Consider the following 57671-nt stretch of genomic DNA (forward strand, 5'->3'; position numbering starts at 1 on the left):
GTTGGTCGATAAGCAAATTAATTCTGCTTTAAAACCCGCATTCAGTTGATGCTGCCCATCAATCCGTTGCAGGAACACTTGAGTATTTAAATTGTGATTGGAAAACTGAATATGGATCGCACGTCTCTGTGCAGTAAGGCCTAGACGCTCTAACGCTTGAAATATATTAGCCAACATTTTTTATAAAATAAATAAATCAAATTTTAGGTATGGTATACAAAACAGACTGATTTGTCTATTTTGTATATTTATTGTTAAATCTCTTTAATGATGCCGTTTTAAAATGGATTCACTCATTAATTGATATATATTCCGTAGATCAGATCGATTCGATTCTGTTAATAACTGGCCATGCATACTTAATATATTTTGATCCCCTCGCATGGCCGGTCCTGTCTGCATATGCTTGGGATCATTGACTGTGGCTTTGTTTGCGGTCTCCAGAATCAAGGGATATAACAGGCTAAAATCCACCTGCTCGGCATCCACTACTTGCTTGGCCATGTCATAACAATAATTACTAAAATTGCAAGCAAACACCGCTGCCAAATGCAAAGTGAGTCGTTGTTTCGAGCTATATTGATAGACAAATTGGCTTAAACTGTTTGCTAAATCGGTTAATAAGGTTAAATCTTGCTGCTGCACTGCCTCAACAAATAACGGGGTATCCGACCAATTCACCGCTCTTTCCAGACTAAAAGTCTGTAAGGGATAAAAAACGCCTGATCGCACATGCGTTTGTGAAAGTATTGATAAAGCCGTACTGCCCGAAGTATGCACAATCAGATTATCAGGCAAATATGCTGCAATAGAATCCATCACACTGGAAATGGCCTGATCACTCACAGCAATCATCACCAAATCTGTTTGTGAGTTCAGTTGTCTGACATCGTTAATTGCTTGAGCATTGACTTGATTGGCAAGCACTTGCGCGCGCTGTAAATCCCGACTAAAGATTTGAACGATCTGATGCTGTAACTGCAATACTCTGGCTAAATGGGTTGCCACACGCCCTGCACCAATCAATGTAATTCGCATAATTTCTATTTACCTTCGTGATGACTCAAGCATGCCCAAAAAAAAAGGACGAATCAATTCGTCCTTTTGCTTGTTGTTCAATTAATTGACATTATTGAGATAAACAATGCGCTCAATGGTACGCTGCGTAAAGCATTTGGTATATTGCATGGCTTGGTCTTGTTGACGCATTGCCTCATTCCAGTAACCTGACTGCTTCTGATACGTTTCACGGTCTTTCTCAGGAATATCATAGACACTTTTCTGTGACAGCACCTTACAATCCACATCACGCTTTTCAAACCAGTCTGATTGATCTTGCTGCAATTGTGTCTTCTGTTCAGGCGTGAACTTATCCCAAGTCTGATTTAAACGCTCAACCTGTTTTGATTTTTCCGCATCCAGTTCTTTCTTACGGATATCCATCGCTTTTTGCGCCAAGTCCATTTGCGCCGAAGATTGCGCATTATATTCTTGTTGAGCCTTTTCACTATCTTGTTCTATCAGGCGATTTTCTTTTAGGTAGGCAACATACTGTACAGCCTTGGTTGCCATAAACACCACACCATCAATCACGGCATTTTGATCTGGAATATCGACAACTAAGCCATCTTTATCAGTTTTGGTTAGATTATAAGTAAAATCACCACGTAACTGATCATCCTCCAGAGTCAATGGATATTCACTGTCAGAGAAGTAATCACCTAAAGTATAAGTCGTTGTACGTGCTTCGCCCTCGCCATCGCCTTGATACTTTTGCGATTCAAGATAGGCATTTTCTGCACGCTTTTGCAGACCTTTCGGGAACGAAATAATTAATTGGCTATCACAGCTCAACAGTGTTTTTGAAGCAGATTGGGTTTCTGTCGCATCTAAAGTCCGAACATTTTTAATTTCGAATTTTAGCCCCTTATTGATTTTATCTAGAACATCATAATCGGCCTGATATTCACTTGCACGCAAACTACGTTCAATTTGCTTTAAATAGGCTTTCTTTAATGCGGCCTGAATATTATTCAGATTATCCTGATTGGTACAGCTCCACTCAGCAACGGCAGCGGCATCAGTATTTTCCGCTTTATCTTTGGGTTTGAACTTATCACAACCAGCTAATAAAACTGCTGCTGTTAATGTTGTGAATATAAAAAACTTATTCATATTAAGACCCTGTAATCTTGTTTTTTTCGGGCGTATTCTACTCAATTTAAATCTAGACTTTCGAGTCTTTTCTTTAATTTTATTTAAATCACTGCATATTCAAATTACAACACCAAATAAATAGCTAAAATAAAAGGAGTTATTGCAATAATAACTCCTTTTATTTTTTAAAGGATATCAGTTATGGGGTGATTGAAAACTCAATACGGCGATTTTTAAAACGTCCTTCCTCTGTCGCATTATCTGCAACAGGATTATCGGCACCATGTCCCACGGCTGTTAGTTGAGTTGCAGCAACGCCTTGGCTAACTAAATAGTCCACCACAGCTTGTGCACGTTTTTGCGATAACGTTTTATTGCTATCCGCGTTTCCGGTAGAGTCGGTATAACCTGCAACTGTCAATTTAGCATCCTTGATATTTTTCATTAAGGCAGCGGCTTTGTCTAAAATCACTTTATTTTCATCCGGAATCTTATTTGACCCTGTCGAGAAATTAATAATTTGCAGATTAAGAGCCTTAATCACAGCATTAATATCAACCTGATTTGCATCAATACTTGCCAATGCATCATGAGCGGCATTCAAGCTATTGCTGACAGAATCATCTGCATTGACAGGCGCATCAACCACGACCTCTGTATTTGGCACCAAAGCTTTGATCTTGCCCAGTAACTCATTCAATTTGTTCGTATCGCCACCTTTTAAAGTAATTTTATCCCCTACCCAATCCAAAGAAACATTTGGAACACCTTTCAGTAGGCCAAGCACACCAGCAAGTCCAGCCTGATCTGTAAATGTCGCCGCATGTGAGGTTGCCGTATCGACAGTACAATCCTGACTGCCCGAAAAAATCTCTTTTACTTTAGCCTGAATATTGCTTAGGAAGCCTTGATCACCGACCCCCACCTGACACTGCGCAACTTTAGCATTTGCATCCGTACTTAAACTCAAGCTTGCTGGAGCAGCCTCTGCCGCAGTCACCTGTGAAGCAGCTTTATCTTGATTATTTACAGGTACGGCCATTTGTTGGTGCTGACAAGATTTCCATAACCATGCAACCAATAGCGCTAAAATAATCAGCGCCACAATCGGCAGCCAAGCGCGTGATTTGGTTGCTGTTTCAGTTGTATTATTGGCAAAATTTGAAACGGGGACAGATGCATTGGAGACCAGTCCTAATGGCGCAAGTAAACCCAATGCCCATGCAGGTAAAAGTGAACGAATGGAGTCGGCATGCTGTTTTAAATAATTGACGATACTCTGAGAGTCATTGCCAGCCTCATTGGTCAAAGCAACAAGACTTTTCGGAATCGCTTGGTTTAATGTTTGTTCTGCTTCTGTAGTAGACAGTTGACCGTCCGTTAGATTCGATAAAAGCGCATTTTTGACTTGATCATTATGACCAAACAAATCGAATAAAGATGGTGAAATCGATTCCTTTAGTTTCTGAATCAGCTCTGGCTTTGCAGTCAAGACTGAAAGAAAAATCGGATAAAATTTGGATAACAGGTTACTTTTTTCATTAGCCAGACTATCTTGGCGACTTACAAGTACAGATGTTACTTGTTGCTTTAACAATTCCATTGGGTTTATTGACATTGTTATTCACTCCAATCAGTTAAATTTATAATATTCAGATCACTTAATAAATAATGCGAAGTACAAGCAAGCTGATGTTTTTTCATTCTAATCATTTGTTTAGTTTTTAGTCATTTTTAAATAATTTAAATACAATACTTACATCACACTTTACAAAACCGATCACAGACAAAGAGTTAGTGGCTGGCTCAGATTTATATTGAATTACTAGTGAGCCTGTCGACTTAGCGCTTAGATCAGTTATATGTCACTTCGTTATATGGTACAGAAACAGCAAAGAAAAACTGGCAAAAATCAAAGTAAGGAAAGGAAATAACCGATAAGATTTCTTTTCAGCAGGCAGTTCCACTGGTTCATGCATTGTTTCTAATAAAGGTTCTTTTCGCTCCACTTCATCCAATAACGCAAGCACCTCATCAGACCAATGAGGTAATAAGGCAAAGATTGATTCTTTATGCTCTCGAAGATAATGCAGAATACTGATTGCCTCATTTCCCACTTCGTTTGAGAGTACTGCCAAACTTTTAGGAATGGCTCGATTTAATGTGATCTCCACTTCTGTCACTGCAACTTTGCCTGCTGCCAACCTTATCAGTAATGCATTTTTTACTCGCTCGTTCCCTTCCAGCAAATCAAAAACAGAAGGCGTCAGTTTCTCTTTGAGCTGATCAATTAATTCAGGCTTATCTAGAAAAATAGATAAAAAAATTGGGTAAAATCTTGATAAAATATCATTTTTCTCATTAACCAAACAGGTTTGATCATTCACAATCATAGACGATACTTTTTGTTTAAGTAGCTCCATTGGATTCATAGACATATTATTAAGCTCCAATTATTTAAGTTTTAAATAATGTAATTCTCATTTTTATAATTTTATGTAAGGTATATCTCAATTTATTTTTTTACTTTAATCTATTTTTTTAATCTTTATCAGTTTTGTAAAATTTAAATACAATATCTACTTCACATTTAACAAAGCGGAATAAGACCTTGTCGCCTTATCCCGCTGTTTTAGTGCATTTTAGGCAAATGTATGAACAACTTTACCAGTCAACTGCTGTCCAAGTAGTGGTGTGTTTTTGCCTTGAGAAACGATTGTTTCTTTAGAAACAGTCCACTTTCGTTCAGGATCAACCAGAACCCAACCTGCTTCTTGTTGCCAGCGCTCAGTCATATTTGCAACTTGAGCCGGCGTTGAAGTCACTTTTTCGACCCACTCTAGTGGCGCAAAAACACCTTCCTCAATCAACTGTATCCCCAAAGCGACATAGGTATCAAAAGCGCTAATACCTGGCTGTGTTTCAGGAAATGGTGCCATTTTTGCAGAGCTGCTTAACGGCTCATGGTGCGTACAGATCGCATCAATTACCCCCTCTTTAACACCCTGACGTAACAAGTCCTTGTCTTGCTCAGAACGTAATGGTGGACGCACATGCGCAAGTGAATTAAAACCATCGGTCAGATGTTCAGTTAAGTGTAACTGATGCATGGCAACATCTGCCGTTACAGGTAAACCTTTGGCTTTTGCTGCACGAATCAATTCAACTGAAGCGCCACAAGACAAGAGTCCAAAGTGTGCTTTCACCCCTGTTGCTTCTATCATGATCAAGTATTTTGCAATCGCGACCGTTTCAGCAATCGCAGGTATCATCGGTAAACCTTGACGAGACGCAATAAAACCTTCATGGGCACAACCATCTTTGGCAATCTGTGGTTCTTCAGCATAGAACACCACCGTCAAGCCCAAGCCTGCCGCATATTCAAGGGTACGAATCACCACATCATCATTTTCAAATGCAGCATTGGCATTTGAAACCGCAGTACAACCACCTTTCTTCAATCCCGCCATATTGGCAGGTTGTTTACCATTCAAACCTTGGGTTTGTGCACCAATGATATGTAGGTAAATACCACCATCCAAATATGCTTTTTCAATCAAACCATGAATCAGAGCACCATTATCCTGCACAATTGGCTTCGAATCTGGTGGGGTGATGACATGCAAAATACCATTGGCACGCGCTGCTTTACCTTCAGATTTTAAAGTTCCATGTTGTTGTTGCCCAGGCTCACGTAAACGCGCACACAGATCAACCATGGTTGGCATTAACCATTTGCCTTGGCCGTCAATACTTTCATCGAACTGGCTTACTGTATCAGTCAGCTTACCATTTTCGATATAAACCGTTTTAACTTGATCTATGTTTTGAATTGGATCGAGCACACGGACATTTTCAATTTTTACAATACTCATGTGATCTATCCCTTACAGTGCAATCGCTTCAATTAAACCTTGTTCTTGTAACTGCCCTTGCATTGCAAGTGCCAGTACTGCCATACGAACAGCAATACCATTGGTGACTTGTTTCAAAATCACTGACTGATCGCCATCGGCAACACTCGAATCAATCTCGACACCACGGTTCATCGGGCCTGGATGCATCACAATACAATCAGGCTTGGCCAGTGCCAGACGCTCTTTGTTCAAACCATACATTTTGTAGAATTCAGCTTGTGAAGAGAGTGCTGGCGAGTCAATACGCTCATTTTGGATACGCAAGGCAATAATCACATCACAATCTTTGACACCTTCATCCATTTTATTAAACAGACGTACATGCTCGCCATATTCATTAAAACCCACTGGTAATAGAGTATTCGGCGCAATCACACGAATATCTTTACAACCCAGTGTCTGCAATGCAGCGACATTAGAACGAGCCACACGTGAATGCTTAATATCACCGATGATGGCAACACTTAACGCTTCAAATGGTTTTTTGGTTTCACGGCGGATGGTTAACATATCCAGCATCGCTTGGGTTGGATGCGCGTGGCGCCCATCGCCTGCATTAATAATCGCAACTTTTGGACACACATCTTTGGCAATAAAATGTGCTGCCCCAGAGGATGAATGGCGCACCACGAAGATATCTGCTGCCATCGCCTCCAGATTCCAGAGCGTATCACGTAAAGTTTCGCCTTTAGAGGTACTTGAACGTGCAATATCAATATTCAGGACATTGGCAGACAAACGTTTTGCTGCAGCCTCAAAAGTAGTACGGGTACGAGTAGAGTTTTCAAAGAACAGATTCATCACCGTTAGCCCTTCAAGCAACGGACGATTGATCAAATTATTATTTTCATCTAAAAAGCTTTGCGCTGTATCTAGAATCTTGGTTAAGGTTTCTTTGGAAAGACCTTCAATGGTTAAAAAGTGCTTGAGATTTCCTTGTTGATTGAGCTGGATCTGACTCAAAGTATGCAATGCCGCCAAGTGCATAAGAGATTCCTAACACGTTAAGTTAACGCATTATACAGACTTTGGATTTCATTCGCAGTTGAACTTTTCAGCACTTAAGTAAAAATCTTTTAGATTTTTTCATGATCTTATTTTCTAATTGCTCTAGATAAGATTACTTTTTGGTTTTTAAAATTGCGCTGCCACCTGCTAGTTAAACCACACAAATAAGGATGTCAGTACCTTGACTACATCCTTTGCTTATTTTATATTTTTTAATGACTTATAATCTATCTTAATGCACCAATATAGTGATGATGTACCTGTGCCTGATAAATTTCTTCATCAGTAACTTCCATGGAATAAGTTTCTAAAACCTCAACAGGCTGTTTCTCGGTCGCGGTTTTTGTCTCCACAACCAATGGATTTGGCTCAGGATATAAATCAATCAGTGAGCTTAAACGATGTACAAAACGTTCCAACTCTGGGTCCTGAGTTGTTAAAGCAATATCCAGCACATGCTTGGCATAATCTTTATTGTTAACCAGATACATTACATCGATTACACGTCCACAGACCCGTCTTAAACGGACATACATTTGAGTTGCAATCGTAAACGCTTCAGCATTGACCAATACTTCGTTTTTCATGCTTTCCTTCATAACATCCTCACAGCCATCAAATTAAAATTCTTAAATTTCATCAGTTTTAATTTAAATTACGTCACTGATGTACTGTGAATATAGAAGCAAAAGCTATACCAACTCTCTAATAAAGTTCAGAATAAAAATGATATATCTCACATTGCAAACAAATTAGGACAGCAGAAATTGAGCAAAAAATGTAATGAATCGCTGATAAAGCTAACAATCACACAAATATGCACCGACAGAACAAACAAAAATCAGTTAAAATAGCCAATTGCTAAAAATGTTTTGGAAATTTGAATGAACGCTAAACCACGTCTTACAGACTATTGGGTGACCTGTGCGGACGGGCTTGAAACCTTATTACAACAAGAGCTTGAAGATTTAGGCATTCAAAATATCCAACGTTTTGCAGGACGACTGGTTTTTAAAGGTAGCCTCGAAAATGCCTATCGCGTTTGTATGTGGTCTCGTCTTGCCTCTCGTGTACTTTTGCCGATTCATACACATGAGCTAGAGCATACGCATGATGCACGTGATGTCGCAGAAGAACTTTATGAGGGTGCAATCAGCTTTGATTGGTCACTGATTTTTGCACCACAAAGTACCTTTGCCGTTCGTTTGCATGTTGAACGTGAAATTAAGGTCAATACCCAATTCGCCACCCTACGTGTCAAAGATGGCGTGGTTGATTCCTTTATGGAAGCAGTGGGTAAACGCCCAAGTATCGATATTAAACAACCTGAAATTACCCTTTACGTTTTAGCTGGTAAAACAGAACACACCTATTGCTTAGATTTATCAGGCGATTCACTGCATAAACGTGGTTATCGTCATTTTATGACTGATGCCCCGATCAAAGAAAACTTGGCTGCAGCGATTCTGCAAAAAGCCCAATTAGCCCAGTATCAACCTGATATTATCCTTGACCCGATGTGTGGTTCAGGCACATTTATTATTGAATCACTCTTGATCTTGACCGATCGTGCACCTGGTTTAGTTCGTCGTTTTGGCTTCAATGGCTGGCATGGACATGACCGTGATCTATGGCTCTCACTCAAAGCTGAAGCAGCAGAGCGTCATCAAAAGGCTTTAGAACAACCTTTACCGAAATTCTATGCCTACGATGCGGATTGGGAAGCGGTCAAAGCCACTCGCCAAAACATCATTGCTGCTGGTTTTGAAAAGTTACTGGATCAGATCCAAATTGAAGAACGTACGCTGGCAGATTGGGATGACTTCCACGCCGAAGGCAAAAAAGCCTTTATCGTCACCAACCCGCCTTATGGCGAGCGCTTAGGTGATAAAGCGTCTAGCCGTTCATTCTATTTAGGTTTGTCTGGACTATTACAAAAGAATTTCCCAAACCAGTCTGTTGCTGTGATTGCAGCACAAATTGAACAGGCAGATGTACTTGCTATCAATGATCCTCAAACACTACGGTTGATGAATGGTAAACTGCCGATCTACATCCGTTTTGGTACAGTCAAACCTGCAACCGTCACCCAGCCTTTCCTCGCGAACTGGCAACCACAACAGTTTGAGAAAATTGAAGGTGCCGAAGACTTTACCAACCGTTTGCAAAAAAATATGCAAGCCTTGAAAAAATGGGCTGTAAAAGAAAATGTATTCTGCTTACGTTTATACGATGCGGATTTGCCTGACTTTAATGTCGCAGTTGACTTATATGGTGATAAATTACATGTGCAAGAATATGCACCACCAAAAAGCATTGACCCAGAAAAAGCTAAAAAACGCTTTAACTTGGCGCTTGCAGCGATTCGTGCTGTGACAGGTTTAGGCCGTGATGCCATCTTCATTAAAACCCGTGCACGTCAAGCAGGTAGTAATCAATACACTAAACAAAGTACCGCATCTAAACGTTTTATCGTACAAGAAGGCAAAGCGCGTATCTTGGTGAACTTGACCGACTATCTAGATACAGGGCTATTCCTTGATCACCGTCAAATTCGTTTGCGTATTGCCAAAGAAGCGCGTGGTAAACACTTCCTTAATTTATATAGCTATACCTCTACCGCAAGCTTACATGCTGCGCTCGGCGGTGCAGCCAGCACCACCAGTGTCGACTTGTCCAATACTTACCTAAGTTGGTCAAAAGAAAACTTTGTCTTAAACGGCTTGACTGTAGATCATGCCGATGAACAGCATATGTTCTTTGCCAGTGATTGTTTTGAATGGTTAAAAGAAGGTCATGAACAATATGACCTAATCTTCATTGATCCACCAACATTCTCGAATTCGAAAAAATTCTATGGAACTTTTGATGTACAGCGTGACCATGTATCCCTGCTCAAACGTGCAATGAATCGTTTAACCAGTGATGGAACCTTGTACTTCTCAAATAACTACCGTGGTTTTGAGCTGGATGAAGAAATTGAGGCGATGTATCAAGTTGAAGAAATCACCTCCGAAACGATTGGTCTAGATTTTAAACGCAATCAAAAAATCCACCGTGCCTGGAAAATTCAGCACCCTGCTATCTAACGACCAGTTCGGCTTTAACATCATCGTTATAAGTCACATGAACATTGCCTGAATCGAATTCGTAAATCATGTATCGATCAGACGGTTGCTCATGTGGCTTGATGGTGGCTATCCTCTTGTCTCTCGGATCAACCGCCATCACTTTCTTCTGTTCTTCATGCGGCGATAACACGCCACCCAAAATGGTGTTGACACGAATTTCGCCTAAGTACTTATCACTCAGGCTCCGTTGTGAGCGCCAACGTTCTTCCTCAGGTTTCAAGGCATCCTGTTGTGCTTTAATGAGAATACTGGGCAGCGCATTGTTCAGCATAGCGGTTTGTAAGGCAAGAGTTCCCTCATTCAATGGCTGAGCAGCATGCAGCATTGAAGTTAAGACGATCATCAACATAATTACACCAACACTTTTGCAATGATGTCTATTCTTTTCCATTGTAATTCATCCTGAATTTTTTTCTTATTTGTTCAGAAACTAGCAAGTTTTTTATAATGTCGCAATGTCATTGGTAATATTCCTGCAAAAATCTGACCAATTGCACCAATATAAAAAAAGATGGTGATTTGCATCACCATCTTTTTTGTCAATCCTTCACATTTAACTTAGCTCAGTTTTACTTTATCGAACACCAGATGACTACCTTCACCTTTGATCAAAATATTATCTCCAGGCTGGAACTCACCAGAGAGTATTTTCTGAGCCAAGTTATTTTCAACTTGCTGTTGAATTGCACGTTTTAGTGGACGCGCACCATATACCGGATCGAAACCAGCATCAATCAATATATCAAACGCCGTATCATCCACAGTTAAGCCCATATCACGATCACTCAAACGTGCACGTAAACGATCTAACTGAATATCCGCGATACCACGAATCTGTGCTTTTTTAAGTGAATGGAAGATCACCAGTTCATCAATACGGTTAATAAACTCAGGACGGAAGTGCTGCGTAACAGCATTCATGACTACAGTACGAACTTCATCATCTGTTGCCCCTTCACCCAGTTCACGCACATCTTGTGAACCCAAGTTAGAGGTCATCACAATCACCGTATTTTTAAAGTCGATAACACGACCTTGCGAATCGGTCAAACGTCCATCATCTAACACCTGTAGCAAGATGTTAAACACATCGGGATGCGCCTTTTCCACCTCATCAAATAACACCACACTATAAGGCTTACGGCGGACTGCTTCAGTTAAAACACCACCTTCTTCATAACCCACATAACCTGGAGGTGCACCCACCAAACGACTGACCGAGTGTTTTTCCATAAATTCGGACATATCAATACGAATCATGGCATCATCACTGTCAAACAAGAAGTTTGCCAATGCTTTGGTCAGCTCCGTTTTACCCACACCTGTTGGTCCAAGGAATAAGAATGAGCCGCTTGGACGGTTCGGGTCAGATAAACCTGCACGTGAACGACGGACTGCATTCGACACGGCAACCACTGCTTCATCTTGTCCAACCACACGGTTATGTAAGAACTCTTCCATATTCAGCAGTTTTTCACGTTCACCTTGCAGCATTTTCGCCACAGGAATGCCTGTTGCAGCACTGACCACTTCAGCAATTTCATTTTCGGTGACTTTGGTACGAATCAGCTTCGGCTCTTCATTTTCCTCAGCCACTTCGGCTTGTTCCAAACGCTTCTGCAATTCTGGAATCACACCATATTGCAAACGCGCTGCTTCTGCCAAATCACCTTCACGTTTTGCCTTCTCTAAAGCAACACGTGCCTGATCAAGTTCAACCTGCGCCTTCTTGTCACCTTCAACCAGTGTTTTTTCAGCTTTCCAGATTTCTTCCAGATCGTTGTATTCTTTTTGCTTCTCAGCAATTTGCTGCTCAAGATGATTGACTTCGGCTTTACTGCCAGCATCTTCATCTTTTTTCACTGCCTCCAATTGCATTTTCAACTGAATTAAACGGCGATCAAGTTTATCTAGAGCTTCTGGCTTAGAGTCGATCTCCATTTTGATACGAGATGCTGCTTCATCAATCAGATCAATCGCCTTATCAGGTAACTGACGATCGGTGATATAGCGATGTGACATCTTCGCTGCTGCAATAATAGCCGAGTCCAAAATTTGCACCCCATGGTGAGTGGCATATTTCTCTTTGAGACCACGTAAAATTGCAATCGTATCTTCAACACTCGGTTCATCGACCAATACTTTCTGGAAACGGCGCTCAAGCGCAGCATCTTTTTCAATATACTGACGATACTCATCCAAAGTGGTAGCACCAACACAACGTAATTCACCACGTGCTAACGCAGGTTTCAACATATTGCCTGCATCCATTGCACCATCGCCCTTACCAGCACCGACGAGTGTATGTAACTCATCAATAAACAGGATGATCTCGCCTTCATGTTTAGCAAGGTCTTTGAGTACTGCTTTTAGACGTTCTTCGAATTCACCACGATATTTCGCACCTGCAAGCAATGAACCGAGGTCTAATGACAATACACGTTTATTCTTCAGGCCTTCAGGTACTTCACCATTGACAATACGCTGTGCCAAGCCTTCCACAATCGCAGTCTTACCCACCCCAGGCTCACCAATCAATACTGGATTATTTTTGGTACGACGGGACAAAACCTGAATAGTACGGCGAATTTCATCGTCACGACCAATCACAGGATCAAGCTTGCCTGCTAAAGCACGTTCAGTTAAATCAATGGTATATTTATTCAGTGAGTCACGTTGATCTTCATGATTGTTGCTCATGACTTTGTCATTTCCTCGAATATTTTCAATTACTTTACGTAAATTCTCTGGTGTTACACCAACGCTGTTTAAAATCGTTTTGGTTTCACCCGTTTCCGCTAAACTTAACAACACCCAATCGGTAGATAAAAACTCATCTCCCGCCTTTTGTGCATAACGGTCAGCTAAATTCAAGGCCTTTACCGCTTCAGGATTCAGATTGATATCACCCGTAGGATTGGCCAAGGTTGGCGCATTTTGCAGGGCTTGTTCCAGTTTTTGCTTTAACTCTGGTAAACGAGCGCCCGCTTGTTGCAACAAACTCAGATTGGCAGGTTCTTCAAGTAAGGTAGTCAGGATATGAATTCCTGCAATTGAAGTATGATCCTTACCCATTGCCAATGATTGTGCATCTGAGAGTGCTTGCTGTAAGCGGTTTGTAAATTTTTCAAATCGCATTCTTGTTATTCCTCACAACAAATTTTTAACTTATCACTAAGATGGGAACGATTTTTAAAATTTCAAATAAAAATAATATATTTTTCAATATTTTATAAAAATATCAAGAGATAAAACTCAGTAATAATATGGGTGTATAAACAATCTATTTCAAGTATCTTTTGTATAATTTTTCTGTCTATTCTGTTTTGCACAAAATCCTTATTGTGATTTTAAGGCGAACGTTTTAGCTTAACGCTTTGCTTCAACTAAAAATGCTCATCATGTCGCTAAAAACAATTTTACTCAGCGTTGCTTCTCTTCTTCCACTTCATGCTGCGTTTGCACAGCTGCCACAAGACTCAAGGCGTGCAGGTGGTATTGCCGTGATTCCATTAACGACCAATACAACTCAAGTCTTTTATCAACAAAAACCTGTTCTGATTTCCCAAGAAGGGGCTCAGCGCTATGCCGTGTTTGGTATTCCCCTTTCCGCACCCTTAGGGACTTTAACCTTAACCACCAATAACGATCCGATTCAGGTAGAGATCAAACCGTATGCATATGCGGAGCAACGCCTTAACGTCAAAAATCAGGACTATGTCAGTCCTAATCAAGAACAACTTGATCGATATGCCAGAGAAGCCAAAGAGCAGAATGATATTTACAGCTCATTTACACCGAGCGCATGGACACAATTCCCCAATTTTATCCGCCCTACTGCAGGGAAATTCAGCAATTCGTTCGGCCGTAAACGATTTTTCAATGGCGAAGAACGCGCACCGCATTCTGGTCTAGATATTCCTGCACCTGTTGGACAAACCGTCATTGCGCCTGCAAATGGCGTCGTGATAGCAACAGGCAACTATTTCTTTAATGGGAATACGGTACTGATTGATCATGGCCAAGGCTTGGTCAGCATGTTCTGCCATTTGAGTAAAATTAATGTACAAAAGGGGCAGCAGATTCGTCAGGGAGAAACGCTTGGGTTCGTCGGTAAAACTGGACGTGTCACTGGACCACATTTACATTGGGGAATGAGTCTGAACAATGCTCGCGTAGATCCACAATTATTTATAAAATAAAAAGAAAAGCTTATAAAAAAGTGATCTATAAAAATAGATCACTTTTTAGTAGAACTTAATAATTTATAACTTAAGCAGCTTCAATAATTTCAAAATCATGGGTGATTTCAACACCGCCATCTGAAAGCATTTTACTGGCTGAGCAATATTTCTCGGCGGAGAGTTCAACGGCCTTTTCAACTTGCTTGGTTTTTACTGCTTTGCCAGTGACCACGAAATGCAAATGGATTTTTGTGAATACTGCTGGAATGGCATCTGCTCTTTCTGCTTTAAGCTGACATACAACATCCGTCACATCTTGGCGAGATTTCTTTAAAATCGTCACAATATCAAACGAAGCACACCCACCAAGTCCCATTAAAATCAACTCCATAGGACGTGGACCACGGTTTTCACCTCCATATTCAGCAGAACCATCCATCACCACAGTGTGGCCACTTTCTGATTTCGCCTCAAAAGCAACATTCTCTAACCAATGTACACTTGTTTGCATTGCAACTACCCGAAAAACGTTATAAATTTACTCTGTTCTTGTACACTAACATAAAATGAGTTGATAAGGAATTTCATCTCTTCTGTGTAGAAAAGGCTCTATCAAGAGTCTGTGCGATCGGTTTTATCCAAATTCGGAAATTTTAAGCATGACTTCAAATTTTTCACAACTTAGCACTGATGCTTTATCACCAGGCCAACTGCCTGAATCAGTAAAAGCTCTGCTAAAACGTGCTCATATTAATAGATACCCTAAACGCACCACGATTGTTGACGCTGGAACGGAATCAAAATCACTGTATTTAATATTAAAAGGTTCAGTGTCAATTATCTTACGTGAAGATGACGAACGAGAAATCGTTGTTGCTTACCTCAACCCTGGTGATTTCTTTGGTGAAATGGGGCTTTTTGAAAAGAACCCTCAACGTACCGCAGAAGTACGTACGCGAGATGTCTGCGAAATTGCAGAAATTTCCTATGACAATTTCCATGAGTTAAGCAAGCAATACCTAGATTTGAGCTATGCAGTATTTGCCCAGCTGGTACGCCGTCTTAAAAACACCACACGTAAAGTGACTGATCTGGCCTTCATTGATGTGTCAGGTCGTATCGCGCGTTGTTTAATTGACTTATCTGCACAGCCTGAGGCAATGATTTTGCCGAATGGCCGCCAGATTCGTATCACCCGCCAAGAGATTGGTCGAATTGTCGGTTGTTCTCGTGAAATGGTTGGCCGTGTCCTCAAGACACTTGAAGATCAAGGCATGATCCAGACTGACGGTAAAGCCATCCTTATTTTTGATGCTTCTCTAGAAGAAAACACCTTCTCTGAAGATGAATATGATAATGAGGATTAATTTGATCTGAGATCGGATTGATTCTAACCAAGCCAGTGCCTGTCACTGGCTTTTATTTTTGAGCAAACAATAAGCTTGGCTGATTACATAATTACAATGATTATAGAGCTATTCAGAATATTAACTATCGCTAACATTTTCTATAATCCACCCTGATCACGACTATATTCATAAGATACTGATTTGGAGAGAATAAGTATGAAGAAATTCGCTTTGAGCCTTTGTGCTGTAACCGTAATGACAATTTCTGGCTGTGCCTCTTTCGCAGACATGGCTGGCGCAGATAGCGCAACTTTAAATGCTCAATCAGCACAAAGCTTCTCAAAAATGACTCAGGAAGCACGTGCAAAAAATCAGCTGGATAGCAGCTCAAGTACGTATCAGCGTATCAATACTGTATTTAACCGCTTAAAACCGTATGCGGATCAAATGAACCAGACTGGTCAGCGTTTTGATTGGCAACTGGCTGTATTAAAATCTGATACCGTGAATGCTTATGTTGCACCAGGCGGTAAAGTTGTTTTCTATACAGGTATTGTCAACAAGCTCAATTTGACCAATGATGAAATTGCAGCGGTGATGGGACATGAAATGACTCACGCGCTTGAAGAACATGCCAAAAGTAAAATTGGCGCTCAAGCGTTAACCAATCTTGCGATTGGTATTGGTAAATCTTATGCTGGCAGCAGCATTGGTGATCTAGGCAGTGCTGCAATCGATTTAGGCAGCCAAGTGGGTATTGGTCTACCTTACTCTCGTAATTTGGAAAGTCGTGCCGATTACGGTGGTTTGATGCTTATGGCAAAAGCGGGCTATAACCCAAATGCAGCAATCAGCTTGTGGGAAAAGATGAATCGTTTAGATGGCGCTGGTGCTGGCGGCTCGTTCTTGTCAACTCACCCATCTAACAGTCAGCGTATTAGCGATATGCGTAAAAATCTTCCTGCAGCCATGGCTGTTTATAATAATCGCCGTTAATCCATACGCCCTTAAATGCTCAAATGCATTTAAGGGCTTTTTATTTAATTACATCAAATACTCTGCAACTGTAGATGTAACATATGTGTCGCAATGGTATGACGGATATGATCAGGACGAGCATGAAAATAACGCTCACTCAAACCATTGCCAGATAAATCCTCAATAACGATATAACCCATTTGCGTGACTGCCTGATGCAATGCCTTGGGTCTAAATTGCCCTTTTAAAGGTTCTTTCAGAAAACGGGTAAATTGAGAGACAAACAAAGTCCCCAAACGCTCTATCCCATCCAACTCGCGATAATCAATCGAATAATCCAACACCACTTCACTCTCTCTCACTGCAATCTTTGCAATACTGGCCAAGGTTTTCAACGTCGTTTCAGGTTCCAGATAATGAGTTGTTCCCAGCCATGAGAAAAAAGCAGTATGCTCCTGTTGAAAAGTGCTGCGTGCCAATGCATCAGCAATCGACTCCTTTTCAAAATCGATGGCAACAAATTCCACATTCTCTGGCAGCTCACCCAATTGATGTAGTTTGTTTTGTTTAACGGCTTGGGTATCAGGATGGTCGACTTCAAAAATCCTGAGTTGTGGATGCTGCTGTGCTTGTCGCAAGGCAAAAGAATCCAATCCAGCGCCAACCAGTACATATTGCGTTACGCCTCGTGCTATGGCGGCCTTGAGTTGATCTTCAGCATAACGGGAGCGTCCAACCACCTGTCCTGTCAATAAGCCTAAAGTACGGTTAAATACAGCTGAATTCATCACCTTAACTGTCAGTGGCGTGGTCAGTAATTTCTTCCAGCCCCTGCTGGTCAACTCAAGCGCAAAGGGATCTGAAAACACTGGGTTATTCGCATTTTGAAAATGATTGGCACGTAATGCTGCCGCAGCCTCAGCAGTTCGGCTCGACTGTCCTTCTTTCATCTTTTTTTTCCTGTATTTCTTTCTATCTTGCAAAAAATAAGCAGCAAATTCCATCACGAGACAAAATTTACTGCTTTTGATGATTAAGCTAAAAATCAGTTGGTTTTTTCAGTTTGATAGGTCACTTGGTAATCATTTAAATCCATCTGTTTTAAACGTTGCTTTAACTTCTTCAATGACCAAGGCCAAGCAGCAAAGTTACGGCCATTGGCATCTAAATAATAACTCTTACAGCCACCTGCATTAAATACCGTGGTTTTTAGATGTTTTTGTACCAATTCATTATGCTGCTTAATCACTTCAGGCTTAATGTTGAGTTTGGCAATGCCTTTGTCTCTGATCTTGAGTAAACCATCTACAATGTAGTCGAGTTGTGCTTCTGCCAAACCAATAAAAGAGTCATAGACCAACACATTTGGTCCCAATACCAAGAAAGCATTCGGTACATTTTCAATACTGGTGCCTAAATAGGCTTCCGGTGAACTGCTTTTCCACAGATCATTCAATATCTGCCCTTTTTCATTGCTCACACGTTTGCCAATCGGTGGATGGGATACTTCAAAACCAGTTCCCCAAATAATCACATCCACTTCGTGACGTTCACCATTGGCAGAAACTACCGTATTCCCTTCAACTTTTACCAGTCCATGCGGAATAAGCTTAGTATTCGGCTGCTGTAAGGCTGGATAATAGTTGTTAGCGAATAAAAGACGTTTACAGCCGATGGTAAAGTTCGGCGTTACGTTTTTGCGTAATTCAGGATCTTCGATCTGGAAACGTAAAATCAGTTTGGCTAATTCACCCACAGGTTTTAACACAGCTGGATTACGTAAACCAAAGTTAATCGCATTCAGTGACTGCGCAACCGTTTTGCGCCAGGTTTTTTGAATCAATGGGAATTTTTCAATTAGTGCTTTGCTCACATCACCAAGGTCAGTGTCTGGCTTAGGCACCACCCACGGCGCGGTACGTTGATAGACATATAATTCTTTAGCTAAAGGCTGAATCTGAGGTACAAACTGAATCGCGGATGCACCAGTCCCAATTACTGCAATACGCTTGCCAGTCAGATCGTAGTCATGATTCCACTTTGCCGAATGGAACATTTCTCCTTTAAAGGTCTCTAACCCATCAAGCTTAGGAATTTGAGCCTCGGTAATTGGCCCTGTAGCAAAAATGGTGGTCCGGGCCAAGAATTGCCCTTTATTGGTGTCCATGACCCATAAATTTCGTTGATTGTCCCATGCCGCATTGAGCAACTCAGTACCAAACTCTATTTTTGAGCTCACCCCAAAATCTTGACTGACTTCTTCTAAATAGCTCAGAATTTCAGGTTGACGAGCAAATAAATGGCTCCATTTTGCACTTGGTGCAAAAGAGTATGAATACAGTGCCGATGGCACATCACAGCCACATCCTGGATAAGTATTTTCACGCCAGGTTCCCCCCACACGTGTCGCTTTTTCAATAATCTTGTAATTGTTGTACCCTACTTGATCAAGGCGAATCGCAGTTGCAATCCCTGAAATACCTGCACCCACAATAAAGGTGTCATAGATATGTTGTGGTAATGCCTTTCCTTCAGCTGAGTTTAATTTTTTTGCTTGAGCTGTCATTTAAAATATCCTTTATTCATCCAACTGAAATAAGCAAATTGCCTGTGCTGTTTTCGCTTATTTCAATACTTAAAAATGTGTCTTCACTTTGGGTTACTTCATGAATCGGTATGAGTTACCCAAGAATTTGGCATATAAATTCGGAGCAGTACGTTTCATTAACCAGAATAGCTTGGCATCAATTTGTGGGATGGTATAAAGCTGATCTTTATCCAAACGGTCTAGTGTCAATTTTGCCACCTTGTCACTGGTGGTAAATGCCAAATTGGTCAGTGCATAATCCAGAATACCTTTATGTGGAACCTTGCCATTTTTAATGATGTTGGTCGGTACCAGCGTCGGACAAAGTACATTCACCTTGATATTATGTTTTCGAAGCTCGGCAGAAAGCGTTTCCGATAATGCACGTACCCCCGCTTTGGTCACGTTATATGCTGTCATTTCAGGTGCAGCGGTATATGACGCTGCAGAGGCCACATTAATAATTGCACCATGACCAAGTTGCTTAAACTTCGGTACAAAATAGTGGCACCCATGGATGACTCCCCACAAGTTAATGTCAGAAACCCATTTCCAGTCTTCCAGCGAAGTTTCATCAAACTTGCCACCTAGCCCCACACCAGCATTGTTAATGACCAATGTAGTTGGATGCTGCATTAACTGCTCCGCTTGCTCTGCCAGTTTTTCCACTTGCTTGGCATTACCAACATCACATTTCACAGCAAAGGCTTTTGCTCCTAGGCTTTCAATTAATACAACAGTTTCTTTGGCTGCCTCGAGATTGATATCTGAACAGACCACTGTGCCACCACGTTTTGCCAACTCAAGCGCAAAACTACGACCAATACCGCTTCCCGCACCAGTCACCACAGCAAATGCCTTTTGGCTTGGTTTGTTTTTTTTCCCAAATAATTTCATTTTATTTTCCAGCGATCTTGTTATGCAGAAGCTGCACGTACAGGTGGTACAAACTCTTTAAGGAAATAAGGCGTTAATAAGCCTGTTTCAGGGTTTAATAACCGCTCTTTGTAATAGGCCATATAAGTAGTGGTATCATGGTCGTTGGGATGAAAGCTTGGACGTAGATATTCCAGAATATGCATGAAACTGCTGCCAAATACCCCACGTTCACTGCCAAATAACAACGCAGTGCTTTCCACAATATCTTTCATATAGCGTGGATTAACCAAATTGCTGGGTTTACGCACGAATGGCATCAGATATCCTCCCAATGACACCCCGCCAAGAATCGTTAAACTTGCTAACAAGAAGCCTGTAATTCTGAGCCAATAATTACCTGATAACTCAAGGAAGACATCATAAGCAATGTCTTTATGTTCAGATTCTTCCAGCATGTGCCACATCCACATAGCGCGCTGACGTTCATCTTGCGAACCCAGCAAGTAGTATTCATGTTGCATCATAAATTCAGCAAGTACGGCAGTGTAATGTTCAATCCCGACCATTAATGAAAGCTGTAAAGATTGCGGTAGCTTGTAGATACCATATTCAAATACTTTATCGGCAATGGCTCGTAGCAACTCAACGGGATAGCCATTTTCCTTTAGTACTTCATCATTAAATTGATTATGGATTTTTGAATGAATCGCTTCTTGTCCAATCAGTGAAGTCAGTCTTTGTTTTAAAATCGGGTCTTCAATAAAATCACGATGATGACGTGCAGTATCGATGACCACATCTTCTCCAAAGGTTAAGAAGATGGATAAAGCATGAAAATAGGAGGTTGCTAACTCTTTATTTAAAAAAAACTTTTCATCCAATTCATTTGGATTGAACTTAAAATCAAAATGACGTATTGGAATCGGTGATTTACTCGCAAGGTTCTGAACGATCCCTTGATATTTGGTACTGAGTTTGTCTGAGAAGACATTGCGAAGAACTTGAGCGACCATGTCTTAATTCCTATAGGGAGAGTAAAATAAAATCAAACAGCAATGCATCCATCAAAAATCGTAAAGTTGTCTATAAGATTATTTCTGCAACTTTAACAACTTCGATTCTTAAACGTTAAGTTGGGATGCATCACCCCATACACGGGTCAGTTGAGAATGGTTATTTGCATAGTGCATGAGCGAAATAACGGCAACAAGAACCAAACTGCTCATCACACGCTGAGCTTTTTTGCCAACTCAGCGCGCAATAACAGATATACTGTGCATACATCATTCAGCCTTATGCGGCTTGTACCTTTGGCGTAAATTCCTTCACAAAGAATGGATATAAGGCCCCACCTTCTGATAGAAGTTTCTTTTCGTAATATTCAAAATATGCAGATGCATCATGATCATTCGGATGGAAATCGGTACGTAAATAATCAAAAATACGACCTTGGGTACTACCAAATACACCATCCTTCGGACTAAAGATCAGCTTGACACCACGACGTGCATCTTTCCAGAATTTCGAAGTCAGCATTTCTTGAGGTTTACGTAAGATTGGCACCATGGTTGCCGAAAATGGAATCAATCCCAGAATGGTGAAATAGGCAAGCAAGAAACCCGAAATCCGTAAGGCATAATTACCATTCAGTGTTTGATAGACATCATAGGCAACATCTTTATGCTCAGACTCTTCCAGCATATGCCACATCCATAAAGCACGTGTTTTGGCATCATCAGAGAAATAGAAGTTCTGTTCATGCGCCATCATGTATTCCGCCAATACCGCAGTAAAATGCTCGATCCCAGCCATCAATGAGAGCTTGAGCGGTTGAGGAAATTTTAAGAAAATGTAATCAAAGAATTTTTCACCCAAGAAACGATAAAGTCTGACTGGATAATCAAGCTCAACAATTGCATCATTAAACTCATTATGTAGTTTTGAGTGAATTGCTTCCTGGCCAATCAATGAAGTGACGCGTTGTTTTAAAATCGGATCTTTCAGTTGATCACGATGATGGCGAGCGGTTTCAATCACCAAATCTTCACCATAGGTCAGAAACACTGAAAGTGTTGCGAAAAAAATCGTTGCGAATTGATTGTTCATATAAAATGATAGATCAACTTGTTTGCCTTCAAATCCGATTGCCAAGTGGCGAATTGGAATTGTTTTTTTACTCGCAAAATCGATTTGCTCAGTTATCGGGTTCGATTTAAATAGATTTAAACCTTTCTTCAATGTGCTGCTAATCATGGCTACACCTACCTACTGCACTTGAGCGTCATTTGCCCTTTTACATTCTTTGCGTCTGGTTCATCTCTTTTTCGCATCTCCATATTTCAGGAAGGTACGAAAAAATATTCGGGAGATTTTTCAGAACCATTTCTTCGTATGAGACAACTGTAAACCGATCTTATGTTCGGATTCAATTCGGGTAATTTTTACACTGATTTATAAATATTTTCTCGATCAGCCTTAAAGCAATCTTTGCTTTAAAAGCTACATACTTTATTAAAAAATAATTTATTTTTAATAATTATCAATAAATTAAAACAATTTAAAAAATTAATATTTTCTAAAAAATGAATTGATGTATTTCATAAATACTTATTTATTACATCCTAAAGAACACATATTAAAAACCTGTAATTTTACTTGTTCGGATTAATGAACTAATCCTTTTCACACATTGACCCACATGTTAATCTGACATTATGTTCGGATTTTAACAATAAGACTTCATGGCGACACGAAAACCACGTCAGTCACGCTCGAAAGTGACCGTAGACACGATTATTGAAGCAGGCTTTATTGCCGTTGCAACCAATGGTACCAGCGGCACCACTACACGACATATTGCAGACATTGCAGGTGTCAGTGTTGGATCTCTTTATGAATATTTTAAAAATAAAGAAGAAATTTATGATGCTATGGCAAGAACCTTTGTCAAAGAAGTCTTGGATATGGTGAAAGAGCTGACGCCCATCATGATCGAACAAGAGCTAGAGCCTTTATTCGAAATGATTTTCTATACATTTAGAGATTTACTGACTCGTGATGACGATCGTTATCTCATTTGTCTACGCTATGCGACTGAATTGAAATACGAAAGATATATTAGTCAGATTGAGATGGCACTGATGGAGGTGTTAATGAAATACATGATTCGTCATCCCCGCTATTTAAAAGTGAATAACCTCAGCGTAACTGCGTATATCAGTATTAACAGCAGTATTTTCAACGTTGCCCGTCACTTAACCCTGCCCAACCCGCAAATCAGCTTTGATGAAATGGTAAAGGGCCTCAGTACCATGATTATCAGTTATATTGAGGCCGAATTGGCTAAGGCTGGGGCTTAGCAGGAAGTTTGATTCTGAACACGCTGTTTTGTTGTGGATTAAGGTACTCAATAGAGCCCTTGTGCGCAATAACGATGGCATGAACAACCGCCAAACCCAATCCCGTTCCCCCAAATTCTTTATTTCTGGACTGTTCTAATCTAAAGAAAGGATTAAATAAGTCTTGCTGGTATTGCTCTGCAATACCCGGCCCTTGATCTTCAATTTGCAGCACCCATTCTTGGGCGATCAGAAGCGAAGAAATTTTCAGTTTTCCCGCATTGGCATAGCGAATCGCATTATCAATCAATGCCATAAAAACTTGTTCAATACGACGCTGGTCACAATGGACTGGTGTCGTTGACATCTCAAGTACAGGTTCTAATCCTGCTTGCTGTAAACGATGTTCAAACAGTTTCAATACGTTATCTGCAAGCACTTTTAGATCAACAGCTTCATAATGTAATCTGAGTTGCTGATTCTCAACCAGACTTAAAGTCCGCAAATCCTCCACCAGATGTGATAGACCTTCCACTTGTCCTAACAAACTTTTAAATAAAGCTTCATCAGGTTTAAACACACCATCAAGAACACCTTGTAAACGCCCTTGTAAAATAGTGATGGGAGTTCTTAATTCATGGGCGATTGCGGCATTCCACACCTGAGCATTTTCCACTGAACTTTCTAATTTTTTCGCCATATTATTAAAATTATGCATCAGTTCAGAAATTTCAGCAGAGTGAATCTGACTGTCATCTGCTCTGGCTGAAAGATCTCCCTGACTAATTTTTTGGGCAGCTTCCGCCAGATAATTAATCGGTTTAATAAAGCGTTGAGCAAGGTGCATACCGATGATCAAGGAAATCACCGCGCCACAAAAAATGACCGTCGATAACCAAATCCAGTCAACAAAATGGAATTCAGTCCAGTCCCCCTGTAAAGAGCTTAGCGTAATCCAGCCGGCATCAATGGCATAGTTATAAATAAAATAGCCAAGCAGGATAGAAAAAAGTGTCACGCTTAAGTTCACAATACTTAAGGCAATAAAGAGCTGTTTACTAATACCTGACTTGTTTTTCATCTCAATTTTCCAAATGGGTTCTTTTGAGTATTTATAATTAAGGCTTATGCATCTTGTGGATGATCAAGTCGATAACCCACCCCTCGCACATTGATTAACATCTGTTGCAAACCGTGTTCTTCCAGTTTTTTTCTCAGCTTACTTACATGGCTGTCGACTGTGCGTTCCAAAGCATCACTATCTGACAGGCAGTGATTTAAAAGCTCACCTCGCGTAAAAACTTTATGAGGATGATCAATCATTTGCATTAATATTTTATATTCGGTCAGGGTAAGGCTAAGCATGACTTTTTTGTCTTGTTGATGAACATAGACACTATGAATATCGGTATTAATTTCGATGTTTTTATAGATGAGATTTTTGTTGATGGGTTGACTGTTTTGCTGAGCCCGTCTTAGCACAGCCTGTACGCGCGCAACGACCTCATTCGGATTAAAAGGCTTGACCACAAAGTCATCTGCACCAATTCTTAATGCCATCACCTTATCAATATCCTGATCAAGTGCAGTCAACATAATGACTGGGGTTTGCGCCTTTTGACGAATTTTATTGAGCACATCCCAACCATTCAGTTCAGGCAATTTAATATCGAGTAGAATTAAATCAATCGGTTGTGCAGCATGTGTTTCAATGGCTTGCTTACCATTCATGGCACGAATCACGCGCATACCTTCGCGTTTGAGATAGTGTTCGATAATATCGCCTATCTCATACTCATCCTCGACCACGAGAATCAACTTATCCTGACAATCAAAAGAAAAAGAATGCTCAAACATAACCATCTTGGCAAATAAAACAATCTATTCATCATACGATGATTTATCTGTAAATCTCCACACTTTTTCCATACTTCCCCGATGTTGGTTACACAAAGCTGGAAAATAATAGCAGCATCAAAAACTCCCAAGGTTTGGACAGAATGCAAAAGCATCTATTACTTCCATTATTTTTATCCATCGGGCTTGTATTACAAGGCTGTGGTTCTGAACAGGCGAAGCCCGCTGAGACGCCCCCAGCAAAAGTAAGTGTGTTAAATATTCAACCGCAATCTGTGAATTTTAGCGAAAACCTTCCTGCTCGCGTACAAGCATTCCGAACTGCTGAAATCCGACCTCAGGTGGGTGGCATTATTGAAAAAGTCTTATTCAGACAAGGCAGTGAAGTCAAAGCTGGACAAGCATTGTATAAAATTAATGCAGAGACCTTTCAGGCAGATGTAAATAGTAATCGTGCTTCACTCAACAAAGCTGAAGCTGAAGTGGCACGTTTAAAAGTTCAGTTAGAGCGCTATGAACAATTGCTACCAAGTAATGCAATCAGTAAACAAGAAGTCAGTAATGCACAGGCTGAATATCGTCAAGCCTTAGCAGATGTTGCACAGATGAAAGCTTTGCTCACTCGCCAAAATCTGAATCTGCAATACGCTACTGTCCGTGCCCCGATTTCTGGTCGGATCGGACAATCGTTTGTGACTGAAGGTGCATTGGTCAGCCAAGGCGATGCCAATACCATGGCAACCGTACAACAGATTGATAAAGTTTATGTTGATGTAAAACAGTCAATTAGTGAGTACGAACATTTACAGGCCGCATTACAAAGTGGTGAGTTATCTGCCAATAATGAAAAAACCGTGCGGATTTCAAATAGCCACGGCAAACCTTATAACGTCACTGCCAAGATGCTGTTTGAAGATATCAATGTCGATCCAGAAACAGGTGATGTCACTATTCGAATTGAGGTGCAAAACCCAGAACGTAAACTTCTTCCAGGCATGTATGTACGTGTCAGCATTGACCGTGCTTCAGTTCCTCAAGCTTTACTGATTCCAGCCCAAGCGATTCAACGCAATATTAACGGCGATCCTCAAGTTTATGTGATCAATGCCAAAGGTTCAGCAGATATTCGTCCAGTTGAACTGGGACAACAATATGATCAGTTCTATATCGCCAATAAAGGCCTTAAAACAGGCGATAAAGTGGTTGTAGAAGGTGTTGAGCGTATTCAACCCAATCAAAAACTTGAAATAAGTCCGTGGAAAGTACCCGCAACATTAGGAGCTCAGTGATGATGTCACAATTCTTCATTCGCCGCCCTGTGTTTGCATGGGTGATTGCGATTTTCATTATTTTATTTGGGGTCCTTAGTATTCCCAAACTCCCGATTGCCCGCTTTCCAAGTGTGGCACCGCCTCAAGTCAACATTACTGCGGTATATCCGGGTGCAACTCCTAAAACGATCAATGACAGCGTTGTGACTTTGATCGAACGGGAATTATCTGGGGTTAAAAACCTGCTTTACTATAGCGCGACTACAGATACCTCTGGTACGGCCCAAATTTCTGCAACCTTTAAACCAGGTACCGATGTTGAAATGGCACAGGTGGATGTCCAGAACAAAATCAAGGCTGTTGAAGCACGTTTACCTCAAGTGGTTCGCCAACAAGGTTTGCAAGTAGAAGCCTCCTCATCTGGTTTCTTGATGTTAGTCGGTGTCAATTCTCCCAGTGGTCAGTATTCTGAAGTTGATCTCAGTGACTATTTAGTCCGTAATGTGGTGGAAGAACTGAAACGTGTTGAAGGTGTCGGTAAAGTCCAATCCTTCGGTGCTGAAAAAGCCATGCGGATCTGGGTTGATCCAAATAAACTGGTGTCCTATGGACTGTCGATTAGTGATGTCAACAATGCCATCCGTGAAAATAACGTCGAGATTGCGCCAGGTCGACTGGGAGACCTCCCTGCTGTCAAAGGTCAACTGATTACCGTTCCACTCTCGGCACAAGGTCAATTAGGCGATGTTGAACAATTTAAAAATATCAGTCTCAAAAGTAAGACTAGCGGTAGTGTGATTAAACTATCTGACGTTGCTAATGTGGAGATGGGTTCACAAGCCTATAACTTTGCAATTCTAGAAAATGGTAAACCTGCCACTGCTGCCGCGATTCAGCTTAGCCCAGGTGCCAATGCAGTAAAAACGGCTGAAGGCGTCAGAGCAAAAATTGAAGAATTAAAACTCAATTTACCTGAAGGCATGCAATTTAGTATTCCTTATGACACAGCGCCTTTCGTAAAAATTTCAATCGAAAAAGTGATTCATACCTTACTTGAAGCCATGATTCTGGTTTTCATTGTAATGTATCTATTCCTGCATAATGTTCGCTATACCCTAATTCCAGCGATTGTTGCACCGATTGCTTTGTTGGGTACCTTTGCGGTGATGTTACTTGCAGGCTTCTCGATTAATGTGCTGACCATGTTTGGCATGGTGCTCGCGATCGGGATTATCGTCGACGATGCAATTGTAGTGGTGGAAAACGTCGAAAGGATTATGGCAACTGAAGGTCTGCCACCGAAAGAAGCCACCTCCAAAGCCATGAAAGAAATCACCAGTCCAATTATTGGTATTACCTTAGTTCTAGCGGCGGTGTTTTTACCAATGGCTTTTGCCAGTGGTTCGGTCGGGATTATCTATCAACAATTCACCTTAACCATGTCAGTGTCCATTCTGTTCTCTGCGTTATTGGCATTGATCTTAACCCCTGCACTATGTGCCACGATTTTGAAACCAATCGATGGCCACCATCAAAAGAAAGGTTTCTTTGCGTGGTTTGATCGTAGCTTTGATAAAGTCACCAAAAAATATGAATTGATCCTGCTGAAAGTGGTCAAACATAGTATTCCAATGATGGCGATCTTTGTGGTGATTACAGGTCTTACCTTTGCAGGTATGAAATATTGGCCAACGGCATTCATGCCTGAAGAGGATCAAGGCTGGTTCATGACCTCATTCCAATTGCCTTCGGATGCAACTGCAGAAAGAACGCGAGGTGTGGTAAATGAGTTTGAAAACAGCTTAAAAGACAATCCAAATGTAAAAAGTAACACTACGATTATGGGTTGGGGCTTTAGTGGTGCTGGACAAAACGTTGCTGTCGCGTTCACGACACTGAATGATTTTAAAGACCGTACTGCAACTGCAACCGAGATGACCAACTCCGTCAATAAGACCATGGCACATAGCAAAGAAGGCGCGACCATGGCTGTACTTCCACCAGCTATTGATGAACTTGGGACTTTTGCCGGTTTCAGCTTACGTTTACAAGATCGAGCAAATTTAGGTATGCCTGCGCTTTTAGCTGCACAAGACCAGTTAATGCAAATGGCAGCCAAAAATAAGAAGTTCTATATGGTCTGGAATGAAGGCTTACCGCAAGGTGACAATATTTCTTTAAAAATTGACCGTGCTAAATTGAATGTTCTTGGTGTGAAATTCTCTGACGTTTCTGACATCATTTCAACCTCAATGGGTTCGATGTATATCAATGACTTCCCAAATCAGGGACGTATGCAACAAGTGATTGTGCAAGTTGATGCTAAATCCCGGATGCAATTAAAAGATATTTTGAATCTGAAAGTGATGGGTTCAAATGGACAATTGGTCTCTTTATCTGAAGTGGTCACACCGCAATGGAATAAAGCGCCACAGCAATATAACCGCTATAACGGCCGCCCATCGTTAAGTATTGCAGGTATTCCAAACTTCGATACGTCATCAGGCGATGCCATGCGTGAAATGGAGAACCTGATTGCCAAATTACCAAAAGGCATCGGCTATGAATGGACCGGTATTTCACTGCAAGAAAAGCAATCTGAATCACAGATGGCATTCTTACTTGCGCTCTCTATGCTGGTCGTATTTCTGGTTCTTGCTGCGCTTTATGAAAGTTGGGCCATTCCACTTTCAGTGATGCTGGTGGTGCCATTGGGTATTTTTGGCGCCGTGGTTGCGATTATGTCTCGTGGTTTAATGAATGATGTGTTCTTTAAAATTGGCCTGATTACCATTATCGGTTTATCGGCCAAGAATGCGATTCTGATTGTCGAATTTGCCAAGATGTTAAAAGAAGAAGGTATGAGTTTAATTGAGGCTACAGTTGCAGCAGCTAAACTTCGTTTACGTCCGATTCTGATGACTTCGCTGGCCTTTACCTGTGGTGTGATTCCATTGGTCATTGCATCAGGTGCCAGTTCAGAAACACAGCATGCCTTAGGTACAGGTGTGTTTGGTGGCATGATTTCAGCCACGATTCTGGCGATCTTCTTTGTCCCCGTCTTCTTCATTTTCATTCTGGGTGCAGTTGAAAAGCTGTTTGCTTCGAAAAGCAAAAATCCATCTTAACTGACAATGGGCAGAGGAAATCAACTTGTTTCCTCTGCCCCTGCTCTGCCTTCATTTTTATATTATTTGGAGAAGACCATGTCTAAAACGACTGTCTTATCTCGTGGCCTGCTTGTTTCTACGCTTTCAATGGCCTTGACGGCATGTATGAATATGCAGGCACCCCAACCTGTGATCAAATCTGATATTCCACAAAATTTTACACAAACAGAAACTGGCTCTTCAATTGCCATTCAGGGCTATAAACAATTCTTTGCCGATGCACGTTTACTACAAGTGATTGATATCAGTTTAAATAACAATCGTGACTTACGTACTGCAACACTGAATATTCAGCGTGCGCAGCAACAATATCAAATCAGCAAGAATGACCAGTTCCCCACTATTGGTGCAAATGGCAGTGCAGTTCGACAGGTCAACCCTGCGGTGAACCCCAATAATCCTTACTCGACCTTTCAAGTGGGTCTTGGTGTGACCGCCTATGAACTGGATTTCTGGGGGCGTGTACAAAGTCTAAAGGATGCGGCACTGAATAATTACTTTGCCACGCAAAGTGCCCGAGAAGCCACTCAAATTAGTTTAGTCAGCCAAGTGAGCCAAGCATGGCTAGATTATGCCTTTGCGCAAGCCAATTTAGACCTTGCAGAACAGACCTTAAAAGCACAACTGGATTCCTACAACCTCAACAAAAAACGCTTTGATGTCGGGATTGATAGTGAAGTCCCGCTACGTCAGGCACAGATTTCAGTTGAAACGGCCCGAAATGATGTGGCGGCTTATAAGACACAAGTTTCACAAGCACAAAACTTACTTAACTTATTGGCAGGTCAAGCCATTCCCCAAAACCTCCTGCCCAATCGTGCACTTCAGCGCATTACCGCGGAAACCAGATTTTCCACTGGCTTAAGCAGTGAATTACTGAATAATCGACCAGACCTCAAAGCTGCTGAATATCAACTTCGTGCCGCAGGTGCCAATATTGGCGCAGCCAAAGCACGTTTGTTCCCAACCATTAGCCTGACTGGATCAGCGGGATACGCTTCGAGCGATCTGAAAGATTTATTTAAGTCGGGTGGTTTTTCTTGGTCAGTTGGCCCAAGTATTGATGTTCCGATTTTTGATTGGGGCACCCGTAAAGCCAATATTAAAATTGCAGAAACTGAGCAAAAAATTGCCTTGTCTGATTATGAAAAAGCCATTCAATCTGCTTTCCGAGAGGTCAATGATGCACTTGCTGCGCATGCCCATATTGAAGAACGTTTAAGTGCACAACGCCGTTTGGTCTCAGCAACCGATACGACCTATAAATTATCTACGGCTCGGTTTAGAGCGGGTATTGATAGTTATTTAACAGTTTTGGACGCACAACGTTCTGCTTATGCAGCCCAACAAGGTTTATTGATGCTGGAACAAACCAAATTGAATAATCAGATCGAATTGTATAAAGCGCTCGGTGGTGGTTTTTCTCAGGATTCGTAAACGCTTAAGTCTATTATTTGGGCTGATTTTTACAGACTCAGCCCTTATAGTATTTAGGTTTAAATAAGAAAATAATTGCTTAATTATGTTTACACTTTCGATTACACCAAGATTCTATGAAACCGATGCATTCGGACATATCAACAATACCGTGATTACAGGCTGGTTTGAAACTGCACGCGAACCCGTTTTTCGTCTCTTTAATCCAAGTATGGAAATCAAAAATCTGCCTTTGATTCTGGCACGTGTCGAAGTCGATTTTGTGGCGCAGATTTATTATGGTGCGGATATTGAAATCAAAACCTGGATTGAGCATATCGGCAATTCTTCATTCATTGTTGCGCATGAAGCTTGGCAAAATGATCATTGTGTCGCGCGTGGCAAAGCGGTTCAGGTATATTTTAATTTCAGTACGCAAAAATCGGAGCGTATTCCAGATCAATTCCGCACTCAATTACAACACTATCTCATTGCAGCATCATGATGTTCAGCTGAAATGAAATATTCTATTTCAGCTGATTTAATTTATTCACCCAAATCTTCGAGAAAGTCAAAGGTAGGCACAAAGAATAAACTGCCTGAAACAGGTGTACTAAAATCTAATAAACGATCAACATGTCCTGTTTCCTTACCCAAGAACATATTTTCAAGCATGGTTTTGGTAATGTTAAACGAGCGTGAGTAGCCAATAAAGAAGGTACCGTACTCTCCTTCTGTTGGATTGGAAAATGGCATATTGGCTCTTAAAATTTTGAGTTCATTGCCCTCAGCATCATGTGCCTTACTGGCCACATTATGTGCGCTTTGTGGTTTTACATCATCACCAAGTTCCACGTCATCATATTTCTTGCGACCAATGACTTTTTCCTGCTCTTCAGTGCTGAGGCCTTTCCACATCTCCATGTTATGCAAATATTTTTGAATAAAGACATAGCTGCCGCCAAGGAACTCTGCATCTTCTTCCCCTACATAGGCAATTTCTTTGGCAATTTCATGTTCAGGGTTCTCTGTCCCGTCCACAAAGCCAATAATGGCACGACCATCGAAGTAACGGAAACCTTTGGTTTCGCTGATCGAATAGGTATCGTCTTTGAGTTGTTCATGCAGAATTGCCGCTAACTCATAGCAAATTGCCATTTGATTCGCTCGAATATGGAAGAACAAATCACCTGCCGTTGCGACTGCGGTATGTCTTGGTCCTTTAATTTCTTGAAATGGCGCCAGCTCTTTCGGTTTATTCAGCTCTGGAAAAAGTAAATCCCAAGCATGAGAACCAATACCAACCGAAGCACTAAAATTACCATGAGGAAAACGGTTGGTCAGGCTTCGAACCAATGCAGAAAAATTGGCCAGAAAATCGATTACACCCGAATGATCAGGTTGGGTATTGATTCCAAGCACAATAAATAAGGCATTCTCACCCGAAAGATTATTGATAACAGGTTGATATCTTAAAGGAACATTCATAATTTTTAGGAATAGAAGAACTTAGTGCTCATATCCTACACAATTCAAACCATGAGTCAGCAGCATAATCACAAATTTTTACTATTATTCGGTATATAAAACAAAGCTATCTCCCCGACAGAAACTGGCTAAACTCAGATTCGATTGCTTTGCCATTGCGATGGCCATACTGGTCGGTGCAGAAATGGTTGCCAGTAAAGCAATATTGGATTGTGCGCACTTACGAATCAGTTCATAACTGGCACGACTGGTCATCACCACAAAACCATCGGCAACATTGAACTTTTGCTCCGCCAGATAACCCAATAGCTTATCTAAAGCATTGTGCCGTCCAACATCTTCAAATAACGCTACGATTTGCCCTTTCACCACCCATGCTGCCGCATGTGCACCACCCGTGAGCGCAGTAATTTTTTGTCTGACTTTGAGTTGGGCAATCGCATTGGGAATCTGATTTAACCATGTTGATGGCACTTGAGTACTGACCACAGGTAAATCAGCATAAAGTTGTTTTAAACTTTCAATCCCGCAAAGACCGCAGCCTGTGCGTCCCACCATCATACGCCGATGCTCTTTTAATGCGACAAAAGCACGGGTTGAAATGGTCATATCGACTTCAACCCCCAATTCATTTTGACGGATGTCGAGTGAATACAGTTCGCTTAAACTATGTAGAATTCCTTCAGACAGACTAAAGCCTTTGGCAAATACCTCAAGATCTGACGGCGTCGCCATCATCACTGCATGAGAGATGCCGTTATAGACCAAGGCAACAGGATATTCCTGCACAATATAGTCTATTTCATTTTCAGAACGATCATGATTGAAACGATGCACTTGCACCGTTTCGTAGCCTCGTGTTTTTGTGTCCACGCCTTACCTCTTTTACATCCAGATTGATGCCCATAAACTATGCGTTACTGACGCGTTCATTGGCATGCTCAGGATCAACTTCCACATTCAAATTGAAATGCGCGGGGGCATTACCGGCATGTAGAATCACAGGAATGCTTTTTGATGCTGGGATTTTGGCATATTTATCATGGCTACCCAAAGCCACCAATGGATTGGTTTCGGGATAATAGGCCGCCAAACTGCCTTGCGGAATGTTATACGGCACAATACGGAAACTATGTACAATCCGTTTCACACCATCCGAGAACACACTTTCGATATCGACCCACTGATCTGCCACGAAGCCTGCTGCATCAATGTCCGCCTGATTCATAAACAGAACCCGACGCTGTCCGAATACACCGCGGTAGCGATCATCCAAACCATACAAGGTGGTGTTATATTGGTCATGCGAACGTGTGGTCATCAGCGTATAGACTTGCTGCTCCGTATAAGCCGCAGCATACTGATTTTCCTTGTCCTCATAAACTTCTGTTAATGGCGTAATTAAAAACTGGGCTTTGCCACTTGGAGTATGCCAAACATGTTGATTGGCAGGATGCTCTAAATGGAAACCGCTCGGTTGATAAACCCGTTGGTTGAAATCATGAAATTCATCAAAAACATCGGCAATAGAGTCGCGAATACGATCATAACTTTCAATATACCAACGCCATTTCACTGCACTGTCAGGCAGAGCTGCTTCCGCCATACGCGCCACAATATCGGGCTCGGATAAGATATTTTCTGAAATTGGCGGATTGCGACCTGCAGACAGATGCACATTACTCATTGAGTCTTCGACTGAAATTGCTTGAGGTCCATGCAGTTGCATATCCACTTCGGTCCGTCCCAAACACGGCAACATTAAGGCTGTCTTGCCACAGACGAGATGGCTACGATTCAACTTGGTGGTAATGTTAACGGTCAAATCACAACGGCGTAATGCCTCTTGAGTATAGGGCGTATCAGGTGTGGCAACCGCAAAGTTTCCACCCAAACCAATAAAGACTTTGACCTCGCCTTCATACATCGCCTTGATGGTATCCACCACCCCAAAACCATGTTTACGCGGCGACTTGATACCAAAAACCCGATCAATACTATCTAGAAGTGCATCACTTGGATTTTCATTGATGCCCATAGTCCGATCACCCTGCACATTACTATGCCCCCTGACTGGACAGAGACCTGCCCCCGGACGACCAATATGGCCACGTGCCAGCATCAGGTTTGCCAGCATATGAATATTGGCTGTCCCGTGACGGTGTTGGGTAATCCCCATCCCCCAACAGAAAATGGCAGTTTTCGCATCCAGATACATTTTGGCAATTGACTCTAAATGTTCAGGTGACAGTCCCGTATGTTTATGAATCTGTGACCATTCTGTACCATCAATCTCAGCCAGCATCTCATCAAAACCCATGGTATTCATGTCAATAAAGCTGCGATCAAAAACACTGGCTTTCCCTTTCGCCAAAGCTTTTTTATCCCATTCGGATAAATGCTTCATTACTCCAAACATCAGTGCATAATCGCCACCAATTTTGGGTTGGAAATAATAGCGGCTGATTGGAGTACTGCCATTGGTCATCATTTCCAAAGGTGCTTGCGGATCTTGGAAGCGCTCTAGTCCACGTTCTTTGATCGGGTTAATCGCAACAATATTACCGCCTCTTCGAGAGACCTCTCTCAAGGTTGCCAACATCCGTGGATGATTAGTGCCCGGATTATGCCCAAAACTAAAAATAGCATCGGCCTGATCAAAATCATCCAGAATCACGGTGCCTTTGCCTAAACCTATCGCATCTTTTAAACCGACACTGGTGGTTTCATGACACATATTGGAACAGTCTGGAAAATTGTTGGTACCAAAGCTGCGAACAAAAAGTTGATACAGAAATGCAGCTTCATTACTGGCACGCCCTGAAGTATAAAAGGCTGCTTGATCTGGATGATCCAGCGCCTGCAAATGCTGAGCAATCAGCTGAAAAGCATCATCCCAAGAAATCGGTACATATTTATCCGAAACAGGGTCATAACGCATTGGATCGGTTAAACGCCCGAGGTCTTCTAGATAGAAATCATTTTGTTCAGCCAGCCAACTCACGGTATGTTGCGCAAAGAACTCAGGCGTAACCGTTTTACTGGTTGCTTCAAAAGCAACGGCTTTGGCGCCGTTTTCGCAGAAGTTAAAGGCATGCGCATCTTTTTTCTCAGGCCATGCACAACCTGGACAATCAAAGCCTGTGGGTTGATTAATATTGAGTAAGGTGATTGAACCCTTTTTTAAAACATCCTGCCTTTTGAGGTTTCGGGCAACACTTAACAATGCGCCCCATCCACCTGCAGGTTGGGTATAGGGTTCAATTCTTGCAAAACTGGTATTTTCTTGCTTATGTATAGGTTGTTCTGAGTTATCCATTATGTTGCCCTCATCTGAGCTATTCTTAACATTTGCTACAGATAGGATTAACATGAATTGTGCTTCTTTTCTATTCTTGATTTGTCTTATTCTATTAATAAAAAATCTGCGAACTTCATTCAAAAGTAATAAAAAAACTTACTGGTGCGTGCTCTAAGCACCAGTAAGTGAGAAAAACCGCGACATGGTATTTGCTTGTATATCCATTATTTACTGACAGGCTGAGTATGTTGAGCTTGGGTACTATTTTGCTTTTGTTGAGAAGGCATATAGTCAGGCTGATTACTCACTGCCAGAAAGAAAAACACCAGAAATAAACAACCCAATAAAATACTGATGCCAACGGCAAGGTAGGGAAACTTCGATTGTTCTTGAGACATCGCTCTACTCCTATTCAAATATTAAAATTCAATTCGATGCCATCACATTGTGGACAACGCTTTAAAACTGGTACCATTCTGAATGCGGGTTTGCGTATACTCAGCATAGACTGATAGCTTTTCAAAAATGTGCTCTGAATAGAACATATCTTCAATTAAATGTGCTGCTTGAGCTAGACTAAAATGACCAATTTGTGCAATCACTTGGGCATTCAGTTGTGCAAATAAGGTACAAACTTTTTTGTGCCATTCATCTTTGTTTTTAAATAGCAACTTTCGCGTATTGATCAATTCATCATCCAGCATGCTTTCAGTGCTATCCGCATCAATCACATCAATTTTCACATCAAAATAATCTTCCAATATCTGTATCTGTTGGCGATCAATCGGCAAATGTGTGATCAGGAAGATATGAAAGATATCCGTTCGACACAACGCCTTGACCAGACAGCGAAATAAGAAATCTTCTTCACTTTTGGGTCGATCAACCAGATCAACATACAATTTCAGACTATGTAGTACTTCTTCGATTTTCAAACTAAGTTGTTTTTCGGCTTGATAATATTGCTTTAAAATCGACAAAACAGGCGCTGAAATTGGCGTCGTATAAATCACAGACTGATTTAAATTGGCAATAATAAATGGCGCGAATAAATAGCCGAGATTATTGTCATTTCCCATAATTTCAGCCTGTGCAATATAAGCGACCTTCTCTTTAGAAAACTCTCTCAGCACTTTTCCTCTTAGCAAGGTTGCTTCAAGATTTACATATTCAAGGCGTAGCTGTTCTTGTACTGATTGCGAAGGTGTACCGTCTTTAAACAGTCGAATCATCGCATTGAGTTCTTCGGTTACAAACATAGTCATACGCCATTCAGTCAAAAGTTTTGCTTAGACAACTTACAATGATTGATCAATATTCAAACACACTGCATCGTTGCTTATGCTATTTTGAATCAGGTCTAAACTGCTGAATAGCTACAGAGTTTGCTTAAAAAAATATAACAGATCATGCTAGAAGCACGTATCTGTTATAAAAAAACAAAAAGAAATTGTATCTACTTATATACAACAGAAGATTGGATGATGAATAAAACTTAAATTGCTTTGAAATATCCCAATACCGTTTTTAGGTTCTGCTTATTTTGATAAGGGTTTAAGTCCGTTCTTTCACATTTTCCTAGCGACTCGTTTCAGTCTGTTATAGGAGAGGATATATGGATCTCGGTCTCACGGCTTTAGAATTAGCCCGAATACAGTTTGCGTTTACTGTTTCATTTCACATTATCTTTCCCGCCACCTCGATTGGTCTGGCCTGTTTTCTTGCCATGCTGGAATGGAAATGGCTACGTACCCAAAACCCGATTTATAAAGATCTATTCAAATACTGGATTAAAATCTTTGCAGTTGCCTTTGGGATGGGTGTCGTTTCTGGCGTGGTGATGAGCTACCAGTTTGGGACTAACTGGAGCGAGTTTTCCCGCGTTGCTGGGAGTGTCACAGGTCCTCTACTCAGCTATGAGGTATTGAGTGCTTTCTTCTTGGAAGCAGGTTTCCTCGGCATCATGTTGTTTGGTTGGGGACGCGTTGGTCCCAAAGCACATTTCTTTGCCACCTTAATGGTTGCGATCGGCACCTGTATTTCCATGTTCTGGATTTTGTCCTCCAACAGCTGGATGCAAACGCCGCAAGGCTTTGCCATTGAAAATGGCATTATTGTGCCGACCGACTGGTGGGCGATTGTGTTCAACCCCTCCTTCCCTTATCGCTTTGCCCATATGGCAGCCGCTGCATTTTTAGTGTCTTCATTATTGGTGGTTGGTACGGCTGCATGGCATCTGATTAAAGGCCGACGCGATGAGTTGGTGAAAAAGTCCTTTTCCATGGGACTTTGGATGGTACTCGTCACTTCATGTTTGCAAGTGGTGATTGGTGACAATCATGGTTTAAATACCTTGAAGCATCAGCCTGCAAAATTAGCCGCTATCGAAGGGCACTGGGAAACCAATCATAATGAATCCATGCCACTGCTGTTATTTGCCATTCCCGATATGGATAGTGAAAAAAATCACTATGAAATTGGCATCCCTCATCTTGGTAGTCTGATTTTGACCCACTCTATGCAAGGTAAGGTTACAGGTTTAAAAGATTTCGCAGCTGAAGATCGTCCAAATGCGACCATTGTGTTCTGGAGTTTCCGTGTCATGGTCGGGCTTGGCATGTTAATGGTATTACTCTCTTTCATTGCCTTATGGCTACGGAAGAAAGGTAAACTATATGGTTCATCTTGGTTTCATAAATTCGCTTTTGTCATGGGTCCAACAGGCTATATCGCGCTACTTGCGGGTTGGGTCACCACTGAAGTCGGTCGTCAACCTTGGGTGGTGTATGGGGTAATGCGCACCAAAGATGGTTTATCGCATGCGGTCACTGCAGATCAAGTCGGCATCAGTCTGATTATCTTTGTGGTGGTGTATACCATCGTGTTTGGTAGCGGTATTTATTACATGTTGAAGCTACTGAAAAAAGGGCCTCAATTTGTAGATGCGATTGATCTTGAGCCTACAGGTCCCGGGCATTTCAAAACCCCGATGCGTCCTTTAAGTGCTGTCGATGAAAGTATTGATCAGCAAGACTCAAAACCAAATAAGGAGAAATACCATGATTGATTTATCTCTGATTTGGGTTGGCATTATCGGTCTTGGTGTCTTGATCTATGTCATTCTCGATGGCTTTGATCTCGGCATTGGTATTCTGTTCCCCTTTATCAAAAGCAGTGAAGAACGTGATGTGATGATGAATACCGTCGCACCTGTGTGGGATGGTAATGAAACATGGATGGTACTCGGTGGTGCTGGCCTATTCGCAGCCTTTCCATTGGTGTATTCAACTGTACTTTCAGCCTTGTATATGCCGATTATCTTGATGGTAATTGCACTGATTTTCCGTGGTGTGGCCTTTGAATTTCGCTTTAAGGCCAATCGCACCAAGTATTTATGGGATCAAGCCTTTATTTGGGGATCAGTTCTCTCCAGCTTTCTGCAAGGCGTGATTCTGGGTGCCTATATTCAAGGCATTCAAACCACCAATGGTATTTTCTCTGGTTCAGGCTTGGACTGGCTGACTCCATTCGCTCTGTTTACAGGGCTGGGTGTGGTTGCGATGTATGCCGCTTTGGGCTGTGGCTGGCTAATTATGAAAACTGATCATAAGTTACAAGATCAGATGTATGGATTGATGCCTAAACTGATCATCTTGCTGTTTGCGGTCTTTGCAGGGGTGAGTCTATATACCCCACTCACCCATCCTGAAATTGCAGCACGTTGGTTTGCCTTGCCAAATCTGCTGTACTTTAGCCCAGTGCCGATCTTGGTGTTGTTGTTTACCTTCCTGATTTTAAAGGCATGTAAGCAACGTCAGGATTTCAAGCCGTTTATCTATACCTTGGCCTTGGTATTTTTGGCCTTTACTGGATTTATCATCAGTCTCTGGCCGAATATTATTCCGCCGTCCGTTACCATTTGGCAAGCAGCAGCACCACATTCCAGTCAAAAGTTTGCCTTGGTTGGAGCTGTCATTTTAATCCCGATCATTATTGGCTATACCATTCTTTCTTACTGGGTATTCAGAGATAAAGTACGGGTTGGAGATACGGGTTATCACTAAGGAGCAGCTTTGCATGAAAATAAAATCTCTGCATTTAAGCCAAACACAATGGTTTATAATCTTATGGTTAGTTGGTTTTTTTGCACTTGCCATAATTGCAGGTTTATTTAGACTGTTATTGATGTTTGCTTATTAAAAAAAGAGATGGAACAGCTGGCATAAAAGCTGTTCCATCTATACGGATTCACTTGAGTTTATGTATAAATCAGAACAGTTAGCACACCAGCTCAAACTTCTCATTGAGAATGGGTCATGGAAACCCCACACCAAACTGCCCTCTTTGCGTGAACAAGTACAACGCTCAGGCTTTAGCTTAATTACAGTGATGAATGCTTACCAAGAACTGGAAGCACAAGGGCTGATTTATTCCAAAGAAAAGTCAGGTTATTTTGTGGCTGAGCAAAATAATATTCAGATTCCGCAAGCCTATTCAGTGGTGTCTTTAAATCCAAAAATTGAAATCAACTCCTTGGTGTTTAAGTATCTTAAATCGATTCAGTCTAAACAGGTCAGCCCCCTAGGTTCGGCTTTTCCAGACAGTCAGTTGCTGTATCCACCCAAGCTGATTCAGATCATGGGACAGCTTTCCCGTAATCGACATAGTTATGATCAGACCACCAATCTACCGCCCGGAAATTTAGCCCTCCGAAAATTGATTGCGCAACGCTATTGTATGCAAGGGATTCCAACCGATGCCGATGACATTGTCATCACCTCTGGAGGGTTGGAAGCCCTCAATCTTTCCCTGCAAGCGATTACCCAACCGGGCGATTATATCTTGTTGCAGCAAACCATTTTCTATGGTGCATGGCAGGCGGCAGAGCGTTTAGGGTTGAAAGTGATTACCCTGCCAGAACATCCACAGCATGGCTTTGATATTGAAGCCTTTGAACAGGTCATTAAAAGCTATCCGATCAAGGTCTGTTGGTTTATGTTGAATGCGCATAACCCGATTGGCTTTACCGTCAGCGATGAAATTAAATATAAAATTGCCAAATTGTTGCATGAGCATCAAATTCATTTGATTGAAGATGATGTCTATGAAGAGCTGTTTTATGGCAATCAAAAACCACTACCAATGAAGTATTTTGATCAACAGAATCTGGTGTTGCACTGCTCTTCTTTTTCCAAAACCTTGGGCTCGGGTTTCCGTATGGGTTGGGTTTATGCAGGTAAATTTTCCGAGCATATTCAGCACTTGCAATTGATGAGTACCATTTCTGCCAATGCGCTGATCCAGAATGCACTGGTAGAGTTCCTCTCTCATCATCATTATGAAAAGCATTTAAGAACGCTTAGACGGGCGTTGGAAAAGAATAAAAAGCAGTTCTTTCAATATCTGAAACAGCATCTGCCTAAAGACTGTAAGGTGTATAACTATCCAAGTGGCTATTTTCTCTGGATTCAACTGCCAGAAAAAGTCAGTAGCATGCAGGTGTATGAACAACTGATTCAGCAACAGGTGGGTGTTGCGCCAAGTCCGTTATTTAATGTACTGCCCTCACATCAACATTTTATTCGGATGAATTGTTCCTTTGAATGGACCGAACAGATTCAACATGCACTGGAACGCTTTATTCAAACCATTCAAAATGTGATGTTAGATGAATCAGTCTTGGACAAATAGCTTTTCCGATACTGACTCGGCGTTTCTCCAAACATCTTTTTAAAAGCACGGATAAAATTAGTGGCTTCTTCATAGCCCACCAGAGCTGCAACATCCTGAACACTGTATTGTGGCTGTTGCAATAATTTCTTGGCTTGACTAAAACGAACCTCCGCTAAAATCTGTAAGAAGGTGGTTCCTTGCGCCTGCAAATGCCGCTTGATAGTTCGCTCCGACATATTCAAGCGCTGTGCAATCATGGGCAAGGTTGGATAGGCATTGCCTGCCTTATAAAGCAGCTCGGAACGAATGCTTTTCTGTAGGTCACGCGTACTTTCTTTTAGCAATTTCAGTTTGTCATTTTCGCAATATAGCAGTGCTTGCTGAAAAGCGACTTGATCTGCATTCGAATTTTTACACTGTAGATAATGCTTAGGAAAACGTAGACCATTGCGTTGCTGATTAAATTGAATCTTGATCTGAGATAAATCGACACTTTTATAATTCTGTGAATCTGCCCAGTCGACAAAGACCTCACAATTTTCTGCAATTTTTTCAGAAAATAAACTGAGAAAATGAATGGCACCAAATAGTAAGCTTTCAATTAAAAAGGACCTTAATTGATCAGATTGTTCTGCCCCACCCAATTTTACAGGATGTACATCATCCAAATGCACATAGACAAAGTCGTTCTCGATGTGCCATTCAGGGGTGAAATTCTGGATGCGGGTACAGAAATATTGCTGGCAAAGGCTTAAAGCAGTTTCGACATCGGTACAGCTAAGAAATGCAAAACCTAGCGCCCCATGCGACGTTGGGCGTAATTTAAAGCCATATTCAATGCCTAGACGTGGATTGTCCGTCAACTTTAAGGCATTCACCACCAGCTTCGACCATTGATGTGCACTCATTTTGGCATCGGCTTGTTTCATTTCTGCGAGCCTTAATCCCGTACCAGACAGAACTGTTTCAGTATCAACGGCATAGTCTTGCACAATTTCCAATAACAGATGTGCATAAGAAACAGAAATGGTTTCCTGAAACAATCCAAACGGATCTCGCATCGAACATCCACTGTCCTAAAATGATCATCAATATGGCATAGTCCCACCTATTGTGCGAGTGTTTTATTGGGAATAATGACTGTAATCAAAAAACTAACGCACTATCAGGAAGCGCTTCAATGACCACCATGACGCTTGATCAGCAGCAGTCTATTTATGTTCTCACCTTAACCAATGGCGATCAGGACAATGTCTTAAACCAAGATGTGCTGAATGAATATATCGAGATCTTTGATGAAATTGAGCGTGATTCGCATAACGCCTGTCTGGTGATTCAAAGTGATCACCCCAAGACCTTTTGTAATGGTCTAGACCTCGCTTGGCTAATGCAACAGTCTATGCAAGATAAAAAAGCCTTCACCTTACAACTGGAAAATATGCTGCTGCGTTTGGCCTTGCTTAACCTCCCTGTGATTGCTGAAATTAACGGCAATGCTTATGCAGGTGGTGCAATTTTGGCATCAGCCTGTGACTTTCGCTTGATGCGTGCAGACAAAGGACGCTTTTGTTTTCCCGAAGTCAAACTGACCATTCCCTTTACTGACTGTATTGCAGAAATTGTGCAACTCCTTCCCAATCAGCATGCGATTTGGGAAATGTCTTTAACAGGTAAATCTATGACTGGCCTCGAATGTTTAGACGCGCAAGTGGTGCATCAGATTCACCCTGCCGAATCATTAAATCTGGAAGTATTTAAGTTTGCGGAAGAAATGTCACAAAAGCATCGCCTGACCTATGCCGTAATCAAACGCCAATTACGTCATCGGATTGTCGAGATTGCCAAGCAACGTCAGCTTTATCAGCCTGAAAAATTCGCTCACCCATTTATGATTTAATTCAACCCCAATAAAAATTAAAGACAGGACTTCGCCATGAACAATATGCAAGGAAAAACCATTTTTATTACGGGCGGTAGCCGAGGAATTGGCCGAGCCATTGCACTGAAAGCTGCACAGGCAGGTGCAAATGTGGTAATTGCAGCAAAAACTGAAGTGGAAACAGCCAAATTAACAGGCACAATTTATAGCGTCGCTGAAGAGATTGAGGCTGCGGGTGGTCATGCATTGCCACTGCTTTTAGATGTAAGAGATGAACAGCAGATTCATACTGCCATACAACAAGCAGCCAAAAACTTTGGTGGTATTGATGTATTAATAAATAATGCAGGTGCAATTGCCCTCACCGGTGTGGAAGCCACTTCATTAAAACAATATGACCTGATTCAAAGCATTAATCACCGTGCCACCTTTATTTGTGCCCAAGCCGCCTTACCTTTTCTTAAACAAGCAGAGCATCCGCATATTCTGAGTCTATCACCACCTGTGAATATGTCACCGAAATGGTTGGGTATGCTCTCACCTTATGCATTGTCTAAATATGGTATGACCATTTTGACTTTGGGGATGGCAGAAGAATTTCGACACTATGGTATTTCTTGTAATACCCTGTGGCCTGACACCTATATCGCCACAGCAGCAGTTTCGAAAAACCTAGGTGAAGAAAATACGCGTCAATTGAGTCGTAAACCTGAGATCATGGCGGATGCAGCTTTTGCCATTTATAGTACAGTCAAAGGAGAGCTTACGGGACAGAGCTTGACAGATGAACAAGCGTTGGCGCGTATTGGTATAACTGATTTTGCTCAATATGCCTGTGTCAGCGGCAATACCCAATTACAGAAAGATTTCTTTTTAGATTAGCCATAGATAAAAAACGGCCTTAAAACATGCGTCTTAAGGTCGTTTCAAAAGCACAGCTAAAGTAAGTGAGTATTCTCTAATGCAACTTCATAGAAAGAACTCTAAAATTTATTTAAAAAATATACTTCTCTAATCCTACACCCAAGAATAGAAGACATGTACCGAGAATTCCTGACAAAATAACCAAATAATGAAGGTAGAAAAACACTGGATAACTCTTCAATAATTCATTTAACTGAGAGTCACCTATTTTTTGATATACATTATTTCCATAACGGGCTTTAAAAGAGGTATCAAACTTTATATTTAGTATTTCCCTCCAATATGCACTAGGTAACATACTTAAATAAAAAAAATCAAATGGCTCCATCAATCTTTTAAATTTTTTCTCATCCTTATATACAATTTTACATATTTCTTTTATATAAATATTACTATAAATATAAAGACTTATGAAGAATATCCATAGTAACAAAAAGAAAAACAGACCTATTAAGCTAATAAATAAACCTGGTCTATCTTTAGACATGGACAATAAAATTCCCAACATTATTTATTCCTAACGCCATCAATATAGTCATAGGCTTCACCCACAACATACCCAGTAAGCTCTGATGTACCTTTAGATGCAAGTGCTGCCGAAGCTGCAACAATGCCAATTACAATTAATCCAGTTCCTCCTGTAGCAAGTCCGATAATTAAATAGCCAGTCAGAACACCAACACCGATCCCTGTACTAATTTTCGCAGTCTCAACCACGGTTGTTCTCGCCTTATCCTCTGGTGCAGCTTCATAAACAGCTATACTTGAATTCACAGCATCCTTATAACAATTGCAAGATATCCTGCTGCTATTTAAACAACAAATTCAAAATCTGAGCACACCTCAAATTTTAAATAAATCCTATTTAAAAAAGTGCTCTATAGAATAACCAAGGAATAATAAGGACATACTCAAAAGCCCCGATAACATGAAAAAATAATGAAGAAAAAAGAACATTGGATAATTTTTCAACAACTCTTTTAACTGAGAATCACCTATTTTGTAATATACATTATTCCCATAGAAAGCCTTAAATGAAGTGTTAAACTTTACATTTAATATCTCTTTCCAATATGCACTGGGCAGAATACTCAGATAAAAAAAATCAAATGGTTCCATCAATTTTGTAAACCGCTTCTCATCTTTATATACAATCTTGCAAATCCCTTTTAACTAAATATTTATATAAATATAAAGACTTATTACAACCACCCATGCCACTATAATGAATAAAACACCAACTAGAATAATAAATAAACCAGGTCTATCTTTAGACATAGACAATAGAATTTCAAACATTACTTATTCCTAATTTCGTCAATATAGTCATAGGCTTCACCTACGCCATATCCTGAAATTTCACTAACACCTTTCGTAGCTATTGCTCCTGAAGCAGCCACAATACCTATTACAATCAACCCAGTTCCACCTGTGGCGAGTCCAACCACAATAGCACTCACTACAGCTCCAGCAATCAAGCCTGTACCAACTTTAGTTGTCTCAACCACTGTTGTTCTTGCTTTATCCTCTGGTGCAGCTTCATAAACAGCAACACCAGAACTCACCACATCCGCCGAAATCGATGTAACCTTCTATTTAACCAATAAAACCAAAAAATCGGAACATACCTCTGCTTTTTTAATAAGAATCTAAAGCAGTCTTTAAAAATACTGATCCACTATAAAACCCAACAACAGAAAAAGTGTTCCAAAAACACCTGAAAAAATAACTAAATAATGAAGGTAGAAAAACACTGGATAGCTCTTCAATAATTCATTTAACTGAGAGTCACCTATTTTTTGATATACATTATTTCCATAACGGGCTTTAAAAGAGGTATCAAACTTTATATTTAGTATTTCCTTCCAATATGCACTAGGTAACATACTTAAATAAAAAAAATCAAATGGCTCCATCAATCTTTTAAATTTTTTCTCATCTTTATATACAATTTTACATATTTCTTTTAAATAAATATTGGTATAGATATAAAGACTTATGAAGAATATCCACAATAGAATAAAGAATAAGAAACCAAAAACAAAAAGTGCAAAAACATAATCTGTAATCAATAAGTTGATAATTTTATTCATTTATAGTTTCCACTTTATCATACCCCACGAAATATACTAAAATTTCAATAATATTATTTCCACCTAAAATATAAAAAAAGAAGGTCGAAAACCACCAACCTTACTTCTTATATTGAAAATAAAACCATTTTCAAAAAAAATTATTACAAATAAAATCAATTAACAAAAAGAACATACTAATCACTCCTGAAAAGACAGCAAGATATTGAATAACAAAAAAATATTTATATTTACTAACCAACTCAACAATCTGATCTCTTCTTAAATCATAATAAAAATCTCTATCATAAAGATTTTTAAAGACTTTATCGTATCTCAAATTTAAAAACTCCCTCCAAAAATTAATAGGTATCACACTAAGAAAATAAAAATTAAAAAATTCGAGTGGTCTTTTATATTTAATTTCGTCTTTAAAAATAATTCCACACAAACCTCTTAAGTTGATATTTACATAAAAATACAACACTATCAAAAGAAAAATAAATATAGAAAAAAACGTAGCAAACAATATAAAGAATGGAAATGCTTCAAACAATTTTATAAATAAGCTCATATTTAAAATTTATTCCGATTTACTTAATTATTGAGATGATCGTAAGCATCTCCTGTACGATCACCAACGTAATCCCCAACAATTTTACCAACTACAGGTCCAGTAATAGCAGCAATACCAATAACTACTAATCCAGTTCCTCCTGATGCAAAACCTATAATTACATAACTTGTAAGAGCTCCAACACCTATACCCGTAACTATTTTAGTTGTCTCAACCACGGTTGTTCTCGTTTTATCCTCAGGCGCAGCTTCATAAACATTCACCCCCGAACTCACTACATCCGCTGCCATAGACACATAACCTGCTATTTTGAGCTGACTTGCAAACCTGCTAATTTCACCCATTTTTTTTACATATTCTCTAATCCCTCCCTTATAAGTACCATCTCGCACTAAGGCAGATTGCTTTAGCATCCGTCGCATATTGTTGGTTTTAATCGACTGATCCCAACGCAAGAATTTTTTAGTTGCTTCTTGATCAAGCTCTTTATACAAACTCGCATATTTTTGCTTAAATTGAGCAAAGTTTTTCGGATTCGCCAGTCCTGAGCCTTTGGCTTGTTCTTCGGCATACTTCTGTGCAAGCTCACCATGAATTCGATAAATTCGATGCGATTGCCCTTCTGCCATACTTAACGCACCATCAACCGCCATTTTCTGCTCAAAAAAACCATCCTTCTCTTCTTTCTGATCAAACTTGATTGTGAGAGGATGCTGATTTTCTTCAAAGATGGTTTTCCCAACAATCCTTGTATTTTCTCGTAATAACGCATCATAAAAAAATTCGTAATTCTGAGCAAAAAAATCGGCATCAAAATCTTTATCCTTTTTCATTTGCTCCAAATTTTGTTGGGCTTGTTGTGCCTGTTTTTTATATTCAGATAATTCCTTGGCTGTGGTTGAATTTGCAATAATAACCACCTGCCCAGACTGTAAAACCCCCATGGAAACGAGGTTAGATAAATGCGGGTTATTTGCCTTTAAAATTTCCCAGTCTTTTACACTCAATGGTTTTTTAAAGATACGCTGTGACCATGTCATCACGGGTTCAGCTTTTTTAATGAGATACCATGCAACCTCACCATCATGAATCTGGATTTCTTTTATATTTTCCTTGGCTTTTTTAGTTGCTTCAACAGTCGTTTTAAACTCAAATAGACTCCACTTATTAGGCTCAGGATATGCTTTGGCTGTAACAGTTTTGATGACCTCGCCACGATATTTAATTTTATACATCAACAATCGATTGGGTTGATAGATATGAAACCATTTGCCAAAACCATGATCGTCAAAATTTCCCTCATCTTTAAAAACAGTCTTGCCAAGCTCTCGGTTCACAACCAAAAACTGAAAGCTAAAATCTTTAAATTGTAAGGGCGGCTTGAGCTTAAATTGCAATCGGGAATAATGTGTTGCCATCTTATTCTCCTTCCGCTTCCTGTGCTTCTTCTATCTCATTCACCATCACATGCGTAATCAGATTTTGAGCGGACGACGTTGTCGTGAGTTTCATTAAACCCTCGGCGCTTGTGATACCTTTTTGCAAATTTCCCGCTTGGTCAATCAGGAGATACGGCTTATTTGCCAATGGAATGTTGTCTTTATTCTTCACCAAATATTGAAGAATATAGGGTTGATCCACCACAGCTAATCTGGGAAGTTGAACAGAAACCTTCTGCCCAGCAACAAATTTATGTTGCCCTGCTTTTGCTTCAAATTTTGCAGGGGTAATAAAAGTAATTCCATCTTTATTAATAATTATTTGAGACCCACCAGCCATAAACATCCCTTTATTTGACACAACTCTCCAAAATAATACAATAATAATATCTACCACCCTTAAAATTTATCGTATGACTTTTATTATAGCCATTCAATTGCAAGATAGTATTATTGTTGCTGCTGATAATAGAAGTGCAACCATTGATTATAAAATTCATTCAGATCAAACACCTAAACTATATGCATGGAAAAATGGGATTATCGTAGGTTCGGGTGAAATGACTGTTATATCCCGTGCAGTTGAGTTCTTTATAAAGTTATCAAAATCGAATATTAAAGACCTACCAAAATGTCTTAAAATTTCAAGACTTATGAGAGAGTTGGAAGCAAAACACTTCCAGATAACAACGACAAAACTAATGTATTCCAAGAGCACGCCATCAGGGGCTCAGCTTTACACCATACAGCCAAACAAAAATGATGAATATCGATTAGAAAAATTCCAAATCAATGAAATTATATTATGGTTTTTCAATCCCGATATTTCACATATTGGGACCGAATTAAAAACATTATATGCCAATCTAAAACCTTGTTACCATTTTAATAATAAAAACGAATGGATAATTTATTATCTCGAACAGTTAAATATAATATTTAAAAAACAAGCCCAAATAGATCAAATGATGAGTGCGAGTTTTGATATCTTCTTTCAAACAAAAGATGATTATTTCCATGAGTATATTAGTAGTACCCGTACAATATCGGGACATGGGGAATGATCCAAAACCAAGAGTGCACTGAACAATAAAAAACGACCTTAAGACATGCGTCTTAAGGTCGTTTGGGTATTGATTCGCAGGATTAGCCTGGGAAAATACCACGCTCTTTACGTGCTTTTAAGATACGTTCACAGCCTAAAATGAAGGCCGCGGTACGTAAGGTACATTCTTTCTCACTTGATTTATGCCATACATCATTGATGGCTTGAATCATTAGCTTGTCTAGTCTTTCGTTAATTTCTTCTTCAGACCAGAAGTAGCTCGACATATCTTGAACCCATTCAAAGTAAGATACGGTTACACCACCCGCGTTACAGATTACGTCAGGAACAACGGTAATACCGCGTTCAACTAAAACGTCATCCGCTTCTGGGAAAGTTGGGCCGTTCGCACCTTCGAGTACCAGTTTTGCCGACAGGTTTTTCGCACGTTCAACCGTGATTTGGCTTTCCAATGCAGCAGGGATCAAAATATCCATGTCTACAGTCCAGAACGCTTCATCACTGATTACTTGTGCACCAGCAAAGCCACCCACACCTTGGTGAGTTTCCATGTGTGTTTTCAATGCAGCAAGGTCGATCCCTTCTGGATTGAAAATCGTACCAGTGTGATCTTGAATCGTCACGATTTTAGATTTTGATTCTGCAAACAAATAAGCAGCTTCACTACCCACGTTACCAAAACCCTGAACCGCAATTTTTGCGCCTTCTAAAGGTAGTTTGATTTTTTCAGCCACTTGTTGACCCGTGATAAATACACCACGGCCAGTCGCTTTAATACGACCCAACGAACCACCAAGATGTACAGGCTTACCAGTTACTACACCTGTCACAGTATGACCTTGACCCGATGAATAAGTATCCATGATCCAACCCATGACATTCGGGTTAGTCCCTACATCTGGCGCAGGAATATCTTTCTGTGGGCCAATAATATGGCTGATTTCGCTGGTATAGCGACGTGTTAAGCGTTCTAATTCACGTGGAGAAAGCTGACGTGGATCAACACGGATACCGCCTTTTGCACCGCCAAATGGTAAATTTACCACCGCAGTTTTAATTGTCATCCATGCTGAAAGAGCCATTACTTCATTTAAATCTACATCTGGGTGATAGCGAATACCGCCTTTACCCGGACCACGTGACAAGTTGTGTTGTACACGATAACCTTCAAAATGACGAATTGTGCCATCGTCCATAACAATTGGCACATCAACAATCAAAGCACGTTTTGGGCGCTTCAATGTATCCACATAACCTTCTAGACCATCTAGATATGGAGCAACACGCTCGATCTGTTCAAGATAGGTTGCCCATGGACCGTCATTTTGAGAGACATAAGATAAATTAGACATGTTTTAACCTTTTGATGAATTCACATGATCCATCAATCAAATATGTAGTTAAAAATTATATAAGCGGCTAATTTGGCAGTTCTACTATCCAAATCAAACCGTGGATTACATTCCGCCACATCAAAAACTTTAATCTTTCCGGTTTCCTTAATGGCCTCTAGTAATGGGTCAAAAACTGATAAATCAATTCCTTTTACCGCAGGTGCGCTTACACCTGGCGCAATGCTAGCACTAAATACATCAAGATCAACTGTAATATACAAATAGTCAACTTTTCCTGTAAAAGCTGTCAACTTTTCGATTAAAGTTTCAACACTTTGTTTCTGTAACTCATAATCGTAAATATAAGTACAATTCAGCCGATCTGCGGTTTCAAATAAAACCTTGGTATTTGAATGTTTCGCTACGCCAACACACAAATAATGAAATTCTTGCTGATGCTGTTCAGACAGTCTGGCTGCATTCAAAAATGGTGTGCCAGAGGTCACCTGTTCAGCTTCACGCAAATCAAAATGTGCATCGAAATTGATGATGCCAATTTTCTTATTGGGTTCATTGTTTTGCAGATATTGAAACAAGCCAGAAAAGCTGCCAAAAGCCACTTCATGGCCACCACCTAACACAATCGGTTTCATGCCCTGTTTTAAGCTTCTTTCGACCTGTTCAGCCAGTTCAGCCTGTGCTTGTTCCAGTTTTGAACCGTCACACACCACAGTCCCAATATCTGCAATCGTGATGGGTTGATGTACAGGCAAATTGGCTAACTGCGCACGAATGCTATCTGGAGCATCTGCCGCACCTAAGCGGCCTTTATTGCGCTTTACCCCTTCATCCGAGCTAAAGCCAATCAGGGCATAATCTGCTTTTGGCGTGGTATTGATGACTTGGTGAATCCTCAAGTGTTCAACACCCTCGCCATCTTTACGCCCTTGCCATGTAAATGAATGATTCATTGTCTCTAGCATCCTTTATAAATGAGCTACATCGCTAGATTGAGATTTCTTGGCCATGCTGAATAATGCGCTTTGGCAGATCCCCACCCAACCAGTAAACGATCTCGGATGGATGCTCAATCTGCCATGCAATAAAATCGGCAACTTTACCGACTTCCAACGTACCGTGTGTATCTTGTAAGCCCAAGGCATGCGCTGCATTTGTGGTCACACCCGCTAAGGTTTGTTCAGGAGTTAAACGGAACAAGGTACTGCCCATATTCATCATCAATCGCAATGATAAGGCTGGCGATGTGCCTGGATTTAAATCACTGGATAAGGCAATCCGTACCCCATGTTGATGCAAACTCTCTAATGGTGGGAATTGGGTTTCTCGTAGAAAATAGAACGCACCCGGCAATAACACTGCAATTGTACCTGCGGCAGCCATCGCCTTGACATCATCCTCGGTCATAAACTCTAAATGATCTGCTGACAACGCTTGATAACGTGCTGCCAAACTAGATCCACCAAGTGAAGAGAGTTGCTCTGCATGCAGTTTGATTGGTAAATTCAGAGACTGAGCCGTTTTAAAGAGACGTTCAACTTGTGCTGGAGAAAAGGCCAAGTATTCACAAAATGCATCGACCGCATCGACCAAGCCTTCCTGATGAAGTTTTGGCAGCATCTCATTGCAGATATGCTCAATATAAGCATCACTTTGATCCTTATACTCAGGCGGTAAAGCGTGCGCCGCCAAGCAGGTACTGCGAACTGTCATTGGCAAAGTTTCTGCAATCTGACGAATCACACGCAGCATTTTGCGCTCATTGGCATAGTCCAGACCGTAACCCGACTTAATCTCAATAGTGGTGACACCATCTTTGAGCAAACAGCGAATTCGTTTTAACGCCGATGCCAACAACTGTTCTTCACTGGCTTCACGGGTAGCACGAACGGTACTGGCAATCCCGCCACCGCTGGCTGCGATTTCAGCATAGCTGACACCTTGCAAGCGTTTTTCAAACTCAACACTACGGTTACCACCAAATACACTATGGGTATGGCAGTCAATCAAGCCTGGCGTTACCCATGCCCCTTTTAAGTCAATGGTTTCAGAATATGCATCAGCAGGAAGATCTTTAAATGCTCCAATCCAGTGAATATGCTGTCCCAGCGTGACCATCCCTGCATCTTCAATACTGGAATATTGTCCATCTTGCATGGTGGCAATATGACAGTTTTTCCAAAGCTTTTTCATTTAAAACTCCTCTCACTGCTCAGGCATAATCAATACCTGAGCAGTTTGATTGTTAGCTTTCCAATTCAATGTTTTGTTGCAACGTCTGATTTTCTTTTACGCTGTTTTGCTTGGGCTTCACCCAAATGGTATAAGCAATCCAAAGGAGAATTAACCACGTTACCCCGACATAAATCGCAGGTCGTGAGTCAGGGAAATATCCCATCATCGCCAAGATAAACAGCATGAATACAATCGCAAATGCAGGTGCATACGGCCAGCCAATCACAGGGAAATCCAAGGCTTTAATTTCTTCTTTCGACAGCTTACGACGCATTGCGACCTGAGAAAGTAAAATCATCAGCCATACCCAAACGGTTGCAAAGGTTGCGATTGAAGCAATGATGATGAAGACATTTTCAGGAATCAGATAGTTCAGCACAACACCGATCAATAACACCCCAGCCATCACCACAACCGTCATCCAAGGCACGCCATTCTTTGAGATTTTCTGGAAAACTTGCGGCGCTTGTCCACGGTTCGACATGCCATACAGCATACGCCCTGCACCGAATACATCACTGTTAATTGCCGAGATTGCTGCGGTAACCACCACAATATTCAAAATCGTAGCTGCTGATCCAATGCCTAGATTTTCAAAAATTTGAACAAATGGACTACCTTGGCTACCAATTTGATTCCATGGGAAAATCGACATCAACACAAAAATTGTCAATACATAGAACAGTAAGATTCGGACTGGAACGGCATTAATGGCACGAGGAATGGACGTTTTCGGATCTTGCGACTCACCTGCCGTCAAACCAATAATTTCAATCCCGCCAAAAGCAAATACCACTACAGATAAACAGGCAACCAAACCTGCAATTCCATTTGGCATAAAGCCATCATGAATCCATAAGTTTTGAATGCCTGTGGTAAATCCACTGTGGTCAGCATGGAAACCATAGAACATTAAACCAAAACCACCCAAAATCATGGCAACAATAGCCGTGACCTTGACGATTGAAAGCCAGAACTCAAGTTCACCAAAGACTTTCACATGAATCAGGTTGATTGCGCCCAAGAACATGATCAGTGACAGAATCCAGATCCATCGTGGTACATCGGGATACCAAAATCCCATGTAGATCCCAAAAGCCGTGACATCGGCCAAGGCGACAATCACCATTTCAAAAACGTAGGTCCATCCCGTGGTAAACCCCGCCAATGGACCAATATAATGTGATGCGTACTCACTAAACGAGCCCGATACTGGATTATGGACAGCCATCTCACCAAGTGCACGCATCACGATATAAATTGCAATCCCTGCAACAATATATGCGAGTAATACGGACGGCCCTGCCATTTTGATTGCAGTCGCCGAACCGTAAAAGAGTCCTGTCCCGATGGCTGAACCCAATGCCAAGAAACGAATATGACGGGTGTTTAACCCCCGCTGTAATGTGGAGTGTTGTGACATTATAATCTCCAATCCTTGAGGAAATTTAGTTAGATTCGGCCACTCCATGTGACCGTTTTATTGATCACACTTCAGACAAACTCGGTAATAGCTTCGGAATCAGCAATGCGTTCAAGCAACCACTTGCGAGCAATTCACTTGCCTGCTCGATATCGGGTGCAAAGAAACGATCTTCACTGTAGTAAGGTACTTGGTCACGCAACAGTTTACGCGCGCGCTCCAGTTTTGGAGAACTCTTCAATCCTTCACGGAAATCTAGCCCCTGACATGCACCTAACCATTCAACTGCAAGAATGCCGCGAACGTTATCAGCCATATACCATAAACGTTTGCCCGCATTCGGTGCCATGGAAACATGGTCTTCCTGATTTGCAGAAGTCGGTAAACTATCAACACTGGCAGGATGTGCAAGTGCTTTATTGTCACTTGCTAACGCAGCAGCTGTTACTTGGGCAATCATGAAACCGGAGTTGACTCCACCATTGGCAACCAAGAACGGCGGCAATTGTGACATATGACGGTCCATCATCATAGAAATACGACGTTCAGATAGCGAACCAATTTCAGCAATCGCCAATGCAAGGTTATCCGCAGCCATTGCCACTGGCTCGGCATGGAAGTTACCACCTGAAATTACATCACCTTCAGCGGCAAACACCAACGGGTTATCTGAAACAGCATTTGATTCAATTTCTAAAACTTCTGCCGCTTGACGGATTTGAGTCAAACAAGCACCCATCACCTGAGGTTGGCAGCGTAATGAATATGGGTCTTGAACCTTGCTACAATCTTCATGTGAATGAGAAATTTCACTTGATTCAGTTAATAGGTCACGATACGCAGCCGCAACATCAATTTGACCACGTTGACCACGCACTTCATGAATACGGGCATCGAATGGTGCACGTGAACCCAGCATTGCTTCAACGCTTAATCCACCGCAAACCGTTGCGGCAGCAAATAGATCTTCTGCTTCGAATAAACCACGCAATGCATAAGCAGTTGATGCCTGTGTACCGTTCAGCAATGCCAAACCTTCTTTCGCCGCCAAAGAAATCGGCTCTAAACCTGCAATTTTTAGCGCTTCAACCGCAGGTAACCATTCACCTTTATAGCGCGCTTTACTTTCACCAATTAACACCAAAGACATATGTGCAAGTGGCGCCAAGTCACCTGAAGCACCCACTGAACCTTTTAATGGAATATGCGGATACACTTCAGCATTAATCAAAGCCAAAAGTGCATCAATCACTTTACGGCGAATCCCTGAAAAACCACGAGCCAAGCTGTTCGCTTTCAGCAACATGATCAAACGTACCATAGCATCATCTAGGGGCTCACCCACACCTGCTGCATGTGAAAGTACCAAAGAACGTTGTAATTGCTCCAAGTCTTCTGGTGCAATTTTAGTCGAAGCAAGTAAACCAAAACCTGTATTGATCCCGTATGCGGTACGACCTTCATTGACAATTTTTTCGACACAAGCAACGCTGGCATCGATTCCTGCTGCAGCACTCTCATCCAATTTGACTTTGATTGGATTGAAATAGGCTTTACGAAGGTCTGCTAAGGTGAGTTTGCCGGCTTGAATTAAAAGTTCCATTATTGGCGTCCTGTTTTGCACTCTATTGTTCGCTTACAATGCTCAATGCACAATTGCAAAAAGCATCGTAATGTCCTTGTCTGTTTATTGTGTGATCATTGGCAAGTTCAAGCCTTGCTCTTTGGCACAATCAATTGCGATGTCATAACCCGCATCGGCATGACGCATCACCCCTGTTGCAGGGTCATTGGTCAATACACGTGCAATACGTGCCGCTGCTTCATCAGTACCATCACACACGATCACTACACCTGAGTGCTGAGAAAAGCCCATACCAACACCGCCACCGTGATGTAATGATACCCAAGTTGCACCGCCAGCAGTATTCAACAAGGCATTTAACAATGGCCAGTCAGATACCGCATCAGAACCATCTTTCATTGATTCTGTTTCACGGTTTGGACTCGAGACTGAACCTGAATCCAAATGATCACGACCAATCACGATCGGTGCTGAAAGTTCACCGCTACGCACCATTTCATTGAATGCCAAGCCCAATTTTGCACGTAAACCTAAGCCAACCCAGCAAATACGCGCTGGTAAACCTTGGAAGCTAATCCGTTCACGCGCCATATCTAACCAGCGATGTAAATGTTCATCATCTGGAATAAGTTCTTTTACTTTGGCATCTGTTTTATAGATATCTTCTGGATCACCTGAAAGTGCAGCCCAACGGAATGGACCAATACCACGGCAGAACAATGGACGGATATAGGCAGGAACGAAGCCTGGGAAATCAAAGGCATTTTTTACACCTTCGTCTTGTGCCATTTGACGAATGTTGTTGCCATAATCAAAGGTTGGAACACCCATTTTCTGGAAATCCAACATCGCTTGAACATGTTTGGCCATCGATTGTTTTGCTGCTTTGACCACAGCTTCTGGCTCAGTTTTAGCACGTTGACGATACTCTTCCCATGTCCAGCCAATTGGCAAATAACCATTCAATGGGTCATGTGCGCTGGTTTGGTCTGTCACCATGTCTGGGTGTACACCACGACGGACTAATTCAGGCAGAATTTCAGCGGCATTGCCATGCAGTGCAATCGAAACTGCCTTGCCTTCTTTGGTGTATTTTTCAATACGCGCCAAGGCATCATCTAAATCCGTTGCTTGTTCATCGACATAACGGGTACGTAATCGGAAATCGATACTGGTTTGTTGGCATTCGATATTAAGTGAACATGCACCTGCAAGTGTTGCAGCCAAAGGTTGTGCACCACCCATACCGCCTAAACCAGCGGTCAACACCCAACGACCTGTTAAATCGCCGTTATAGTGTTGGCGGCCTGCTTCTACAAAAGTTTCATAAGTGCCTTGTACAATGCCTTGGCTACCAATATAAATCCATGAACCCGCTGTCATCTGCCCATACATTGCCAGACCTTTGGCATCCA

51 protein-coding genes (1 of these 51 running past the window's edge) are annotated in these 57671 nt (G+C 41.1%); 15 read left to right on the top strand and 36 right to left on the bottom strand.

The genetic code is table 11. The features are described from left to right. From Aba26S_RS21655 to Aba26S_RS10965, 8 genes are all read right to left on the bottom strand, one after another. On the bottom strand, positions 1–177 hold a 177-nt coding region (locus Aba26S_RS21655; RefSeq protein ID WP_171248937.1), incomplete at its 3' end, for a hypothetical protein. Positions 178–264: 87 nt separating this feature from the next. Beyond that, positions 265–1038, bottom strand: coding sequence for a Rossmann-like and DUF2520 domain-containing protein (locus Aba26S_RS10935; RefSeq protein ID WP_043971882.1), 774 nt, complete (start codon positions 1036–1038; stop codon positions 265–267). Positions 1039–1119: 81 nt separating this feature from the next. Further along, on the bottom strand, positions 1120–2175 hold the full coding sequence (locus tag Aba26S_RS10940) for a hypothetical protein (RefSeq protein ID WP_043971885.1): 1056 nt from the start codon (positions 2173–2175) through the stop codon (positions 1120–1122). 181 nt (positions 2176–2356) lie between these two features. Then, positions 2357–3775 (bottom strand): OmpA family protein, encoded by a 1419-nt coding sequence (locus Aba26S_RS10945; protein WP_043971888.1) that lies wholly within the window; start codon positions 3773–3775, stop codon positions 2357–2359. Positions 3776–4022: 247 nt separating this feature from the next. After that, positions 4023–4595, bottom strand: a complete 573-nt coding sequence (locus Aba26S_RS10950) for a hypothetical protein (RefSeq protein WP_043971890.1) — start codon at positions 4593–4595, stop codon at positions 4023–4025. A gap of 204 nt (positions 4596–4799) precedes the next feature. Next, positions 4800–6032, bottom strand: a complete 1233-nt coding sequence (locus Aba26S_RS10955) for a dihydroorotase (protein WP_043971892.1) — start codon at positions 6030–6032, stop codon at positions 4800–4802. A 12-nt stretch (positions 6033–6044) separates the two neighbouring features. Beyond that, positions 6045–7061: an aspartate carbamoyltransferase catalytic subunit gene (locus Aba26S_RS10960; RefSeq protein ID WP_005242041.1), complete on the bottom strand. Its 1017-nt coding sequence runs from the start codon at positions 7059–7061 to the stop codon at positions 6045–6047. A 248-nt stretch (positions 7062–7309) separates the two neighbouring features. Beyond that, positions 7310–7681 (bottom strand): hypothetical protein, encoded by a 372-nt coding sequence (locus Aba26S_RS10965; protein WP_043971894.1) that lies wholly within the window; start codon positions 7679–7681, stop codon positions 7310–7312. A gap of 285 nt (positions 7682–7966) precedes the next feature. Here Aba26S_RS10965 and rlmKL point away from each other — a divergent pair, with 285 nt between their 5' ends. Further along, complete coding sequence (gene rlmKL / locus Aba26S_RS10970) at positions 7967–10171, top strand: bifunctional 23S rRNA (guanine(2069)-N(7))-methyltransferase RlmK/23S rRNA (guanine(2445)-N(2))-methyltransferase RlmL (RefSeq protein ID WP_043971897.1); 2205 nt, start codon at positions 7967–7969, stop codon at positions 10169–10171. Here the strand turns inward: rlmKL and Aba26S_RS10975 are convergent. Together Aba26S_RS10975 and clpB are read right to left on the bottom strand one after the other, a co-directional pair. Further along, a complete protein-coding gene (locus Aba26S_RS10975) occupies positions 10164–10604 on the bottom strand; it encodes a hypothetical protein (protein WP_005242048.1) in 441 nt (146 codons plus the stop codon). The two genes, rlmKL and Aba26S_RS10975, sit on opposite strands and share 8 nt — an antisense overlap. 167 nt (positions 10605–10771) lie before the next feature. Further along, on the bottom strand, positions 10772–13351 hold the full coding sequence (clpB, locus tag Aba26S_RS10980) for an ATP-dependent chaperone ClpB (RefSeq protein ID WP_005242049.1): 2580 nt from the start codon (positions 13349–13351) through the stop codon (positions 10772–10774). Between the two features lie 263 nt (positions 13352–13614). On the opposite strand from clpB, the gene Aba26S_RS10985 reads away from it, so the two are divergent. Next, positions 13615–14415, top strand: a complete 801-nt coding sequence (locus Aba26S_RS10985) for a M23 family metallopeptidase (RefSeq protein ID WP_043971994.1) — start codon at positions 13615–13617, stop codon at positions 14413–14415. Positions 14416–14485: 70 nt separating this feature from the next. On the opposite strand, the gene Aba26S_RS10990 is transcribed toward Aba26S_RS10985, so the two are convergent. Continuing rightward, positions 14486–14908, bottom strand: coding sequence for an OsmC family protein (locus Aba26S_RS10990; RefSeq protein ID WP_005242053.1), 423 nt, complete (start codon positions 14906–14908; stop codon positions 14486–14488). A 148-nt stretch (positions 14909–15056) separates the two neighbouring features. On the opposite strand from Aba26S_RS10990, the gene crp reads away from it, so the two are divergent. Both crp and Aba26S_RS11000 read left to right on the top strand, forming a co-directional pair. Then, positions 15057–15764 (top strand): cAMP-activated global transcriptional regulator CRP, encoded by a 708-nt coding sequence (gene crp / locus Aba26S_RS10995; RefSeq protein ID WP_043971900.1) that lies wholly within the window; start codon positions 15057–15059, stop codon positions 15762–15764. A gap of 198 nt (positions 15765–15962) precedes the next feature. Then, positions 15963–16742, top strand: a complete 780-nt coding sequence (locus tag Aba26S_RS11000) for a M48 family metallopeptidase (protein WP_005242054.1) — start codon at positions 15963–15965, stop codon at positions 16740–16742. A gap of 53 nt (positions 16743–16795) precedes the next feature. Here the strand turns inward: Aba26S_RS11000 and Aba26S_RS11005 are convergent, their stop codons facing one another. From Aba26S_RS11005 to Aba26S_RS11025, 5 genes are all read right to left on the bottom strand, one after another. Further along, on the bottom strand, positions 16796–17674 hold the full coding sequence (locus Aba26S_RS11005) for a class I SAM-dependent methyltransferase (protein ID WP_005242055.1): 879 nt from the start codon (positions 17672–17674) through the stop codon (positions 16796–16798). A 95-nt stretch (positions 17675–17769) separates the two neighbouring features. Next, on the bottom strand, positions 17770–19290 hold the full coding sequence (locus Aba26S_RS11010) for an NAD(P)/FAD-dependent oxidoreductase (RefSeq protein ID WP_043971903.1): 1521 nt from the start codon (positions 19288–19290) through the stop codon (positions 17770–17772). Positions 19291–19383: 93 nt separating this feature from the next. After that, positions 19384–20208 carry an SDR family oxidoreductase gene (locus Aba26S_RS11015; protein WP_005242057.1) on the bottom strand — a complete coding sequence of 275 codons (825 nt, stop codon included), beginning with the start codon at positions 20206–20208 and terminating at the stop codon, positions 19384–19386. A 20-nt stretch (positions 20209–20228) separates the two neighbouring features. After that, positions 20229–21203: a metal-dependent hydrolase gene (locus Aba26S_RS11020; RefSeq protein ID WP_043971905.1), complete on the bottom strand. Its 975-nt coding sequence runs from the start codon at positions 21201–21203 to the stop codon at positions 20229–20231. 280 nt (positions 21204–21483) lie between these two features. Continuing rightward, a complete protein-coding gene (locus Aba26S_RS11025; protein ID WP_005242059.1) occupies positions 21484–22443 on the bottom strand; it encodes a metal-dependent hydrolase in 960 nt (319 codons plus the stop codon). Positions 22444–22931: 488 nt separating this feature from the next. Between Aba26S_RS11025 and Aba26S_RS11030 the strand changes: the two genes are divergently transcribed. Further along, a complete protein-coding gene (locus Aba26S_RS11030) occupies positions 22932–23549 on the top strand; it encodes a TetR/AcrR family transcriptional regulator (RefSeq protein ID WP_005242061.1) in 618 nt (205 codons plus the stop codon). Here Aba26S_RS11030 and adeS read toward each other — a convergent pair. Both adeS and adeR read right to left on the bottom strand, forming a co-directional pair. Next, positions 23533–24609 carry a two-component sensor histidine kinase AdeS gene (adeS, locus tag Aba26S_RS11035; RefSeq protein ID WP_005242064.1) on the bottom strand — a complete coding sequence of 359 codons (1077 nt, stop codon included), beginning with the start codon at positions 24607–24609 and terminating at the stop codon, positions 23533–23535. The two genes, Aba26S_RS11030 and adeS, sit on opposite strands and share 17 nt — an antisense overlap. Before the next feature lie 44 nt (positions 24610–24653). After that, positions 24654–25385, bottom strand: coding sequence for an efflux system response regulator transcription factor AdeR (gene adeR, locus Aba26S_RS11040; protein ID WP_005242067.1), 732 nt, complete (start codon positions 25383–25385; stop codon positions 24654–24656). 143 nt (positions 25386–25528) lie between these two features. On the opposite strand from adeR, the gene Aba26S_RS11045 reads away from it, so the two are divergent. The 4 genes from Aba26S_RS11045 (at position 25529) to Aba26S_RS11060 (ending at position 31747) form a co-directional block, all read left to right on the top strand. After that, positions 25529–26674 (top strand): efflux RND transporter periplasmic adaptor subunit, encoded by a 1146-nt coding sequence (locus Aba26S_RS11045; protein ID WP_043971907.1) that lies wholly within the window; start codon positions 25529–25531, stop codon positions 26672–26674. Continuing rightward, entirely contained in the window at positions 26674–29784 is a 3111-nt protein-coding gene (locus Aba26S_RS11050) for an efflux RND transporter permease subunit (RefSeq protein WP_043971909.1), read from the top strand. Before Aba26S_RS11045 ends, Aba26S_RS11050 begins: the two co-directional genes overlap by 1 nt. 78 nt (positions 29785–29862) lie before the next feature. After that, positions 29863–31263 (top strand): AdeC/AdeK/OprM family multidrug efflux complex outer membrane factor, encoded by a 1401-nt coding sequence (gene adeC, locus Aba26S_RS11055; RefSeq protein ID WP_043971912.1) that lies wholly within the window; start codon positions 29863–29865, stop codon positions 31261–31263. A gap of 85 nt (positions 31264–31348) precedes the next feature. Continuing rightward, complete coding sequence (locus tag Aba26S_RS11060) at positions 31349–31747, top strand: thioesterase family protein (RefSeq protein WP_043971914.1); 399 nt, start codon at positions 31349–31351, stop codon at positions 31745–31747. A gap of 41 nt (positions 31748–31788) precedes the next feature. Here the strand turns inward: Aba26S_RS11060 and Aba26S_RS11065 are convergent, their stop codons facing one another. The 5 genes from Aba26S_RS11065 to Aba26S_RS11080 form a co-directional block, all read right to left on the bottom strand. Beyond that, on the bottom strand, positions 31789–32730 hold the full coding sequence (locus Aba26S_RS11065) for a Dyp-type peroxidase (protein ID WP_043971917.1): 942 nt from the start codon (positions 32728–32730) through the stop codon (positions 31789–31791). A gap of 84 nt (positions 32731–32814) precedes the next feature. Further along, complete coding sequence (gene fdhD, locus Aba26S_RS11070) at positions 32815–33603, bottom strand: formate dehydrogenase accessory sulfurtransferase FdhD (protein WP_043971920.1); 789 nt, start codon at positions 33601–33603, stop codon at positions 32815–32817. 37 nt (positions 33604–33640) lie between these two features. After that, positions 33641–36049, bottom strand: a complete 2409-nt coding sequence (locus Aba26S_RS11075) for an FdhF/YdeP family oxidoreductase (protein ID WP_043971922.1) — start codon at positions 36047–36049, stop codon at positions 33641–33643. Positions 36050–36255: 206 nt separating this feature from the next. Next, a complete protein-coding gene (locus tag Aba26S_RS21135; RefSeq protein WP_005242087.1) occupies positions 36256–36429 on the bottom strand; it encodes a cbb3-type cytochrome oxidase assembly protein in 174 nt (57 codons plus the stop codon). A gap of 42 nt (positions 36430–36471) precedes the next feature. Then, positions 36472–37290: a hypothetical protein gene (locus Aba26S_RS11080; RefSeq protein ID WP_193868458.1), complete on the bottom strand. Its 819-nt coding sequence runs from the start codon at positions 37288–37290 to the stop codon at positions 36472–36474. A 356-nt stretch (positions 37291–37646) separates the two neighbouring features. Between Aba26S_RS11080 and Aba26S_RS11085 the strand changes: the two genes are divergently transcribed. From Aba26S_RS11085 to Aba26S_RS11095, 3 genes are all read left to right on the top strand, one after another. Then, complete coding sequence (locus tag Aba26S_RS11085) at positions 37647–39098, top strand: cytochrome ubiquinol oxidase subunit I (protein ID WP_005242090.1); 1452 nt, start codon at positions 37647–37649, stop codon at positions 39096–39098. Further along, on the top strand, positions 39091–40095 hold the full coding sequence (cydB, locus tag Aba26S_RS11090; RefSeq protein WP_043971928.1) for a cytochrome d ubiquinol oxidase subunit II: 1005 nt from the start codon (positions 39091–39093) through the stop codon (positions 40093–40095). The genes Aba26S_RS11085 and cydB overlap by 8 nt, the downstream gene beginning before the upstream one ends. 196 nt (positions 40096–40291) lie before the next feature. After that, the gene (locus Aba26S_RS11095) at positions 40292–41722 is read left to right on the top strand and encodes a PLP-dependent aminotransferase family protein (protein ID WP_043971930.1); all 1431 of its coding nucleotides are present in this window, start codon (positions 40292–40294) and stop codon (positions 41720–41722) included. Here Aba26S_RS11095 and Aba26S_RS11100 read toward each other — a convergent pair. Then, on the bottom strand, positions 41683–42765 hold the full coding sequence (locus Aba26S_RS11100; RefSeq protein WP_043971932.1) for an AraC family transcriptional regulator: 1083 nt from the start codon (positions 42763–42765) through the stop codon (positions 41683–41685). The two genes, Aba26S_RS11095 and Aba26S_RS11100, sit on opposite strands and share 40 nt — an antisense overlap. Before the next feature lie 119 nt (positions 42766–42884). On the opposite strand from Aba26S_RS11100, the gene Aba26S_RS11105 reads away from it, so the two are divergent. Together Aba26S_RS11105 and Aba26S_RS11110 are read left to right on the top strand one after the other, a co-directional pair. Then, the gene (locus Aba26S_RS11105; protein WP_005242101.1) at positions 42885–43601 is read left to right on the top strand and encodes an enoyl-CoA hydratase/isomerase family protein; all 717 of its coding nucleotides are present in this window, start codon (positions 42885–42887) and stop codon (positions 43599–43601) included. Between the two features lie 36 nt (positions 43602–43637). Next, positions 43638–44465, top strand: coding sequence for an NAD(P)-dependent oxidoreductase (locus Aba26S_RS11110; RefSeq protein ID WP_043971935.1), 828 nt, complete (start codon positions 43638–43640; stop codon positions 44463–44465). 112 nt (positions 44466–44577) lie between these two features. Here the strand turns inward: Aba26S_RS11110 and Aba26S_RS11115 are convergent, their stop codons facing one another. From Aba26S_RS11115 to Aba26S_RS11140, 6 genes are all read right to left on the bottom strand, one after another. Beyond that, entirely contained in the window at positions 44578–45015 is a 438-nt protein-coding gene (locus Aba26S_RS11115; RefSeq protein ID WP_005242105.1) for a hypothetical protein, read from the bottom strand. Then, on the bottom strand, positions 45015–45281 hold the full coding sequence (locus tag Aba26S_RS11120) for a hypothetical protein (protein WP_043971937.1): 267 nt from the start codon (positions 45279–45281) through the stop codon (positions 45015–45017). Before Aba26S_RS11120 ends, Aba26S_RS11115 begins: the two co-directional genes overlap by 1 nt. 524 nt (positions 45282–45805) lie before the next feature. Then, entirely contained in the window at positions 45806–46075 is a 270-nt protein-coding gene (locus tag Aba26S_RS11125; protein ID WP_227541497.1) for a hypothetical protein, read from the bottom strand. Positions 46076–46168: 93 nt separating this feature from the next. Next, entirely contained in the window at positions 46169–46600 is a 432-nt protein-coding gene (locus Aba26S_RS11130; RefSeq protein ID WP_043971941.1) for a hypothetical protein, read from the bottom strand. A 576-nt stretch (positions 46601–47176) separates the two neighbouring features. Then, positions 47177–48574, bottom strand: coding sequence for a hypothetical protein (locus Aba26S_RS11135; RefSeq protein WP_043971948.1), 1398 nt, complete (start codon positions 48572–48574; stop codon positions 47177–47179). A gap of 1 nt (position 48575) precedes the next feature. Then, positions 48576–48935 (bottom strand): hypothetical protein, encoded by a 360-nt coding sequence (locus tag Aba26S_RS11140; RefSeq protein WP_005242140.1) that lies wholly within the window; start codon positions 48933–48935, stop codon positions 48576–48578. 73 nt (positions 48936–49008) lie between these two features. On the opposite strand from Aba26S_RS11140, the gene Aba26S_RS11145 reads away from it, so the two are divergent. After that, entirely contained in the window at positions 49009–49659 is a 651-nt protein-coding gene (locus tag Aba26S_RS11145) for a hypothetical protein (protein ID WP_043971955.1), read from the top strand. A gap of 82 nt (positions 49660–49741) precedes the next feature. On the opposite strand, the gene Aba26S_RS11150 is transcribed toward Aba26S_RS11145, so the two are convergent. The 6 genes from Aba26S_RS11150 to hutU form a co-directional block, all read right to left on the bottom strand. Continuing rightward, positions 49742–51013 (bottom strand): Glu/Leu/Phe/Val dehydrogenase, encoded by a 1272-nt coding sequence (locus Aba26S_RS11150; protein WP_005242142.1) that lies wholly within the window; start codon positions 51011–51013, stop codon positions 49742–49744. A gap of 32 nt (positions 51014–51045) precedes the next feature. After that, on the bottom strand, positions 51046–51966 hold the full coding sequence (gene hutG, locus Aba26S_RS11155) for a formimidoylglutamase (RefSeq protein WP_043971958.1): 921 nt from the start codon (positions 51964–51966) through the stop codon (positions 51046–51048). Between the two features lie 34 nt (positions 51967–52000). Continuing rightward, complete coding sequence (hutI, locus tag Aba26S_RS11160; protein ID WP_043971961.1) at positions 52001–53206, bottom strand: imidazolonepropionase; 1206 nt, start codon at positions 53204–53206, stop codon at positions 52001–52003. A gap of 52 nt (positions 53207–53258) precedes the next feature. Continuing rightward, positions 53259–54671, bottom strand: coding sequence for an amino acid permease (locus tag Aba26S_RS11165; protein ID WP_005242160.1), 1413 nt, complete (start codon positions 54669–54671; stop codon positions 53259–53261). 64 nt (positions 54672–54735) lie between these two features. After that, complete coding sequence (gene hutH / locus Aba26S_RS11170) at positions 54736–56274, bottom strand: histidine ammonia-lyase (protein WP_005242161.1); 1539 nt, start codon at positions 56272–56274, stop codon at positions 54736–54738. A gap of 84 nt (positions 56275–56358) precedes the next feature. Then, positions 56359–57671 carry the 3' portion of a urocanate hydratase gene (gene hutU, locus Aba26S_RS11175; RefSeq protein WP_005242162.1) on the bottom strand. Its footprint extends 364 nt past the window's final position, so only the last 1313 of its 1677 coding nucleotides appear in the window; its start codon lies off the right edge, out of view — the gene reads right to left on this strand; the stop codon is at positions 56359–56361.

The sequence above is a fragment of the Acinetobacter sp. NBRC 110496 genome, assembly GCF_000876115.1.
GTDB lineage: Bacteria > Pseudomonadota > Gammaproteobacteria > Pseudomonadales > Moraxellaceae > Acinetobacter.

Coding starts and splice junctions, on each gene's coding strand:
- Aba26S_RS10935 (WP_043971882.1), bottom strand. CDS start 1,038: ATGCGAATTACATTGATTGGTGCAGGGCGTGTGGCAACCCATTTAGCC.
- Aba26S_RS10940 (WP_043971885.1), bottom strand. CDS start 2,175: ATGAATAAGTTTTTTATATTCACAACATTAACAGCAGCAGTTTTATTA.
- Aba26S_RS10945 (WP_043971888.1), bottom strand. CDS start 3,775: ATGTCAATAAACCCAATGGAATTGTTAAAGCAACAAGTAACATCTGTA.
- Aba26S_RS10950 (WP_043971890.1), bottom strand. CDS start 4,595: ATGTCTATGAATCCAATGGAGCTACTTAAACAAAAAGTATCGTCTATG.
- Aba26S_RS10955 (WP_043971892.1), bottom strand. CDS start 6,032: ATGAGTATTGTAAAAATTGAAAATGTCCGTGTGCTCGATCCAATTCAA.
- Aba26S_RS10960 (WP_005242041.1), bottom strand. CDS start 7,061: ATGCACTTGGCGGCATTGCATACTTTGAGTCAGATCCAGCTCAATCAA.
- Aba26S_RS10965 (WP_043971894.1), bottom strand. CDS start 7,681: ATGAAGGAAAGCATGAAAAACGAAGTATTGGTCAATGCTGAAGCGTTT.
- rlmKL (WP_043971897.1), top strand. CDS start 7,967: ATGAACGCTAAACCACGTCTTACAGACTATTGGGTGACCTGTGCGGAC.
- Aba26S_RS10975 (WP_005242048.1), bottom strand. CDS start 10,604: ATGGAAAAGAATAGACATCATTGCAAAAGTGTTGGTGTAATTATGTTG.
- clpB (WP_005242049.1), bottom strand. CDS start 13,351: ATGCGATTTGAAAAATTTACAAACCGCTTACAGCAAGCACTCTCAGAT.
- Aba26S_RS10985 (WP_043971994.1), top strand. CDS start 13,615: ATGTCGCTAAAAACAATTTTACTCAGCGTTGCTTCTCTTCTTCCACTT.
- Aba26S_RS10990 (WP_005242053.1), bottom strand. CDS start 14,908: ATGCAAACAAGTGTACATTGGTTAGAGAATGTTGCTTTTGAGGCGAAA.
- crp (WP_043971900.1), top strand. CDS start 15,057: ATGACTTCAAATTTTTCACAACTTAGCACTGATGCTTTATCACCAGGC.
- Aba26S_RS11000 (WP_005242054.1), top strand. CDS start 15,963: ATGAAGAAATTCGCTTTGAGCCTTTGTGCTGTAACCGTAATGACAATT.
- Aba26S_RS11005 (WP_005242055.1), bottom strand. CDS start 17,674: ATGAAAGAAGGACAGTCGAGCCGAACTGCTGAGGCTGCGGCAGCATTA.
- Aba26S_RS11010 (WP_043971903.1), bottom strand. CDS start 19,290: ATGACAGCTCAAGCAAAAAAATTAAACTCAGCTGAAGGAAAGGCATTA.
- Aba26S_RS11015 (WP_005242057.1), bottom strand. CDS start 20,208: ATGAAATTATTTGGGAAAAAAAACAAACCAAGCCAAAAGGCATTTGCT.
- Aba26S_RS11020 (WP_043971905.1), bottom strand. CDS start 21,203: ATGGTCGCTCAAGTTCTTCGCAATGTCTTCTCAGACAAACTCAGTACC.
- Aba26S_RS11025 (WP_005242059.1), bottom strand. CDS start 22,443: ATGATTAGCAGCACATTGAAGAAAGGTTTAAATCTATTTAAATCGAAC.
- Aba26S_RS11030 (WP_005242061.1), top strand. CDS start 22,932: ATGGCGACACGAAAACCACGTCAGTCACGCTCGAAAGTGACCGTAGAC.
- adeS (WP_005242064.1), bottom strand. CDS start 24,609: ATGAAAAACAAGTCAGGTATTAGTAAACAGCTCTTTATTGCCTTAAGT.
- adeR (WP_005242067.1), bottom strand. CDS start 25,385: ATGTTTGAGCATTCTTTTTCTTTTGATTGTCAGGATAAGTTGATTCTC.
- Aba26S_RS11045 (WP_043971907.1), top strand. CDS start 25,529: ATGCAAAAGCATCTATTACTTCCATTATTTTTATCCATCGGGCTTGTA.
- Aba26S_RS11050 (WP_043971909.1), top strand. CDS start 26,674: ATGATGTCACAATTCTTCATTCGCCGCCCTGTGTTTGCATGGGTGATT.
- adeC (WP_043971912.1), top strand. CDS start 29,863: ATGTCTAAAACGACTGTCTTATCTCGTGGCCTGCTTGTTTCTACGCTT.
- Aba26S_RS11060 (WP_043971914.1), top strand. CDS start 31,349: ATGTTTACACTTTCGATTACACCAAGATTCTATGAAACCGATGCATTC.
- Aba26S_RS11065 (WP_043971917.1), bottom strand. CDS start 32,730: ATGAATGTTCCTTTAAGATATCAACCTGTTATCAATAATCTTTCGGGT.
- Aba26S_RS11075 (WP_043971922.1), bottom strand. CDS start 36,049: ATGGATAACTCAGAACAACCTATACATAAGCAAGAAAATACCAGTTTT.
- Aba26S_RS21135 (WP_005242087.1), bottom strand. CDS start 36,429: ATGTCTCAAGAACAATCGAAGTTTCCCTACCTTGCCGTTGGCATCAGT.
- Aba26S_RS11080 (WP_193868458.1), bottom strand. CDS start 37,290: ATGTTTGTAACCGAAGAACTCAATGCGATGATTCGACTGTTTAAAGAC.
- Aba26S_RS11085 (WP_005242090.1), top strand. CDS start 37,647: ATGGATCTCGGTCTCACGGCTTTAGAATTAGCCCGAATACAGTTTGCG.
- cydB (WP_043971928.1), top strand. CDS start 39,091: ATGATTGATTTATCTCTGATTTGGGTTGGCATTATCGGTCTTGGTGTC.
- Aba26S_RS11095 (WP_043971930.1), top strand. CDS start 40,292: ATGTATAAATCAGAACAGTTAGCACACCAGCTCAAACTTCTCATTGAG.
- Aba26S_RS11100 (WP_043971932.1), bottom strand. CDS start 42,765: ATGCGAGATCCGTTTGGATTGTTTCAGGAAACCATTTCTGTTTCTTAT.
- Aba26S_RS11105 (WP_005242101.1), top strand. CDS start 42,885: ATGACCACCATGACGCTTGATCAGCAGCAGTCTATTTATGTTCTCACC.
- Aba26S_RS11110 (WP_043971935.1), top strand. CDS start 43,638: ATGAACAATATGCAAGGAAAAACCATTTTTATTACGGGCGGTAGCCGA.
- Aba26S_RS11115 (WP_005242105.1), bottom strand. CDS start 45,015: ATGTTGGGAATTTTATTGTCCATGTCTAAAGATAGACCAGGTTTATTT.
- Aba26S_RS11130 (WP_043971941.1), bottom strand. CDS start 46,600: ATGAATAAAATTATCAACTTATTGATTACAGATTATGTTTTTGCACTT.
- Aba26S_RS11135 (WP_043971948.1), bottom strand. CDS start 48,574: ATGGCAACACATTATTCCCGATTGCAATTTAAGCTCAAGCCGCCCTTA.
- Aba26S_RS11140 (WP_005242140.1), bottom strand. CDS start 48,935: ATGGCTGGTGGGTCTCAAATAATTATTAATAAAGATGGAATTACTTTT.
- Aba26S_RS11145 (WP_043971955.1), top strand. CDS start 49,009: ATGACTTTTATTATAGCCATTCAATTGCAAGATAGTATTATTGTTGCT.
- Aba26S_RS11150 (WP_005242142.1), bottom strand. CDS start 51,013: ATGTCTAATTTATCTTATGTCTCTCAAAATGACGGTCCATGGGCAACC.
- hutG (WP_043971958.1), bottom strand. CDS start 51,966: ATGAATCATTCATTTACATGGCAAGGGCGTAAAGATGGCGAGGGTGTT.
- hutI (WP_043971961.1), bottom strand. CDS start 53,206: ATGAAAAAGCTTTGGAAAAACTGTCATATTGCCACCATGCAAGATGGA.
- Aba26S_RS11165 (WP_005242160.1), bottom strand. CDS start 54,671: ATGTCACAACACTCCACATTACAGCGGGGGTTAAACACCCGTCATATT.
- hutH (WP_005242161.1), bottom strand. CDS start 56,274: ATGGAACTTTTAATTCAAGCCGGCAAACTCACCTTAGCAGACCTTCGT.